Origin of the sequence: Sphingomonas sp. CFBP 8765 (assembly GCF_014841445.1) — a bacterium.
Classification (GTDB): Bacteria; Pseudomonadota; Alphaproteobacteria; order Sphingomonadales; family Sphingomonadaceae; genus Sphingomonas; species Sphingomonas aerolata.
In genome coordinates, this window is the sequence record NZ_JACYTY010000003.1 from 56,554 (window position 1) to 113,878 (window position 57,325).

Annotated in this window: 49 protein-coding genes and 5 tRNA genes (2 of these 54 running past the window's edge); 22 read left to right on the forward strand and 32 right to left on the reverse strand. The window is 67.1% G+C overall.

Going from position 1 to position 57,325, the window contains the following annotated elements; genetic code table 11:
- Both IFT87_RS08790 and IFT87_RS08795 read left to right on the forward strand, forming a co-directional pair.
- Positions 1–31 carry the final stretch of a response regulator transcription factor gene (locus IFT87_RS08790; protein WP_192008234.1) on the forward strand. The gene continues 575 nt to the left of window position 1, outside the view, so the window shows 31 of its 606 coding nt (coding positions 576–606); the start codon falls outside the window, past its left edge; it ends in the stop codon at positions 29–31.
- A 71-nt stretch (positions 32–102) separates the two neighbouring features.
- Positions 103–516 (forward strand): response regulator, encoded by a 414-nt coding sequence (locus tag IFT87_RS08795; protein ID WP_192008235.1) that lies wholly within the window; start codon positions 103–105, stop codon positions 514–516.
- Between the two features lie 23 nt (positions 517–539).
- Here IFT87_RS08795 and IFT87_RS08800 read toward each other — a convergent pair whose 3' ends face one another.
- From IFT87_RS08800 to IFT87_RS08825, 6 genes are all read right to left on the reverse strand, one after another.
- Positions 540–1,586 carry an acetate/propionate family kinase gene (locus IFT87_RS08800; protein WP_037529194.1) on the reverse strand — a complete coding sequence of 349 codons (1,047 nt, stop codon included), beginning with the start codon at positions 1,584–1,586 and terminating at the stop codon, positions 540–542.
- Positions 1,574–3,970: a phosphoketolase family protein gene (locus tag IFT87_RS08805; RefSeq protein ID WP_197975205.1), complete on the reverse strand. Its 2,397-nt coding sequence runs from the start codon at positions 3,968–3,970 to the stop codon at positions 1,574–1,576. The genes IFT87_RS08800 and IFT87_RS08805 overlap by 13 nt, the downstream gene beginning before the upstream one ends.
- 79 nt (positions 3,971–4,049) lie before the next feature.
- Complete coding sequence (locus tag IFT87_RS08810) at positions 4,050–4,733, reverse strand: NAD(P)H-dependent oxidoreductase (RefSeq protein ID WP_192008236.1); 684 nt, start codon at positions 4,731–4,733, stop codon at positions 4,050–4,052.
- Between the two features lie 285 nt (positions 4,734–5,018).
- A tRNA-Pro gene (locus IFT87_RS08815) sits at positions 5,019–5,095 on the reverse strand.
- 230 nt (positions 5,096–5,325) lie between these two features.
- Positions 5,326–5,402 (reverse strand) — tRNA-Arg (locus tag IFT87_RS08820).
- 65 nt (positions 5,403–5,467) lie between these two features.
- Positions 5,468–5,544 (reverse strand) — tRNA-Arg (locus IFT87_RS08825).
- 94 nt (positions 5,545–5,638) lie between these two features.
- On the opposite strand from IFT87_RS08825, the gene IFT87_RS08830 reads away from it, so the two are divergent.
- Entirely contained in the window at positions 5,639–6,154 is a 516-nt protein-coding gene (locus IFT87_RS08830) for a hypothetical protein (RefSeq protein ID WP_192008238.1), read from the forward strand.
- Positions 6,155–6,170: 16 nt separating this feature from the next.
- Here IFT87_RS08830 and IFT87_RS08835 read toward each other — a convergent pair whose 3' ends face one another.
- From IFT87_RS08835 to hemB, 3 genes are read right to left on the reverse strand one after another with little or no spacing between them, the layout of a single operon-like run.
- Positions 6,171–8,384 carry a fused MFS/spermidine synthase gene (locus tag IFT87_RS08835; protein ID WP_249403287.1) on the reverse strand — a complete coding sequence of 738 codons (2,214 nt, stop codon included), beginning with the start codon at positions 8,382–8,384 and terminating at the stop codon, positions 6,171–6,173.
- Positions 8,377–8,922, reverse strand: a complete 546-nt coding sequence (locus IFT87_RS08840; RefSeq protein ID WP_031441326.1) for a GNAT family N-acetyltransferase — start codon at positions 8,920–8,922, stop codon at positions 8,377–8,379. The genes IFT87_RS08835 and IFT87_RS08840 overlap by 8 nt, the downstream gene beginning before the upstream one ends.
- Positions 8,915–9,907, reverse strand: coding sequence for a porphobilinogen synthase (gene hemB, locus IFT87_RS08845; RefSeq protein ID WP_031396015.1), 993 nt, complete (start codon positions 9,905–9,907; stop codon positions 8,915–8,917). Before hemB ends, IFT87_RS08840 begins: the two co-directional genes overlap by 8 nt.
- Positions 9,908–10,025: 118 nt before the next feature.
- On the opposite strand from hemB, the gene IFT87_RS08850 reads away from it, so the two are divergent.
- A complete protein-coding gene (locus tag IFT87_RS08850; protein ID WP_192008240.1) occupies positions 10,026–10,973 on the forward strand; it encodes a diacylglycerol/lipid kinase family protein in 948 nt (315 codons plus the stop codon).
- An 8-nt stretch (positions 10,974–10,981) separates the two neighbouring features.
- Here the strand turns inward: IFT87_RS08850 and IFT87_RS08855 are convergent, their stop codons facing one another.
- The 7 genes from IFT87_RS08855 to IFT87_RS08885 form a co-directional block, all read right to left on the reverse strand.
- On the reverse strand, positions 10,982–12,451 hold the full coding sequence (locus IFT87_RS08855; protein WP_052149066.1) for an MATE family efflux transporter: 1,470 nt from the start codon (positions 12,449–12,451) through the stop codon (positions 10,982–10,984).
- A gap of 114 nt (positions 12,452–12,565) precedes the next feature.
- Positions 12,566–15,367, reverse strand: a complete 2,802-nt coding sequence (locus IFT87_RS08860; RefSeq protein WP_192008244.1) for a valine--tRNA ligase — start codon at positions 15,365–15,367, stop codon at positions 12,566–12,568.
- Positions 15,368–15,406: 39 nt separating this feature from the next.
- Positions 15,407–17,008: a histidine kinase famiy protein gene (locus tag IFT87_RS08865; protein ID WP_084215078.1), complete on the reverse strand. Its 1,602-nt coding sequence runs from the start codon at positions 17,006–17,008 to the stop codon at positions 15,407–15,409.
- Positions 17,009–17,156: 148 nt separating this feature from the next.
- On the reverse strand, positions 17,157–17,768 hold the full coding sequence (locus IFT87_RS08870; protein ID WP_236559263.1) for a DUF2497 domain-containing protein: 612 nt from the start codon (positions 17,766–17,768) through the stop codon (positions 17,157–17,159).
- Positions 17,769–17,803: 35 nt separating this feature from the next.
- Positions 17,804–19,333, reverse strand: a complete 1,530-nt coding sequence (locus IFT87_RS08875; RefSeq protein ID WP_031441331.1) for a TolC family outer membrane protein — start codon at positions 19,331–19,333, stop codon at positions 17,804–17,806.
- Positions 19,334–19,341: 8 nt separating this feature from the next.
- Entirely contained in the window at positions 19,342–19,971 is a 630-nt protein-coding gene (locus tag IFT87_RS08880; protein ID WP_037529093.1) for a protein-L-isoaspartate O-methyltransferase family protein, read from the reverse strand.
- Positions 19,972–20,310: 339 nt separating this feature from the next.
- Positions 20,311–21,384 carry a helix-turn-helix domain-containing protein gene (locus tag IFT87_RS08885; protein ID WP_192008245.1) on the reverse strand — a complete coding sequence of 358 codons (1,074 nt, stop codon included), beginning with the start codon at positions 21,382–21,384 and terminating at the stop codon, positions 20,311–20,313.
- Positions 21,385–21,565: 181 nt separating this feature from the next.
- Here IFT87_RS08885 and IFT87_RS08890 point away from each other — a divergent pair.
- Positions 21,566–21,639, forward strand: a tRNA-Cys gene (locus IFT87_RS08890).
- Between the two features lie 254 nt (positions 21,640–21,893).
- The gene (locus IFT87_RS08895) at positions 21,894–22,976 is read left to right on the forward strand and encodes a cellulase family glycosylhydrolase (RefSeq protein ID WP_084215080.1); all 1,083 of its coding nucleotides are present in this window, start codon (positions 21,894–21,896) and stop codon (positions 22,974–22,976) included.
- Positions 22,977–23,185: 209 nt separating this feature from the next.
- Here IFT87_RS08895 and IFT87_RS08900 read toward each other — a convergent pair whose 3' ends face one another.
- The 3 genes from IFT87_RS08900 to IFT87_RS08910 all read right to left on the reverse strand — a co-directional run bounded on the left by IFT87_RS08900 (position 23,186) and on the right by IFT87_RS08910 (position 25,322).
- The gene (locus IFT87_RS08900) at positions 23,186–24,439 is read right to left on the reverse strand and encodes a glycosyltransferase (RefSeq protein ID WP_192008246.1); all 1,254 of its coding nucleotides are present in this window, start codon (positions 24,437–24,439) and stop codon (positions 23,186–23,188) included.
- Positions 24,440–24,707: 268 nt separating this feature from the next.
- On the reverse strand, positions 24,708–25,028 hold the full coding sequence (locus tag IFT87_RS08905; protein WP_037529079.1) for a hypothetical protein: 321 nt from the start codon (positions 25,026–25,028) through the stop codon (positions 24,708–24,710).
- A gap of 204 nt (positions 25,029–25,232) precedes the next feature.
- Positions 25,233–25,322 (reverse strand) — tRNA-Ser (locus IFT87_RS08910).
- Positions 25,323–25,467: 145 nt separating this feature from the next.
- On the opposite strand from IFT87_RS08910, the gene hspQ reads away from it, so the two are divergent.
- The 4 genes from hspQ to IFT87_RS08930 all read left to right on the forward strand — a co-directional run bounded on the left by hspQ (position 25,468) and on the right by IFT87_RS08930 (position 27,450).
- Positions 25,468–25,902, forward strand: a complete 435-nt coding sequence (gene hspQ, locus IFT87_RS20695; RefSeq protein WP_084215082.1) for a heat shock protein HspQ — start codon at positions 25,468–25,470, stop codon at positions 25,900–25,902.
- 172 nt (positions 25,903–26,074) lie between these two features.
- Positions 26,075–26,419, forward strand: a complete 345-nt coding sequence (gene rplU / locus IFT87_RS08920) for a 50S ribosomal protein L21 (RefSeq protein WP_031393729.1) — start codon at positions 26,075–26,077, stop codon at positions 26,417–26,419.
- A gap of 13 nt (positions 26,420–26,432) precedes the next feature.
- A complete protein-coding gene (gene rpmA / locus IFT87_RS08925; RefSeq protein ID WP_031393730.1) occupies positions 26,433–26,723 on the forward strand; it encodes a 50S ribosomal protein L27 in 291 nt (96 codons plus the stop codon).
- A gap of 175 nt (positions 26,724–26,898) precedes the next feature.
- Positions 26,899–27,450: a GNAT family N-acetyltransferase gene (locus tag IFT87_RS08930; RefSeq protein ID WP_183936251.1), complete on the forward strand. Its 552-nt coding sequence runs from the start codon at positions 26,899–26,901 to the stop codon at positions 27,448–27,450.
- Between the two features lie 202 nt (positions 27,451–27,652).
- Here IFT87_RS08930 and IFT87_RS08935 read toward each other — a convergent pair whose 3' ends face one another.
- Complete coding sequence (locus tag IFT87_RS08935) at positions 27,653–28,552, reverse strand: metal-dependent hydrolase (protein WP_042467462.1); 900 nt, start codon at positions 28,550–28,552, stop codon at positions 27,653–27,655.
- A 33-nt stretch (positions 28,553–28,585) separates the two neighbouring features.
- Between IFT87_RS08935 and IFT87_RS08940 the strand changes: the two genes are divergently transcribed.
- The 10 genes from IFT87_RS08940 to IFT87_RS08985 all read left to right on the forward strand — a co-directional run bounded on the left by IFT87_RS08940 (position 28,586) and on the right by IFT87_RS08985 (position 39,865).
- Positions 28,586–29,185, forward strand: a complete 600-nt coding sequence (locus tag IFT87_RS08940; RefSeq protein ID WP_192008247.1) for a TetR family transcriptional regulator — start codon at positions 28,586–28,588, stop codon at positions 29,183–29,185.
- Between the two features lie 66 nt (positions 29,186–29,251).
- On the forward strand, positions 29,252–30,298 hold the full coding sequence (gene obgE, locus IFT87_RS08945; RefSeq protein ID WP_037529084.1) for a GTPase ObgE: 1,047 nt from the start codon (positions 29,252–29,254) through the stop codon (positions 30,296–30,298).
- 187 nt (positions 30,299–30,485) lie between these two features.
- Positions 30,486–31,586: a glutamate 5-kinase gene (gene proB / locus IFT87_RS08950; RefSeq protein WP_192008249.1), complete on the forward strand. Its 1,101-nt coding sequence runs from the start codon at positions 30,486–30,488 to the stop codon at positions 31,584–31,586.
- A gap of 34 nt (positions 31,587–31,620) precedes the next feature.
- On the forward strand, positions 31,621–32,520 hold the full coding sequence (locus IFT87_RS08955) for an NAD-dependent epimerase/dehydratase family protein (protein WP_192008250.1): 900 nt from the start codon (positions 31,621–31,623) through the stop codon (positions 32,518–32,520).
- Positions 32,521–32,578: 58 nt separating this feature from the next.
- On the forward strand, positions 32,579–32,824 hold the full coding sequence (locus IFT87_RS08960) for an acyl carrier protein (RefSeq protein WP_037527622.1): 246 nt from the start codon (positions 32,579–32,581) through the stop codon (positions 32,822–32,824).
- Positions 32,825–32,962: 138 nt separating this feature from the next.
- Positions 32,963–34,225: a serine palmitoyltransferase gene (spt, locus tag IFT87_RS08965; RefSeq protein ID WP_031394131.1), complete on the forward strand. Its 1,263-nt coding sequence runs from the start codon at positions 32,963–32,965 to the stop codon at positions 34,223–34,225.
- 124 nt (positions 34,226–34,349) lie between these two features.
- A complete protein-coding gene (locus IFT87_RS08970) occupies positions 34,350–36,239 on the forward strand; it encodes an ATP-binding protein (RefSeq protein ID WP_192008503.1) in 1,890 nt (629 codons plus the stop codon).
- Between the two features lie 115 nt (positions 36,240–36,354).
- Positions 36,355–37,548, forward strand: coding sequence for an LPS export ABC transporter permease LptF (lptF, locus tag IFT87_RS08975; protein WP_031394134.1), 1,194 nt, complete (start codon positions 36,355–36,357; stop codon positions 37,546–37,548).
- Positions 37,545–38,642 (forward strand): LPS export ABC transporter permease LptG, encoded by a 1,098-nt coding sequence (gene lptG, locus IFT87_RS08980; RefSeq protein ID WP_192008251.1) that lies wholly within the window; start codon positions 37,545–37,547, stop codon positions 38,640–38,642. Before lptF ends, lptG begins: the two co-directional genes overlap by 4 nt.
- Before the next feature lie 68 nt (positions 38,643–38,710).
- Entirely contained in the window at positions 38,711–39,865 is a 1,155-nt protein-coding gene (locus IFT87_RS08985) for a GNAT family N-acetyltransferase (RefSeq protein WP_037527626.1), read from the forward strand.
- A gap of 22 nt (positions 39,866–39,887) precedes the next feature.
- Here IFT87_RS08985 and IFT87_RS08990 read toward each other — a convergent pair whose 3' ends face one another.
- The 9 genes from IFT87_RS08990 to IFT87_RS09030 all read right to left on the reverse strand — a co-directional run bounded on the left by IFT87_RS08990 (position 39,888) and on the right by IFT87_RS09030 (position 53,639).
- A complete protein-coding gene (locus IFT87_RS08990; RefSeq protein WP_031394137.1) occupies positions 39,888–40,280 on the reverse strand; it encodes a response regulator in 393 nt (130 codons plus the stop codon).
- Between the two features lie 64 nt (positions 40,281–40,344).
- On the reverse strand, positions 40,345–42,777 hold the full coding sequence (locus IFT87_RS08995; RefSeq protein WP_192008253.1) for an ATP-binding protein: 2,433 nt from the start codon (positions 42,775–42,777) through the stop codon (positions 40,345–40,347).
- Between the two features lie 54 nt (positions 42,778–42,831).
- Positions 42,832–44,121, reverse strand: a complete 1,290-nt coding sequence (locus IFT87_RS09000) for an EAL domain-containing protein (RefSeq protein WP_084214944.1) — start codon at positions 44,119–44,121, stop codon at positions 42,832–42,834.
- A 723-nt stretch (positions 44,122–44,844) separates the two neighbouring features.
- Entirely contained in the window at positions 44,845–49,101 is a 4,257-nt protein-coding gene (locus tag IFT87_RS09005; protein WP_192008258.1) for a translocation/assembly module TamB domain-containing protein, read from the reverse strand.
- The gene (locus IFT87_RS09010; RefSeq protein ID WP_342211146.1) at positions 49,101–51,272 is read right to left on the reverse strand and encodes an autotransporter assembly complex protein TamA; all 2,172 of its coding nucleotides are present in this window, start codon (positions 51,270–51,272) and stop codon (positions 49,101–49,103) included. The genes IFT87_RS09005 and IFT87_RS09010 overlap by 1 nt, the downstream gene beginning before the upstream one ends.
- A 100-nt stretch (positions 51,273–51,372) precedes the next feature.
- The gene (locus IFT87_RS09015; RefSeq protein ID WP_037527632.1) at positions 51,373–51,816 is read right to left on the reverse strand and encodes a hypothetical protein; all 444 of its coding nucleotides are present in this window, start codon (positions 51,814–51,816) and stop codon (positions 51,373–51,375) included.
- Positions 51,813–52,586 carry a prepilin peptidase gene (locus IFT87_RS09020; RefSeq protein ID WP_249403288.1) on the reverse strand — a complete coding sequence of 258 codons (774 nt, stop codon included), beginning with the start codon at positions 52,584–52,586 and terminating at the stop codon, positions 51,813–51,815. Before IFT87_RS09020 ends, IFT87_RS09015 begins: the two co-directional genes overlap by 4 nt.
- Positions 52,587–52,647: 61 nt before the next feature.
- Positions 52,648–53,115: a GNAT family N-acetyltransferase gene (locus IFT87_RS09025; protein WP_037527636.1), complete on the reverse strand. Its 468-nt coding sequence runs from the start codon at positions 53,113–53,115 to the stop codon at positions 52,648–52,650.
- A 32-nt stretch (positions 53,116–53,147) separates the two neighbouring features.
- Positions 53,148–53,639, reverse strand: a complete 492-nt coding sequence (locus IFT87_RS09030) for an SH3 domain-containing protein (RefSeq protein WP_166748445.1) — start codon at positions 53,637–53,639, stop codon at positions 53,148–53,150.
- Positions 53,640–53,801: 162 nt separating this feature from the next.
- On the opposite strand from IFT87_RS09030, the gene IFT87_RS09035 reads away from it, so the two are divergent.
- Together IFT87_RS09035 and IFT87_RS09040 are read left to right on the forward strand one after the other, a co-directional pair.
- Positions 53,802–54,824, forward strand: coding sequence for a 2-hydroxyacid dehydrogenase (locus tag IFT87_RS09035; RefSeq protein WP_037527638.1), 1,023 nt, complete (start codon positions 53,802–53,804; stop codon positions 54,822–54,824).
- A gap of 91 nt (positions 54,825–54,915) precedes the next feature.
- Positions 54,916–55,107 (forward strand): hypothetical protein, encoded by a 192-nt coding sequence (locus IFT87_RS09040; protein WP_031395371.1) that lies wholly within the window; start codon positions 54,916–54,918, stop codon positions 55,105–55,107.
- A 47-nt stretch (positions 55,108–55,154) separates the two neighbouring features.
- Here IFT87_RS09040 and IFT87_RS09045 read toward each other — a convergent pair whose 3' ends face one another.
- The 3 genes from IFT87_RS09045 to IFT87_RS09055 all read right to left on the reverse strand — a co-directional run.
- Complete coding sequence (locus IFT87_RS09045; protein WP_197975206.1) at positions 55,155–55,403, reverse strand: hypothetical protein; 249 nt, start codon at positions 55,401–55,403, stop codon at positions 55,155–55,157.
- Positions 55,404–55,525: 122 nt separating this feature from the next.
- Positions 55,526–56,152, reverse strand: a complete 627-nt coding sequence (locus tag IFT87_RS09050) for a LysE family translocator (RefSeq protein ID WP_037527640.1) — start codon at positions 56,150–56,152, stop codon at positions 55,526–55,528.
- A gap of 26 nt (positions 56,153–56,178) precedes the next feature.
- A protein-coding gene (locus tag IFT87_RS09055) for an NAD(P)H-dependent flavin oxidoreductase (RefSeq protein WP_037527642.1) crosses the window boundary here: on the reverse strand, positions 56,179–57,325 show its 3' portion. 257 nt of this gene lie beyond the right edge of the window; the window shows 1,147 of its 1,404 coding nt (coding positions 258–1,404); the start codon falls outside the window, past its right edge; its stop codon occupies positions 56,179–56,181.

Sequence of the window (57,325 nt, forward strand, 5' to 3'; positions counted from 1 at the left end):
GGGTCTGGGCGAGACGGCCGACCCGGCCTGAGCGCCCCCCCGTGTTTTACGTACAGACCGGGTCCGCGGGTCCTGTCATCGAAGATCCGACAAGGATCGACGATGACTCCACCGGCCCCGTTTCTGCCTACCAGCCCGGGTATCTCGCTGGTCGACGGCAATCCCGCGCGACGCCGCGCGCGGCAGATCCTGCTACTGTCCGAACGCTATCGGGTACGGTCCTATGCAAGCTGTGCGGCCCTGGTGTCCGATCCGGCATCGCGCGACCATGCGTGCATCATCCTCGATCTCTCCGATCCCCGGCTCGCGGGGCAGGATGACGACGGCATGGCGGCGCTCGCCGCGATGCGGGGCCTGGGCTGGGCTGGCCGGGCGATCCTGCTCGACGGGCGGGTGCCGTCGCCGGACCTGATCGCCGCGGCGGCCCGTCAGGGTGACCGGATCCTCGACCGCGCGACCACCGACGGTGCGCTGCTCGCGGCGATCGCGGCCGCCATGCTGACGCTCGCCGGCTAAGGACGCCGCGCGGATCGATGGGGTCAGCGTGAGGGTGGGCCGATCGCCGCCTGGCTGAGACGGGCGGCATGACGGGCGATCTCGTCATCCTCGCGCGAGGCGACGATCCGGATTGCCATGCCCGGCAGCCATGCCAGGCCGGTACCGATCGCCTGCTGGGTCGCGCGGTCATGTTCGCCGATCCCGCCGGTCAGCACGAGAAGGTCGAGCCCCCCGAGCGTCGCAGCCATCGCTGCGATCTGCTTGCAGACCGATCGCTCGAACATCCGAATCGCGAGGTCGGCATTGGGGTTGCTCCCGGCCGCCGCGCGCAGCACGCGCATGTCCCCCGACAATCCCGAGATCCCCGCCATTCCCGAATCGTGATCGATCATCGTCGCCAGTTCATCAGCCTCGAGCCCGGTCTCGCGGAGCAGGTACAGCAGGATGCCGGGGTCGATATCCCCCGTCCGCGTGGCCATCGTCACCCCGCCTGATGGCGTCAGCCCCATGCTGGTATCGACCGATCGCCCGTCGCGCACCGCGGTGACGCTCGCCCCGTTGCCGAGATGCGCGATGACGAGGCGCGACGGCACGCCGCCCCCGAGCTGCGCCAGGATCGATTCGCACGACAGGCCGTGAAAGCCGTACCGCCGCACCCCGCTCGCACGGTATCGGCGCGGGATCGGAAGGACCTGCGCGACATCGGGCAGATCGGCATGGAAGGCGGTGTCGAAACAGGCGACCTGCGGCATCCCGGGATAGCGCGCACGTGCGGCCGCAATCAGTGCGAGCGCCGCCGGACCATGCAGCGGCGCGAACGCACAGGCCGCGACCAGATCCGCGGTCACCGCATCGTCGATCAGGCAATGCGCGGTACGATGCGGGCCGCCATGGACGATCCGGTGGCCGATCGCGCTTGGCGCCGGGCTGTCCCGCAACGCGGCGTCGAGCGCGTCGAGGACCGAAGCGTGACCGTCGGCGGTCTCGATCGTCCCGCCGACGAGCAACGCGGGGTCCGGGTCGACGGCGTAGAGCCCGTATTTCACCGTCGACGACCCGCTGTTCAGCGCGAGGATCAGCGCGCCCATTGCCAGTCGCGCACCTCCGGCAGATCGTCGCCCTGTTCGGCGATGTACAGCTTGTGCCGTTCCATCGTCGTCCAGTAGCGCGCGGTTTCGCGCGGGACGCGGTCGCGGAACCGCGGGATCCGCTCGATCGCGTCGAGCGCGAGCCGGTACCGGTCGAGATCGTTCAGCACGACCATGTCGAACGGCGTCGTCGTCGTGCCCATTTCCTCGTAGCCGCGGACATGGATGTTGGCGTGGTTGGCGCGGCGGTAGGTCAGCTTGTGGATCATCGCCGGATAGCCGTGGAACGCGAAGATCACCGGTGTGTCGCGCGTGAACAGCGCATCGAACTCGCGCTCGTCGAGGCCGTGCGTATGTTCGGATCGCGGCTGCAGCACCATCAGGTCGACGACATTGACCACCCGGATCCGGATATCGGGGACATAGGCACGCAGCAGCGTCACCGCGGCCAGCGTCTCGAGCGTCGGCACGTCACCCGCACACGCCATCACCACATCGGGCTCGGCATCGTCGCCCGCCCAGTCCCAGATCCCGGCACCCGCGGTGCAGTGCCGCACCGCCGCGTCGATCCCCAGCCATTGCCATTCGGGCTGTTTGCCCGCGACGATGACGTTCACATAGCCGCGGCTGCGCAGGCAATGGTCGCCGACCGACAACAGGCAGTTGGCGTCGGGGGGCAGATAGATCCGCGTGACCCCTGCGGTCTTGTTGGCGACGTGATCGATGAACCCCGGGTCCTGATGCGACAGGCCGTTGTGGTCCTGCCGCCAGACATGCGACGTCAGCAGATAGTTGAGCGACGCGATCGGCCGCCGCCACGGGATGCCGCGCGTCACCTTCAACCATTTGGCATGCTGGTTGACCATCGAATCGACGATGTGGACGAACGCCTCGTAACAGGAAAACAGCCCGTGGCGGCCGGTGAGCAGATAGCCCTCGAGCCAGCCCTGGCACAGATGCTCGCTCAGCACCTCCATCACGCGGCCGTTGGCGGTCAGATGCTCGTCGACCGCCTCGACCTCAGCCATCCAGACCTTGCCCGACACGTCATAGACATCGGCGAGACGGTTCGACGCGGTCTCGTCGGGGCCGAACAGGCGGAAGTTCACGCTCGGCATGTTGAGCTTCATCACGTCGCGCAGATAGCGACCGAACACCCGCGTCGCCTCGGCCATGACCGTGCCCGGCGCGTCGACCGGCACGGCATGCGCGCGGAAGTCGGGCAGCGACAGCGGCACCATCGTCTCGCCGCCATTGGCATGCGGGTTCGACCCCATCCGCCGATGCCCGGTCGGCGCGAGCGAGGCGTAGATGTCGAGGAACTTGCCCGTCGCGTCGAACAGCTCTTCGGGACGGTAGCTGCGCATCCACTCTTCGAGCAGCCGCAGATGCTCGGGGTCCTTGAAGTCGGCGATCGGGACCTGGTGCGCGCGCCACGTGCCTTCGACCGGCTTGCCGTCGACGGTCTTCGGGCCGGTCCATCCCTTAGGCGTGCGGAACACGATCATCGGCCAGCGCGGGCGTTCGGGCGTCGCGCCGGGGGTGCGTGCCGCGGCCTGGATCGCCTGGATCCTCGCCAGCGCGGTGTCGAGCGCGGCGGCGAGCTGCTGGTGGACGAGCGCGGGGTCGCTGCCGCCGACATAGAGCGGCTCATGCCCATAGCCGCGCAGCAGCGCGTCGAGCTCGTCCTCGTCGATCCGCGCGAGGATCGTGGGGTTCGCGATCTTGAACCCGTTGAGATGCAGGATCGGCAGGACTGCGCCGTCGCGCGCGGGGTTGAGGAACTTGTTCGAATGCCAGCTCGCCGCCAGCGCGCCCGTCTCCGCCTCGCCATCGCCGATCACGCAGGCGACCAGCAGGTCCGGATTGTCGAACGCCGCGCCATAGGCGTGCGCCAGCGAATAGCCGAGCTCGCCCCCCTCGTGGATCGATCCCGGCGTCTCGGGCGCGACATGGCTGGGGATTCCGCCCGGCCAGGAGAATTGCCGGAACAGCCGGTGCATGCCCGACCGGCTGCGCTCGATCGCGGGATAGCGCTCGGTATAGGAGCCCTCGAGATAGGTGTGGGCGACCAGCCCCGGCCCGCCATGCCCCGGCCCGATGATGTTGATCATGTCGAGGTCGTGCGCGACGATCAGCCGGTTGAGGTGGACGTAGAGGAAGTTGAGCCCCGGCGTCGTACCCCAGTGGCCGAGCAGCCGCGGCTTGACGTCGGCGATCGTCAGCGGGCGTTCGAGCAATGCGTTGTCGCGCAGATAGATCTGGCCGACCGACAGATAATTGGCGGCACGCCAATAGGCGTCCATCCGGTGCAGCTCATCGGGCGACAATGGATCGGCGGGCGCCACGACATGCGGCGGTGCCTTGTGGGCGAGGCCGGTCAAGAGTGCGGAGTCCGTGGACGATCGGCGGGGATCGCGGGCGGTGTGGGGCACATGTCGATAGTCCTTTGATCGGGGCGCATCAGCAGGCGAGCCGGCTGCTCAGCGTAGGGTCGCGCAGCAGCGCTTCGTCGCCGAACGCCAGTTGCGCGCAGGTGCGGTTCGCCTGCGCGGTGACGGCGTTGAGATGCTGGCCGGCGACCTGCGGATCGAGATGGCTGGTGATATTGGCGAATCGGCGCTGCTCCTGCGACCGCATGCCGAAGGCGTGGACCAGATACTGGTCGACCATGGTCGTCAGCCCCGTCCCGAGCCCCTGATCGTCGAGCCAGACCCGGCTGCCCGCCGCGGTTGTGAAGGTCAGCAGCCGCTTGCCGCCGAGCAGCAGGCTGCGCGCACGCTGCTGGACCGCGACAGGCTCGATCCCTGCGCCGAACACGCGCTCGATATAGCCCTTCATCATCGCCGGCGGGGAGCCGAACCACAGCGGGTAGACGAGGACGAACACGTCGCAGCCAGCGATCGCCGCGCGTTCGTCCTGCACGTCCTGCGCGAGAACCGCCGCATCCCGCGTCGGCAATTCCGCCGGTTTGAGCACCGGATCGAAGCCCGACGCATAGAGGTCGCGCAGTACGACGTGCTGGCCGTTTGCGCGCACCGCATCGCAATAGCGGTGCGCGATCGCATGGTTGAAGCTCGCGGGATCCGGATGGCACAGGATCACGGCATGCCGAAGCTGGGCCGCCACGGGCTCGTCATCCATCATCGCACCGACTCCATCCTGCGCCGACCCTCATCCGGTCGCGCGCCGCGCCGGAGACGGTCAGGGAGTGGAGGAGTACGGCATAGAGCCGCGGGTTCTCAGCCTCGGAAACTACGCACTAGGCAGCGCGCTGTAAGCCTGCGCGCGGCCATCGGCCCGGAGGCGGACAAGTCGGAATGCCGCTCGAGCACGGACACGACGCGACCGGGATCTTATTGGCCTTAACGGCTTTGATGGTGCTAAATAACGGCCTGCCTCCTGGGCGTGCCATGATCATGCGGTGCATGATGGTCGGGAAGAGAGGATTCGAACCTCCGGCCCCTGCCTCCCGAAGACAGTGCTCTACCAGGCTGAGCTACTCCCCGACGGAGTCCGATCGTTACGCCCTTGGGGGACCGACCGGTGACTGGAGGGGCGCCTATACCCAGCACTTCGCAGCTGTGCAAGCGGCCGCAGCAAGAAGTTTGCGAGGGATGTCGAAAAGCACGGGGGCATTGCGTGATGCGACGGGACGGTTGCGTCGCGACATCAATGCAGTGCGGATGAGATGGGAGATAACCGCTTCCGGCGTCGAGCCGCGGCAGGTTGTGGACGATGGTGCACCCAGAGCGATTCGAACGCCCGACCCTCAGATTCGTAGTCTGATGCTCTATCCAGCTGAGCTATGGGTGCATCGCCATGCCGTTTACGGCCGGCCCGTGTCTGGCCGTCTGGCCCCGCCGCGAGGCAGGAAATCCTGGTGCACCCAGAGCGATTCGAACGCCCGACCCTCAGATTCGTAGTCTGATGCTCTATCCAGCTGAGCTATGGGTGCACTGGAGGGGCGCTGATAGCAGGCATTTTTCGCGGCGCAAGGGTGTTGCGCGATAAAGTTGTGTACGCCGCGTCGGCGGCATAGAGCGGCGGGCATGAAACAGCCTTCCCGCCCCGCGCTGATCGCCCTTCTTCTCGTGCCCGCCTTGGCGGTCGGCGCCTGCAGCAAGGATACCGCCAGCTATCCCTCGCTCGGGATCCGCCCGACCGAATCGATCGGCTTTGGCGAACCCGCGGGCAAGCCGGTGGTGGTCCAGCCCGATCCGACGCTCGACACCGACATCGCGGCGTTCCGGACGCAGCTCGACCGGATCAGGACGGGTTTTGCGAAGGATGCGGCGAGCACCCAAGCCGCCGCCCGTGCCGCACGCGGCGGTGCGGTCGGCAGCGAGCCGTGGCTGACGGCCCAGACCGCGCTGGCGGGTCTCGACGACTGGCGGGCGCAGACGTCGCTGCTGGTCACCGATATCGAGCGTCGCGCGACCGATCGCGCGGCGACGCTCGCGCCGGCCTATCCCGCGCTCGATGCGGTGCGCGACGCGGCGCAGGCCGAAGCCGAGAAGCAGGGAACGACCATCGCGCAGATCCAGGCGAGCCTGCCCGCCGCCTGACGCCGCCCCCCGCAGCCTACCAGAGCCCCTTGAGCAGCGGCAGGATCGTCGAATAATCGTCGGTCCAGGCGGCCATGCCCTCGCGTGCGACGATCGGCTCCCAGCCCGAATTGCGTTGCCGGAGCAGAGCGATCGCCCGCGGGTCGCGCGACAGCGCGATCCAGTCCGATGGCGAGGGGTGATCGGCGTCGAGCGGCGAAGGACGATAGAGCAGGTGGACGGCGCGCCACCCCGCCTCGCGCGCGGCGGCCGCAACCACGGGTTCGAGGTCGATATAGCGGTTCGAGATATGGACGAGCAGCAGCCCGTTGCGCGACACCACGCGGCCATAGGTCGCAAACGCCTCGCGCGTCATCAGGTGCATCGGCACCGTATCGGAAGAGAAGGCATCGAGCGCGAGCAGGTCGAGGCTCGCGGTCCGCTCCGCCGCCAGCGCGATCCGCGCATCGCCGATCCGGATCACCGGATCGGGCAGGCAGCGCGACAGATAGCTGAACTGACCTGTATCGCGCGCGATCCGCACGACCGCCGGATCGATCTCGTAGAAACGCCACTGCTCGCCCGGACGCGCGTAGCAGGACAAGGTGCCCGTCCCCAGCCCGACGACACCGACCCGTGCTGCCGGGCCATAGAGCGGGCCGAGCGCTTGCATCGCCTGGCCCACGCCCGATCCGGCGACATAATAGGTGGTCGGCGTCCGCTCGCGCGCGGGCGAACCGCGCAGCTGGATGCCGTGGACGGTGGTGCCATGATCGAGCTCGCGGACCCCCTCGCCGTCGCGCACCGTGTAGACGCCGAAATAGCTGCGCTCACGCGCACCCCGCTCGGCGCTGAGTTCCAGCGCGCGATAGCCCCCGAACATCACCAGCGTGCTGGCGAGCACGACGACATAGGGCAGCCGTGCGCCAAGCGTGGCGAGGCCGATCGCGGCGACGATCAGGAAGGCCGCGCCCTGATGCTGGTCGCCCAATATGCCGTCCGGGTTGCTGATCCTGAGCCCGGCCGCCACCGCCATGACGAGAATGATGACCGCGAGCCCGAGATGGCGCCGTACCGCCGGCCCCGACCAGACCGCGCGAAACGTCGCCAGCAGGTACATCTGCGGCACCAGCACGCCGGCTGCCAGGATCAGCAGCGGATATTCATAGGTCCAGTCGAAGATCACGGGTGCCAGCAACGCCGCGAACACCCCGCCCAGCACGCCGCCGACCGACATTGCGAGATAGAAGCCCGTCAGCCGGTCGGGGGCCGGACGGCGGCGATACATGGCGGTGTGGAGCGCGACCGAGACCATGAACAGCAAGGTCAGCGCGATCGTCGCGCTGAACACAGGCTTGTCGTTGAACCCGCCCATGATCACCCCGCCGAACAGCAGGATCGTCACCGGGGCGATCCGGGTCAGCAGGTCGGCGAGCGTGCGGTCCTGCGCGAAGGCGATGGTGAAGCTGAGCAGATAGAGCCCGAGCGGCAGCACCCAGAGCAGCGGCATCGCGACGATATCGGTGGTGATATAGGTCGAGGTGGCGAGCATCAGCCCCGACGGCACCAGCGCGAGCGCGATCCAGTGGAGGATCCGCGCCGCGCCCGGCGCCGAGCTGGTCGCGGCGACATGCTCGGCCGACGCGGTGCGCGGCAGCCGCGTCGCGCAGAGTGCGACCAGCAGGACGAGCACCGCATAGCCTGCGGTCCACAACAGGCTCTGCCCGTGAATCGCCAGCAACGGCTCGACCACCAGCGGATAGGCGATCAGCCCCGCGAAGCTGCCGAGATTGGACGCCGCGTAAAGCGCATAGGGATCCGCGCCGCCGCTCGACGCGCTGAACCAGCGCTGGATCAGCGGCGCCTGTGCCGAGACCGCGAAGAACAGCGGCCCGATCGACAGGCCGAGCAGCCAAGGCACCCACACCGCAGGCTGCGCATCGGCGGGCAGATCGAGCGCGAACAGCCCGATCGGCAGCCACAAAGCCGCGACCGCGAGCACGCCGAGATGGATGACCGCCTGTGCGCGCGGCTTTACCCGCCCAAGCCAGTGCGCATAGGCATAGCCGCCGAGCAGCAGCGCCTGGTAGACGAGCATCGCCGAGTTCCACACCGCAGGCGCGCCGCCGAGCCGCGGCAGCGCCATGCGCGCGACCATCGGCTGGACGAGGAACAGCAGGAACGACCCTGCCAGGATCGTCGCGACGAACAGGACGCGGCACCACCGTGCCATCGGGGAAGGATCAGACATTGGTGGGGCGATGGATCCGATAGAGGACGTGCCGGCGCAGCGGGTCGGTGGCGGCGAGATCGGGATGGTCGAAATCGCCGTCCTCGACATGGGTCATGCCCAGCCGCTCCATCAGCGCGCGGCTGCGCATGTTGGCGGGAACCGTGATGGCGACGATATGCGCGACGGGCAGATGGGCCCAGCCCCAGGCGAGGCTCGCCGCCGCGGCTTCGGACGCATAGCCCTGCCCCCAGGCATGACGCGCGAGACGCCAGCCGATCTCGATCGCGCCGTCGATCGGCGGCTTGCCCGGTACCAGACCGCAAAAGCCGAGAAACGCGGCATCCGCCTTGCGTTCGATCGCCCAGAAGCAATGCCCCGACGTGCGCTGCCGCTCGACCATCCGGCCGACCGCCGCCTGCGTCTCGGCGAGCGTCGCCGGCGGCCCGAGAAAGCGCATCACATCGGGGTCACGCCCCATCGCCGCAAAGGGCTCGACGTCGGCGTCCCGCCACGCGCGCAGGATGAGACGCTCGGTCTCGAGCCTGAACTCATCCATTCAGGAGCCGGGCCGCGTGTGCCGCATGATAGGTCAGCACGCCCGAACAGCCGGCGCGCTTGAACGCCATCAGCGTCTCGAGCACCAGCGCGTCACGGTCGCCCGCGCCCGCTGCGGCCGACGCCTCGATCATCGCATATTCGCCCGACACCTGATAGGCGAAGACCGGCACCTCGAACGCCTGGCGGACGCGGACGATGATGTCGAGATAGGGCAGGCCCGGCTTGACCATCACCGTATCGGCGCCCTCGGCGAGATCCATCGCGACCTCGCGCAGCGCCTCCTCGGCATTGGCGTTGTCCATCTGGTACGTCTTCTTGTCGCCCTTCAGCAGCCCGCGGCTGCCGACCGCATCGCGGAACGGGCCGTAGAAGGCGCTCGCATATTTGGCGGCATAGGACATGATCTGGACGTTGTGATGCGACTCCGCCTCGAGCGCGGTGCGGATCATGCCGATCCGGCCGTCCATCATGTCGCTGGGCGCGATGATGTCCGCGCCCGCCGCCGCCTGGTTCAGCGCCTGCGCGACGAGCATCTCTGCGGTCGTGTCGTTGACGACATAGCCCGCGGCGTCGACCAGCCCGTCATGGCCGTGGCTGGTATAGGGGTCGAGCGCGACGTCGGTCAGCACGCCGACCTCGGGCACCGCATCTTTGAGCGCACGGATCGCCTGGCACATCAGATTGTCGGGGTTGAGCGCCTCGCGACCATCTTCGGTGCGACGCTCGGGCTGGGTGTAGGGGAACAGCGCGATGCACGGGATGCCGAGGTCACGCGCTTCGCGACCGCGCGCGACGATCTGGTCGACCGACCAGCGCGAAACGCCGGGCAGGCTGGCGATCGGTTGCTCGACGCCCTCCCCCTCGACGACGAACAGCGGCCAGATCAGATCGGCCGGCGTGAGGACGGTCTCGGCATGGAGCCGGCGGCTCCAGTCGGACGAGCGAGTGCGGCGCAGGCGCAGCGCGGGATAGCTTGCGGACATGGCGCGGCTTTTGCGGGATGGACGCCGCGCAGGCAAGCGTTACGGTCGGCGCGAACGAAACCGATCGCTGCCGATTCGGCCTCGGGGACGCATTTCCCTTTCGCGCGTTGGGCCTCGCATGACCGCCATCACCACAGACACGACCCAGGCGCCCGATACCGGGCCGGCGCGCGACCGGCCGATCCGCTCCGCCGCGCTCGTGGTGAACGCGAAATCGCGCAAAGGACAGGCGCTGTTCAAGCGCGCCTGCGCGGCGATGTCCGGGCTTCCCTATGAGGTCGACGCGCATGCGGTCGAGAACCCCGAGGATCTGGAACCCACCGTCCGCCGGGCGCTCGCCGCCAAGCCCGATCTGCTGATCCTGGGCGGTGGCGACGGCACGATCAGCGGGCTCGTCGACCTGATGGTCGGGCACGACGTCATCCTCGGCGTGCTTCCGCTCGGGACCGCGAACAGCTTTGCGCGGACGCTCGGCATTCCGCTGACGATCGAAGGCGCGGTCGAGGTCATCCGGACGGGTGCGCCGCGGCGGATCGATCTCGGCATGATCGACGGCGATTACTTCGCCAATTGCGCGGCGATGGGGATCAGCCCGAAGATCGCCGAGACGGTCCCGCACGGCCTCAAGAAGATACTCGGCCGGGTCGGCTATCTAGGCTGGGCGGCGTATCAGTTCATCCGCTTCCGCCCGTTCACGCTGATCGTCGGCGAGGGCCCGGACGCGGTGCGGATGCGCGTCGTCGAGGTGCGGATCTCGAACGGCCCCTATCATGGCGGGACCGAGCTGGTCGACGCGGCGGCGGTCGATTCGGGCGAGATCGTCGTTCAGGCGGTGATGGGCAAGATGAAGCGGCGACTGGTGCAGAACTGGGTCGCCAGCGTCTTCCGTCACGAATCGCGCCACGAGGAGGTCCGCGACTTCCGCGGCAAGAGCATGCGCGTCGACACGATCCCCAAGCTGCCGATCTCGATCGATGGCGAGGTGCTCGCCAAGACCCCGGTGACTGCCAGGATCGCCGCCGGGATCATCCAGGTCATGGCCCCGGTGACGCCGCCCCAAACCTAGGGCGGCGCTCAGCCGACCGGCATGGATCGGCTGGCGGGCTCGCAATCCGCCTTGGCTGCCTCGCCTGCCTCGTGTGCGGCGGGCTCGGTAACGATCCGGCCCTTGCGCCAGCCGCCATGCAGGTAATAGCCGATCGTCAGCAGCATCGAGGCGAGCGACCCCGCGGGAAAGCTCCACCAGATCGCATCCGCGCCGATCATCGGCTCGAGCGCATAGGCGAGCCCGAACCGTACCGGCCCCATCGCGACCGCGAGGATCAGCAGCGGCCCGACCACCGCGCCGTTCGCGCGGACCGTCGCCGACAGCACCATCGACACGCCGAACAGGATGAAGCTCCACCCCGCGATCAGATTGATCCGCGTCGCGATGCCGATCGCGCCGGTATCCTGCCCGAGGAACAGCCACAGCACGTGCCGGTCGAGCAACGTCAGCAGCGCCACGAGCCCGCCGGTCAGCGCCAAGTTCATCATCAGCCCCGCGCGCGTGATCCGGTCGACCCGGTCCCAGCGCCCCGCACCGATATTCTGCGCCGCCATTGCGCTGACCGCCGCACCGACCGCCATCGCGGGCATCTGCACATAGGTCCAGAGCTGGTTGGCGGCGCCATAGGCGGCGGTCGTGGTGGTGCCGTGCCGGTTGACCAGCCCGATCATCGCCAGTGCCGATGTCGAGACGACGAGCATCTGCAATCCCATCGGGACGCCCTTCACGACGATCGTCTTCAGCAGCGCACGATCGGGCAGGATGTAGCGCAGTTCCGCGCCGCGCAGCCGGATCGGCAGGTCCTTCGCATAGATATAGGCGAGCAATGCGACGAACGAGACCGTGTTGGCGATCAGCGTAGCGAGCGCGGATCCCTCGATCCCCAGCGCGGGGATCGGCCCCCAGCCGCGGATCAGCAGCGGGTTGAGCGCGACGTCGACGACCGATCCGAGCGCCATGAACTTCAGCGGGGTCAGCGAATCACCCGTCCCCCGCAGCGCCATCGTCAGCAGCACCGTCAGGAACCCCGCGGGCATCGCGACGAAGATCACGCGCAGATAGGCGAGCGCGAGCGGATAGACTTCGGCGGGCGTCGCCAGCACGCGCAGGATCGCCGGCGCGACCAGCCAGCCGATCCCCACCGTCAGCACCGAGATGATCGTGAACAGCCCGAACGACGTGCCGAGCACGCGGCGCACCGCATCGATGTCGCGCCGCCCCATATTCTGGCCGATCAGGATCGTCGACGCCATGCCGAAGCCGAACACCGCGGCGACCAGCAGGAACATGATGATGTTCGCGTTGGTCGTCGCTGCCAGCGCGCGCTCGCCGAGAAACTGGCCGATCCACACCGCGTTGATCGAACCGTTGAGCGATTGCAGGACCGACGATCCGAGCGTCGGCAGCGCGAACGCCAGCAACGTCTTGCCGATCGGCCCCGTGGTCAGGTCGCGCTGGCCGGTCCTTGGTGCAGCCGTGTCCGTCGCATCAGGCATCGCAGTCGGGTCCCCTCCCCTTTGCAGGCGAGGTCAGGACCATCCCCGACCCCGCATGCTCGCAGCACGCGTACGCACACCCCGGCCCCGTCCCGCACAGCGGACGGGGTCAGGTCAGCCCAGCCGTCCCAGCGCCGCCTGCAGCCGCGCGGCTTCGGCGGCCTTGTCGGCATGGTCCGCCTTGGCCTTCTCGACCGCTTCGGGCTTGGCGCGCTCGACGAAGCTTGCATTGCCGAGCCTCCCTGCGAGCGCGTCGCGCTCCTTCTCCGCCGCCGCGATCGCCTTGGTCAGGCGGGTACGTTCGGCGTCGAGATCAATCACGCCCTCGAGCGGCAGGACGAAGGTCGCCTCGTCGACCACGACCTGCGCCGCGCCGCCGGTGGCTTCGCCCTCGGCATGCGTGACGCGCGCGAGGCGTGCGAGCGCGGGGGCCTGGCGTTCGAGCCGTGCGAGCGTCGCCGCATTCGCATCGCGAACGTGCAGCGGCAGCCGCGCACCCGGCGGCACGTTCAGCTCGTTGCGCGCGGTGCGGATCTCGCCGACGAGTCGGATCAGCCAGTCGACCTCCCTGCTCGCCTCGGGATCGAGCGAGCGCGCATCCGCCATCGGCCACTGCGCGACGATCAGGTCGTGATCGCGCGGGCCCATCGCGTGCCACAGTTCCTCGGTGATGAACGGCATGAACGGATGCAGCAGCACCAGAATCTGGTCGAGCACCCAGCCCGCGACCGCCTTCGATTCGTCGTCGATCTGACCGCGGACGTCATCGACCATCTGCGGCTTGATGAGTTCGAGATACCAGTCGCAGAACCGGCTCCACGCGAACTGGTAGATCGCGTTGGCGGCGCCGTCGAAGCGGTAGTCGGCGAGCGCGAGGTCGACCTGCTGCACGGTCGCGATCGTCTCGGCGATGATCCACTTGTTGACCGCGAGCTCCGCGCGGGGGGCTTCGAGAGTCGTGCTCGCGACGATGCCGTTGGCCTGCGCGAACCGCGCCGCGTTCCACAGCTTGGTCGCGAAGTTGCGATAGCCCTCGACGCGCTTCTCATCCATCTTGATGTCGCGGCCCTGGCTTTCCATCGCCGCCATGAAGAAGCGCAGTGCATCGGCGCCATATTGGTCGATCAACCCGAGCGGGTTGACGACATTGCCCTTCGACTTGGACATCTTCGCGCCGTCCGCCGCGCGGACGAGGCCGTGCAGGTAGAGCGTGCGGAACGGCACGTCTTTCATGAAGTGCAGCCCCTGCATCATCATCCGCGCGTTCCAGAAGAACAGGATGTCGAAGCCGGAGATGAGCACGTCGTTGGGGTAACGGCCGCCGAGTTGCGATCCAGAGGCAAGCCCCTCCCCTTCAGGGGAGGGGTTGGGGTGGGGAGCCGCCCCGCGCGCGTCGGTCTCGATGAGATGGGACGGCCCCACCCCTTGCCCCTCCCCTGAAGGGGAGGGGTAAGAAGTGCCGTCCCAGCCTAGCGTTGCGAAAGGCCAGAGCGCGGAGGAGAACCATGTGTCGAGCACGTCCGGATCGCGCACCAGCGTCACGCCCGCGCCGGCGAGCGCCTGCGCTTCGGCCTCGGTTTCAGCCACGTACGGCGTACCGTCGGGCCCGAACCATGCCGGGATCTGATGCCCCCACCACAGCTGCCGCGACACGCACCAGGGCTGGATGTTCTCCATCCAGTTGAAGAACGTCTTCTCCCAGGTCTTCGGCACGATATCGATCGCGCCGACGCGCACCGCCTCGATCGCGGGCTGGGCGAGCGTTTTGGCGTCGACATACCATTGGTCGGTCAGCCACGGCTCGATCACCACGCCCGAGCGATCGCCGTACGGCGTCTGGATCGTGCGCGGCTCGGCGTCGTGCTCGACGCCGTCCTTGTCGAGATGCGCGATCAGGAAGCCCTCGGCCTTCAGCTGCGCGACGACGGCTTTCCGCGCCTCCGCGGTCGTCAGCCCGAGCAGGTCGGCGGGGATCAGCCCGTCGGTCACTTGCACGACGCGCGCCTTGGCATCGAGCATGTTGAGCATCGCGCCCGCGGCCATGCCGGCGCGCTTGCCGACCTCGAAATCGTTGAAGTCATGCCCCGGCGTGATCTTCACCGCGCCCGATCCGAGCTCGGGATCTGCATGGTCGTCGGCGATGATCGGGATCAGTCGGCCGGTGATCGGCAGCTTCACCTGCTTGCCGATCAGCGCGGTGTAGCGCGCGTCCGACGCGTTCACCGCGACCGCCATGTCGGCGAGCATCGTCTCGGGCCGCGTCGTCGCGACCTCGATGAACCCCGATCCGTCGGCGAGCGGATAGCGCAGGTGCCAGAAGCTGCCCTTGATCTCGCGCGTCTCGACCTCGAGGTCGCTGATCGCGGTGCCGAGGCCCGGATCCCAGTTCACCAGGCGCTTGTCGCGGTAGAGCAGCCCCTGCTTGTGCAGGTCAACGAACACCTTGAGGACGGCCTTCGAAAAGCCCTCGTCCATCGTGAAGCGCTCGTTCGCCCAGTCCATCGAACAGCCCAAGCGGCGGAGCTGCTGCGTGATCTCGCCGCCGCTCTCTTCCTTCCACGCCCAGACCTTGGCGATGAAATCCTCGCGCGACAGGTCGGTGCGCTTCTGCGGCGGGGTCATCGCGCCCATCTGGCGCTCGACGACCATTTGCGTCGCGATGCCGGCGTGATCGGTGCCGACCACCCAGAGCGCGTCCTTGCCCTTGAGGCGGGCGTGGCGCGTCAGGATGTCCTGCAGCGTGTTGTCGAGCGCATGGCCGATATGCAGGCTGCCGGTGACGTTGGGCGGCGGGTTGACGATCGTCCAGGGTTCCGCGTTCGGGCGGTCGGGGCGGAACTGGCCGCTGGCCTCCCAATGCGCGTACCAGCGCGATTCGATGGAGGCGGGGTCGAAGGTTTTGGGAAGCTCGCTCATACCCCGTGCCTTAGCGAGCGTGTCCGGGCTAGACCAGCCTCACGTCCGCGCCCCCGGCTTGTCGAGCACCGCCCGGATCCGGTCGTTCAACTCATTCCGCCGATAGGGTTTGCGGATCAGTTCGAACGACCGGCTGCCCTCGTCGATCGCCTCGTCGGCAAAGCCCGTCGTCAGCAGCACCGCGGTGTGCGGATAGTCGCGCCGCACCGACTGGGCCAGCGTGACGCCGTTCATGCCGCCGGGCATCAGGATATCGGTGAACAGCAGGCGGAATTCGGAGTCCTGACGGAGCGTGTCCAGCGCGGCGCGCGCGCTGTTGACCAGGACGACGTCATAGCCGAGATCCTCGAGGATCGTCCGCCCCAGCTCGCCCACTTCGCGCTGATCCTCGACCATCAGCACGCGCTCGGCGCCGCCCGCGTGGGGTGCGATCGGCCCCGCCGTCTTGCGCTCGACCGCGCCGCTCGCACGCGGGAAGTAGAGCGAGAATTCGGCACCGCCCCCGCTGAGGTTGCGCACCGTCGCAAGGCCGCCCGACTGGCGCACGAATCCGTAGACCATCGCGAGACCCAGCCCGGCACCCTTGCCCATCTCCTTCGTCGTGAAAAAGGGTTCGAAGATCTTATCGACGGTCCCGGGATCGATCCCCGGCCCGTTGTCGCGAATGCTCAGGACGACATATTCGCCGGGCTCCAGCCTCGCGACACCGCCATCCTCGGGAAGGACGGCGTTGCGCGTCGTGATCGTAATCTCGCCCGTGCCGTCGAGCGCGTCGCGGGCATTGGCGATGATGTTGAGCAGCGCCATCTCGGCCTGCACCGGATCGACGCGGCAATTCCACAGATCGGTCGCCAGGTCGCGCTTCAGCGTGATTCCACTGCCGATGCTGCGGTCGAGAATTGGCCGAAAATCGCCCAGCAGCTGGTTGAGATTCATCAACCGGTCGCGCAATTCCTGCTTGCGCGCAAAGGCGAGCAGCTGTTGCGTGAGCGTCGCCGCGCGCGAGGCCGAGGTCGAGATCGCATCGACCGCCCGCCGCGCGGATCGATCGCCCGCGTCGATCCGCGCGTCGAGGATGTCGGCATAGCCCTGGATGACCTGCAGCAGATTGTTGAAGTCGTGCGCAATCCCTCCGGTCAGCTTGCCGACCGCCTCCATCCGCTGCGCCTCGTGCAGCGCCTCCTCCGCCTCGCGGCGGCGCGAGATGTCCAGCTGGCTCGCGAAGAAATAGCGCAGCTCGCCGTCGTCGCCGAACACGGGCGAGACGTAGAGCGCGTTCCAGAAGGTCGAGCCGTTCTTGCGATAGTTGAGCATCTCGACCGAGACTTCCTCACGCTTGGCGATCGCGGCGCGTAATTCGCCGACGACCGTGCGGTCGGTCTCGGGGCCCTGCAGGAAGCGGCAATTATAGCCCAGGATCTCGTCCTGCGAATAGCCGGTCATGAACGAGAAGGCATCGTTGCAGAAGATGATCGGATTGTCGGGCCGATGCGGGTCGGTCACCACCATCGGCATTCGCGTGGTCCGCACCGCCGCGAAGAAGATGTCGCTGCTGGCATCGGCCGGCGCGATATCGCCCCGGACGCCCTGAGCGGCGAGACGGGCGGGGATTTCAGGCTCGGACACGCTGTGATCGGACATTTGCCAACAACCATAGCGGAACCGTCACGGTTCCGCTCGTCGTGACATTACAGTCGTTTGGACCAGGACCCGGCGAGCATCGTCCGATCGTCGCAGGTCGGCCGGGTCCCGATACAGGCCGCAGCGCGAAACGCTGCGGCCGGCCCGGTCAGGGCTGCTGGTTCATGATCTTGGCGATCTCACGCGCGACCATGTCCTCGACCATGTCGGGCAGGTTCGCGTCGATCCATTCGCGCAGCATCGGGCGCAGCATCTCGCGGACCAGACCCTCGAGTGTGCCGTCGCTGCTTCCCTCGGGCTTGACCATCATCCGCGTCAGCGCCTCGAGCGGCGCACGCGTCGCCGCCGCGGTTTCGCGCGACATGATCGGCTGGGCCGGCTCTTCTGCAGGCTGCGGAGCATGCTGCTGGGGCGCATGAGAGGCTGTGGGCGCGACATGCGGTGCGACATGAGGCTGGGGCTGGCTGCGCGGCGGCGCCTGGCGTGGTTCCGGCGCGGCGTCGACCGAGGTCAGCACCGGCGATTTCGGCGGGCGGGGGGTGCGGTCAACCATCGGCATCGGGTCGCTCAGTTCGAGGATTTCATCGTCGTCGATCGCGTCGTCGTCGTAATCGGCCGCGTAATCGGTGGCCGCCGATGCGGGCATCGCCCGCTGGTGGCGCCGCTGGCGGCTCGGCATGCCGTCGCCTTCTTCGGCAATGATGCGTTTGATCGACGAGAGGATTTCCTCCATCGACGGCTCCGCGCTGATATCCCCCATACGGACCATTCCAAACCCCGTCGCCCCACGCGCCCCTATTGGCGGCTCGGCGCATCCTTACCTGTCGTCAATGCCGGGTTCCTGTCAACCGGGCTGTCGAGCAACGGGTCAAGTTCACGGCGTACGGCGGCGTCCTGCGTGGGCGACTGGACGGTACGCGTCGCGACCGGCACCGGCTCGCCATCACCGCCCCAGTCCCATATCTTCTTGTGGACGCGGTCGTAATTGGCGACCGGATCGTACAACACGCCGCCGTCGAGGCCGAGGTCGCGCGCCTCCGCCTGCCCCATCGCCGCGAGCAGCGCGAAGCCCGCGACATAGGCGTCGCGCCGCGCCGTCACGAGCGTGACCTGGCTGTTGAGCAGCTCCTGCTCGGCGTTGAGGATGTCGAGGATCGTGCGTGTGCCGACGCTGTTCTCCGCCCGGACACCCTCGAGGCTGAGCTTGTTCGCGTTGACCGCGGTTTCGGACGACTGGATCACCTGTTCCGACGAACGCCAGACGGCATAGGCCGAGCGCGCCTGCGCGATCACATTGCGCTCGGCGGCGGTGACATTCTCGATCGCGCGGCTTTGAAACGCCTCGGCCTGGCGGACCTGCGCGGCGGGACGACCGCCCTGGAACAGCGGCATCGTCAGCGACAGGCCAGCCTGTACCGCCTTGTTCGCATTGGGAAAGGTGTTGATGCTGCCGTCGGTCGTCGATGCCGATCCGAGATAGTTGGTGTAGCTGGCGCCGCCGGTCGCACTGATCTGCGGCAGGCGGCTCGCCCGCGCGACACCGACATCGTACCGTGTCGCGTCGCGTTCCTTCGCCGCCGCGATCAGCACGGGATTATTGTCGATCGCTACCGTCACCGCCAGGGCGGGGCTGTCGGGCAGATGCGGGAGGGTCGGCGGCGTATCGAGCGTGCCGGCGGGCGTGCCGACAAAGCGGATATAGTTTTCCCGGCTGGTGATCAGCTGCGCCTCGGCCGACTGGAGCTGCGCCCGCGCGAGCGCAAGCCGTGCCTCGGACTGGGCGACATCGGTGCGGGTCAAGTCGCCGACCTGAAACCGGTCGCGGCTGGCCTGGAGATTGATGTCGAGCACGCGAACATTCTGCGTGTTCAGGCCGACGATCGCCTCGTCGCGGATCACGTCCATATAGGCGCCGACGACGTTGGTGAACAGATCGGCCTCGGTACCGCGCAGCGTCGCGCGGCCCGCCTCGACCCGCGTCTTGGCCGCGGCGACCGAGTTGCGCACCTGCCCGCCCTGATAGAGCGGCACGGAGACGTTCGCGCGAGCAACGACCTGACGCGGCAAGGCGATGAAGCTGTTCGCGGCGGTCACGACGAACTCGGTGTAATCGCCGGTCGCATTCGCCGAAGGCAACCCTGAGGCACGCGCGATCGGGACATTCTCGTCGGTCGCACGCAGCGTCGCGCGCTGCGCCGTGATCGTCGGGTTGGTCGTATAGGCCTTGACCAGCGCCTCGCGGAGCGTCTCCGCATGGACCGGTGCAGCGCTGTATAGCAGCGCAACACCCGAGAGCAGACGGCGGACTTGAGCGGCGCGCGGCATGATGTGCCTCAGAACTTGAAGGGTTTGGGTGTTTCGAAACCCGGCAGCGTCACGCACTCGACATCGACGAACGCCGCGAGTGCAAAGCCGCCATCGGTCTTTCGTCCCGATGCGAGCCGGGTCACGCCGCGATCCGCGATCCCGGCGACGATGCGGCCGCCCGACCGGATCTGCGCCACCAGCGTGTCGGGGATCGCCTCGACCGCGCCGTCGATGACGAGCACGTCATAGGGCGCGCCCGCGGCATGGCCCTGTGCCATCGGCCCCTCGACCAGTTCGACCGTCGGCGTGGCGCCCAGCGCGTCGCGCGCGGTGCCGAGCAAGGCCGCATCGCTATCGACCGCGACCACCGTACCGACGATCTCGGCGAGAACCGCGGCAGTGTAGCCCGTCGCAGCGCCGATCAGCAGGACCCGGTCGGTGGCGGTCAGATAGGCCTCGGTGAGCAACCGGCCGGTCGCCATCGGCAGGTTGGCGTAACGACCGCCGCCGAGCGGGATCGGCGCGTCGCGATAGGCGATCGACCGGACATCGTCAGGCACGAACGCCTCGCGCGGCACCCGCGCCATCGCTGCGACGACGCGCTGGTCACTGACCGCGTTGGTGCGCAGCTGGCTGGCCACCATGGCGTGACGCATGACCGCGAAGTCGGGACCGCCGTCGGACGTGCCGACAGCCGCACGCGTGCGGGTAGTGGAGTTCGTATCGAGGCTGATCGTCGTCATGGTCCATCCTGTCGCACAGCTGTTTTAGTTGCGCAATACACTTGTTCGCTTGCGTCAATCTCTACCGTGCCGCCAGCGTCGCGCCAAGCGACCTGTCGCGAATCGCGCGAGACGGCCCGGCTCGGAACGGCACAGAGGTCGGAATGGCACAGGGGCCGGATGCCGGGACTAGGGCGCCCCGCCCGCCCGTGTGACACCGAAATGCCGCGGGCGGGACGCCGAGGGCGCACGCAGAATGCGGCAACACCTCGCTCAGGCGCCTAGCACGGGCGCGCCCTGATCGGGCATCGGAATTTCCGCCGGGTCGATGACGGGGGTGGGCGTGGAATCACGGGCGGGATCGATCCTAGGTGCCCGGCGGGCGGGCACCGCGTTGATGATCCGCTCGCTCGTTTCGGCGGGAACCTGCAGCGCCTGGGTCGGCGCGCCGAGCACCGCGGCGCGCGCGCGGACGCTCGCGTCGAGAAACGGCGTGCTCATCGCCATGAACCGCCGCGGCGTCATCCCGAGAAACGTGCCGGCGTCGCGCAGGAAATGCGACACGTCGAAATAGCTCGGGTCGATCGCCGAATAGTCGGTGCCGCCAGGCGTCCGGAACACGCGCAGGAACGAGCGCAGGAACCGCGCGCGCCGCAGCAGCATCTTGGGGGTGAATCCGAAATGACGCACCGCCAGCCGCCGCAGCGTGTCGGGGCTGATCGCGAGCTTGCCCGCGACCGCGGCGACGTCATCGCCGCCGTCCTGCCCGATCAGCCGGGTGAGCTGCCGGATCGTCGCGGATTCGCGGTGCGGCGGCCCGAGCAGGTCGCACAGGATGGCATCGAGGATCGGCGCGACCTGATCATCGCGTTCGGCCGCCCGCAGCGCGCTCGTCAGACGCTGGGTCGCCACCGGCCCGAGCGCGTCGGCAAGCGGCACGATCCGGTCGCGATACTCCGCCGCCGACCGGGTGAACAACCGGCTCCAGGCCAGCGCGCTGACCCCGAACCCGATCATGATGCCGCCATTGGTCGTCGCCTTCAGCGCGGTCCCCGTCGGGCCGTACAGCGTCGCCGCCGGCAGGGGGCCGAAGGTCCGCCGGCCGATCGCCACGCTGATCGGCCCCGCCTCGAACGCGAACCGGACATTGGCCGTCCCCGGCAGGAAGCGGTTGACCTGGCCGATGCTGGCCGGACCGGTCGCGCGATAGACATGGTAGCCGGTGATGAGGTCGGTGAGCGCGTCGCAGGGCTGGTCATATCGGATCGCCATCCCCGCGGGCATCGCGAAGACATCGGGCGCCAGCCCTGCGCGGTTCGTTCCCCCGGACACCTGCATCACGTCCAAAAGACACTCCATATGAAGCCAGGGATTGGACCGTATCGTGCCCAATCCATCGCCGACGTGCAAGCCGTCCCCCACTCGGCACCGCACCGCCGTGGCACACCCCACGACTATTTTAGCCCACAAACGCGATCGCCCGGTTGACCCGCCGCACAAAAGCCCGCATTTGCGCGCTCCGCATCGAGGCCCGATGGCGGAGTGGTGACGTAGAGGACTGCAAATCCTCGCACCCGGGTTCGATTCCCGGTCGGGCCTCCAGTTTCATATCCTAATCGTCGCCACATCAAGCGATGCACTGCGGCGTTCGCGTTCGGCGGTGTGATGTGCGCGGATCTGGACGGCGCTTCGCCAGGCATGAGCTCTATCCAGGGACACTTCCCCGCGATAACGCGGCCCTCGCGGCGTCAGACCCCGGCCCCTGATCGACGCCAGGCATCCCGACATTCGATGATAGGGAGGCGGATCCGAAGCGCGACCGATTCGCTTTCACCCTTATTCGCCAGGTACATGTCATGACCCGACCATCGATCGCCGCCGGCCTTGTCGGCCTTGCCATCGCCGCCGCCGGACTGGGCTGTCCGGCCTCGGCCGCGCCCTCCCCGCAGCGCATGCAGCCGCCCCCCGCACCCCAAAAAGCAAACGCGCCCGTCAGATCCAGCGCGAGCACCAACGTCCGTATCAGGGGCCCCGTCTTCGGTGTGAACATTGCCGGGTGCAGCTTTGTCGCCGACGGTACGCTCTGCCCGACGCCGGCGTCGGTCCGCGCCTATCTCGACAAGGGGTTCACGATGGTCCGCCTGCCGTTCAAGGGACCGCAGATGGCGGACCCCGCGATCCGCAGGAAATTGGTGGCAGCGACGCGGGCTGCGCTCGACCGCGGTGCCTATGTCGTGCTCGATCGTCACGACTATAGCTGGCCATCGGTATCCGAACAGGTCGCGTTCTGGACGTCGCTGATGGCGAGCATGCCGCGATCCGACCGGATCATCATCGACCCGATGAACGAGCCGAGGCATTTCGACGATCCGGTGCTGACCAACGACTGGGATCAATGGGCGCGCGATACCAACCAGATCATCGCGGGCCTGCGCGCTGCGGGGATCCGCAATGTCATCGCGCCGGAATATCCCGGGTCGTCCGCCACCTTCCGGCTGCGCAAGCGCGAGGACGCCGCCAAGCCGTCCGAAAGCGCGCTGGTCGCCCTCGACCGCGCGGGCGGGCTGAAGGATCCGCTAGGCCTAACCATCATCAACGGGCACCGCTATTTCGACAAGGGGTCGAGCGGAACCCAGCCGAGCTGCACGGGGACGCCGGGCTATGACAATTTCGCGTCCGAGCTGCGGGCGCGCGGGTTGAAGGGGATCATCACCGAATCGGCGTTCGGACGCGCTGGGGCGATACCGCCGAGCTGCGAGGCGGCAGGCGCAGCGGCGATCGCCTATCTCAAAACCAATGCCGATACGGTCGTCGGCGTGACCTGGTGGGGCGGTGGCGCGGCCTGGAACGAGCGGTATCTGTTCAAGATCGAGCCGAAAAAGGGCAGTTTCGGCCCCAAGCACAAGGACGCCTATCTCGACCGCCTGCTCGGCCGCTGACCCCGCGCGGTTGTGGCCGGGCAGGATAAAATCGGACTTACGATACCCAATTTCGGGACGGCGGCATCACCGCTGGTGCGGCCGTCTCCCGAAGGAAAAGCGCGATTGGGAGTATGCGCACTTCTTGCATTGCCGCACCCAAGTCTCGCCACCGGCCTCATCCACTGAAACAACGCGCCATTCGCCGAGGCGATGCCAGCAGATGAGCATCAGGACACCGCTTCCGCCACGCGCACCGGCTCCGTCGCCGGAACGATGCCGGCGAGCGCGAACGCAATCTGCTCGAGTCTGGTATCGAGCTCCCGATTGTCGAATTCGCGCTCGATCTTGGCGCGTGCCGCCACCCGCATGCTCGCCAGATCCACCTCCCCCGATTCGATTGTCGTTATGATGTCGGCGATCTGTCCGGCATTGCGCTCCTCGACCAGAAAGCCCTCGACGCCGTCGTCGATGAGTTCCGGGATGCCGCTATGCCAGGTGGAGACGGTGATGACGCCGAGCGCCATGGCCTCCATCAGCGACACGGGAATGCCTTCCATGTCGCCATTGTCGGCGACGACGGACGGCAGCAGGAACACGTCGGACCGCTTGAGTTCCGCAAGCACCTCGCGGTGCGGGATCTTGCCGAGGAACGTCACGCGCGCAGGACAGGCCGCAGCAGCCTCGCGCAGTTCCTTCTCCAGCGGCCCGTAGCCGATGATCGACAGATGCGAGTCGCCCGGCGCCGCGCACATGGCATTGATCGCGTAGATCAGCCCCTTTTTCTGGACGAAGCGCGCCGTCGTCAGCAGCCGCAATGGCCCGGCAGCGCCGCGGCGTGGCTGCGGCATCGGAAAGTCGCTGACGTCGACCCCCATCCGGTGAACCGTGATCATCGCCGGGTCAGCACCCCAGCCGATCAGCTTCTTCTTCCACAACTCGCTGATCGGAAGCAGTGATTCGGTCTGGGTGAAGAGGCGGCGGTAATGCGGCAGGAATTTTTTGACGAGACTATGCTCGGTCACGTCAAGACCATGAAAGACTGTGGCGATCGGGCCCGAGATCAGACCGGCATCGCGCAGATACATGGCCCGCACGCCCGCGGGACCGAAATGCGCGATGATGGCATCGAAATGACCAAGTCCCTGTTCGCCGACACTGAGAATATCGACGATCGGCGCGACAATTCCATCGCGCAAGCCAGTAAGTCCTGCGCGAATTCGCCGTCGGCTCTTGCCGGATTGCGCGCCAAGCAGAAGTCGAGCCGACTTTTTCAGCAAATGCGCGATCGGCGATGAGCCTCCTGTATTCGCGCGAACGGAGACGATACGCGCGGCACCGGATAGTGGATCATCGACAGAAAGATCATGCTGGCCGGTAATGATCGTAACCTGATGCCCGAGGTCGATCATACCCCTGATCTGACGAACGACGAACGTTTCCGAAAGAACGGGATAGTTCGAAAGAAAGAAAGCAATCTTCATGACGTGCCGCCCGGTATATTGAACGAATGATGAAACCGGACTGGCGACGCCACTGGGCAATGCAGCATTGCTTACGAGCGCCGTCGATGCGGTTCACGCCGAGCCAGCACACAGGCGAGTTCAAGCAATTCAACGCCTAGGCGGATACAGAAGAATTTCTCCACGAAAAATTGCGGGTCTATCCGCGATCCCTGTACTTTATCGGGACTTGTTGCCGTCGGGCCACGCTTCCGGCGTTGCTTTGGCGATACCGGGGCGCACGTCCGGTCTATGCGCGCTGGATCAGGTGCAGGACGACACGCCAGAACGGATAGGACGCGCATTGCGGCCAGGTGTGCGGGCACAGCCCTTCGACGTGCCAGCGCACGGCGAGGATCGCCAGCGTCGTCGCGATCGCGGTCGCGAGCGCGGTCAGCCAGCGTGCTTTCAGACCGATCCGCGGTTTGACGCCCCATTCGAGCAGCGCCGCCAGCAGCCAGAACGCCGCGATCTGCCAGCGGGAATAGGTATCGAGCAGCATGAACCGCGAAAGGACCGCCAGGGCCACCAGCCCGGCCGCCAGCAGGATGTTCAGAAGGAACGTACGCATCGCGGTCTCGATCTGGAGGGGGCCTTGGCCGGGACGGGCATGGGAGACAACGCACCCCCTCCCCGACTGTCGTCCCGCGCCTACTGCTCTGAGCACATGAATGCGCTGTCCACAGCAGCGGGTCATCGGACGATAGCTATAGAGAGGTGCGCGGCCCCGGCGCGGGGGCCAGGGATCTCTTTGATCCACATGGCGCAAGGTAAATGGCGGAGAGGGTGGGATTCGAACCCACGGTACCCTCGCGGGTACGCCGCATTTCGAGTGCGGTACGTTCGACCACTCTGCCACCTCTCCGCAAGGTCATCCGAAGTGCTGCAAGCAGCGCCTCCGATCGGTCGAGGGCGGGCCTCTAAATCAGACCTTGCCGCAGTGCAAGAGGGTTTTTGCAATCACGAGCGGCCCGGCTTGTGCGTCGCGAAACAGCGCTTAAATTGTCGCCATGCCCCGCCACGACATCCCCATCGACCCCGCCACCCCCGACATCGCCGCGTCCGATGCCCTCTCGTCCGAGCCGGCACCGGCGGCGTCGGTCGAGGTCGTCGCCCCGCCGATCGTCCATGCGAATTTCTCGATCGGCGACATCGTCCGGCACCGCCTGTTCGATTTCCGCGGGGTCGTGTTCGACGTGGATCCTGTCTTCGCCAATACCGATGAATGGTACGAGGCGATCCCCGAACAGATGCGGCCGAAGAAGGACCAGCCTTTCTATCATCTACTCGCCGAGAATCGCGAGTCGAGCTACGTCGCCTATGTCAGCCAGCAGAATCTGGTATCCGACGCGGGCGACGAGCCGGTCGACCATCCGGGCATCGCCGGATTGTTCACCGACTTTGCCGATGGTCGCTACACGCTGCGCGCCGTCCACCGGCACTGATCGCCTGCCGGGAGCGGCGCCCTGACGCGGCTCCGGCCAGAGCCCGCGATGTTTTAGCCCCCCGCAATGGCCCTTCTTGGTTGACATCGTCACGCCCCTCGCTTAGCTCCCCGGCTTCTCCCGGCGGACCCTGCGTTCGTGGGGCACATGTATTTGGAAAGTGACAAGGGCCATGTTCGCAGTCGTGCGCACGGGCGGCAAGCAGTATCGCGTCGCCGCCGGAGATAAGATCGTCGTCGAAAAGATCGAGGGCGATGCAGGTGCGTCGGTGACGCTGGGTGATGTGCTGTTGGCGGGCGAAGGCTCGGAACTGCGCTCGGTCGAGGGTTTCACCGTCGCTGCAGAGATCATCGCTCAGGCGAAGGCGGACAAGGTCATCGTCTTCAAGAAGCGTCGTCGTCACAACTATCGTCGCAAGAACGGCCATCGCCAGCAGCACACGATCCTGAAGATCGTGTCCGTCGGCGGCCAGACCGCCAAGCAGACCGAGGCTGACGCCCCGGCCGCTCAGGCATAAGGAGTAGCTTCAGATGGCACATAAGAAAGCAGGCGGCTCTTCGCGCAACGGTCGCGATTCAGCCGGTCGTCGTCTCGGCGTGAAGAAGTTCGGTGGCCAGGCATGCGTTGCCGGCAACATCCTCGTGCGCCAGCGCGGGACGAAGTTCTATCCGGGCACCAATGTCGGCATCGGCACGGACCATACGCTGTTCGCGCTGGTCGATGGCCGCGTCGTGTTCAGCCAGGGCAAACTTGGTCGCAAGTTCTGCTCGGTCGAGCTGGCAGCGAATGATGCCGCCGACATGGCAGTTGCAGCCGAATAACATCGGGTAACCATCCGGGTTGCCCACCAGGGTGACCCGGGTCGCGAAAGCGAACCTGAACAAGGGAGACGGGTCACCCCGGCTCCCTTTTTTATTGCTCCCTCCCCTTGGCTGTCGCCGTCCCGTCATCCTGACGTGGCATGCGCGCAGCCGACGACGCGAGAGGAAGAGAGCAATGTTCGCGCGCACGAAGAGACTGACCTTGCGGCCCGGCTGGCCCGAGGATGCGCCCGCGCTGACGCAGGCGATCGGGCACGAAGCCGTGATCGCGAAGCTGACGCGGGCACCCTGGCCCTATTCACTCGGCGACGCGGCGGCCTTTCTGGCGCAGCCGCGCGGCGAGCATCAGCCGCGCTTCCTGATCGACGCGCTCGACCCCGGCGCGCCGCGACTAGTTGGCGGCATCGATATCCATGCATCGCCGGACGGGTACGGCCATGAGCTCGGCTATTGGGTGACGCCCGATGCCTGGGGACGCGGCTATGCGACCGAGGCGGGCGAAGCGGTGATCGCGATCGCCCGCCATGCGCTCGGGCTCCGGCGGCTCGAGGCGTTCCATTTCGTCGACAATCCCGCGTCCGGCCGCGTCCTGGCCAAGCTTGGCTTCCGGCCGACCGGGCGGGTCGAGCCTCGGGCGTCGCGCGGGCGTGGCGGCGAGGCTCAGGCCGTGCTGTTCGAGTTGGTGCTCGATGAGGACCGATGTGCGCCGATGCCGATGGCGGCGTGATTCGCGCATCCCGGCCTTGAAATTGCACCACCCCGGCGAAGGCCGGGGCCCAGTTGGGGAACGTCGCTGACTACGGTCATCGTGTCGCTACTACGACCTTTCCAACTGGGCCCCGGCCTCCGCCGGGGTGGAATGCTGGGCGACGTATTCGCCGCACATACTTCGCGGGAGGACCAGGGATAGGAAAGGCCGCAACCGTAACTCAGGCTGTGGCCACCGCCCGCTTCTCGACCGGCAGCACCGCCGCCTCATAATCACTTTCGGCCAGCGCGATCAACGCGCGGTCGTCGTGTTTCCAGGGATGGAAACCGGGCAGGAAATAGGCGGCCCACACGCCCGCTATCTTGCGCGCCATGCCCGGGTTGCCGAACGCATACCATGCCATCCGCGCCCAGATCCGCGGGCCCGTCAGCCCGTCCTGCCGCAGCAATTCGGTCATGCCGCGCGCCCGCCCCGTGAAGAAGCGCCACGTGGTGATCAGCATCACCAGCGACTTGACCCGCCAGCGCGTGAACCGCGGCCAGTCGCGCGTCGCGTGCAGCCAGGTGTCATAGGCGACGCCCTTATGCTCGATCTCCTCGGCGGCGTGCCATTGCCACAGCGCCGCCGCCTGCTGGTCACCGCCGGCGAGGTGCCGGGGGTTCGCGATCAGTTCATGCGCGAGCATCGCGGTGAAATGCTCGAGCGCGGTCGTCGCGGCGAGGCTCGCGATCGGCGGGCGCCCCTTGGTCAGTGCGAGCGCGGCGTCGACATCGGCGATCAACGGCGCGACGTCATACCCCTGGTCGGTGACGTGCCGGTTGAACGCGACATGCTCGCGGGTGTGGATCACCTCCTGCTTGATGAACGCATTGATCTCGGCGGTCAGCTTGGGCGGCGTACCGTCGCGAAACCGGCGAACGCTGTCGACGAAATAGCCCTCGCCCTTGGGGAAGGTGACCGACAAGGCGTTGTAAAAGGCCGTCGCGATCGGATCGTCGTTCAGCCACCACCGGCGAATCGGCGCGCCCCGGCCAAAACGACGATCGCGCGGCGTGATCGTCAGATCGACGGGTGTGGTTGCTTTCGCCACGGAAACCTCCAAACAGAGACAGATCGTCATTACTGACACAGTTGTAAGTAGGTTTTTCATTTCGTGACGTCAACACCCCGCAAGCGCCTATCCCCGACCGAATCGCGTGATGCCGCAGTCGAGGCCGCGCGCGCGCTCCTGATCGAAAGCGGTCCCGGCGCGGTCACGTTGAAGGCGGTTGCAGGCCGGATCGGGCGGACGCACGCCAATCTGCTCCACCATTTCGGCTCGGCCGAGGCGCTGCAGACCGCGCTGATCACGCGGATGGCGGCGGACATCGTCGGCACGATCGGTGCCGCGGTGCTGCGTGTCCGCGCGGGCGAGCTGGATCCGCGCGAGGTGGTCGAGATGACCTTCGACGCATTCGGCAAGGGCGGCGCGGGCGCGCTGGCGAGCTGGATGATCCTGTCGGGCAACACCGACGCGCTCGACCCGATTCTCACCGCGATCCACGATCTGGTCGACGAACTTGCCGAGGGCGACATGCCCGGCGACCAGCCGATCCAGGACCAGACGCTGACGCTGGTCCTGATGGCGCTGGGCGACGCGTTGATGGGCGCGCCGATGGCCCGCGCGCTCGGCCTGCCCGCGACCAGGGCGCGCGAACTCGCGCTCGACGCGCTGCTCGCGAGCAAGGACGCCGCCGCCTGCCCGTCGGCCTGAGCAACGCCGACCAGGGCCCGAGTCGCAGAGGCTGGCGATTTTCGCCAATTTCGCTATGGGGCGGCGATGCATTTTCTAGACCAAGCCAAGATCTACGTACGTTCGGGTGAGGGCGGCCCCGGTGCCGTCAGCTTCCGCCGCGAGAAATTCATCGAATATGGCGGCCCCGATGGCGGCAATGGCGGCAAGGGCGGCGACATCGTGTTCGAATGCATCGCCGGCCTGAACACGCTGATCGACTTTCGCTACACACAGCATTTCCGTGCCCCGCGCGGCTCGGGCGGGTCGGGCTCGAACCGCACCGGCGCGGGCGGCGAGGACCTCGTGATCCGCGTTCCGCTCGGCACGCAGGTGCTGTCGGAGGACAAGGAAGAGGTGCTGATCGACTTCACGCAAGTCGGCCAGCGCGAAGTGCTGTTCCGCGGCGGCGATGGCGGCCGTGGCAACGCCAGCTACAAGACGTCGACCAACCGCGCCCCGCGCCAGCACGGCACCGGCTGGCCGTTCGGCGAGGCCTGGGTCTGGCTGCGACTGAAGCTGCTCGCCGATGCGGGTCTCGTCGGCCTGCCGAATGCGGGCAAGTCGACCTTCATCAACCAGGTCACGAACGCGCAGGCCAAGGTCGGCGAATATGCCTTCACCACCACCCGGCCGCAGCTGGGCGTGGTCCGCCACAAGCAGCGCGAATTCGTGGTCGCGGACATTCCCGGGCTGATCCAGGGTGCGGCCGAGGGCGCAGGCATTGGTGATCGGTTCCTGGGGCACATCGAGCGGTGCCGCGTGCTGCTGCATCTGGTCGACGCGAACGATGCGGATGTCGGCGAATCCTACCGGATCGTCCGCGACGAACTGGCCAATTACGGCGAGGGGCTGACCGACAAGAAGGTGATCGTCGCGCTGAACAAGACCGACATGCTCGACGCCGAGCTGATCGCGGCGCTGTCGGCCGAACTGGCCGAGGCCAGTGGCGCCGAGGTGATGGCGATGTCCGGCGCGAGTGGTGCCGGTGTGGAGGCCGTGCTCGACAAGCTGATCGGCGAGATTGGCCCCGCGCCGGGCGCGCCGAAGGACCTGGCGGAGGGCGAAGAGCCGGTCGCATGGTCGCCGCTGTAGCGTTCAAAACCGCTCCGTAGCCCGATCATGTACGCCATCGTCATCCCCGCGCAGGCGGGGATCCATAGCCTCAGGGGTATGCGATTCGGTGGTGAGGCCAGCCAATATGGGTTCCCGCCGCCGCGGGAATGACGATAGGGTGTTGCAGGCTATGACGACCTACGGGGAGGACCTACGGGGTCGACCAATGATGTTTCCGCCGTCCTCCTGTCCCCGCCTGATCGTGAAGATCGGTTCGGCACTGCTTGTCGATCCCGACGGCAGTGTCCGGCGCGACTGGCTCGCCGGGCTCGTCGCCGACATCGCCGCGCGGACCCGTGAAGGGCAGCAGGTCGCGATCGTGTCGTCCGGCGCGATCGCGCTCGGCGCGCGGCGACTGGGCCTGGCCAAGGGCGGCCGCGCGAGTCTCGAGGATGCGCAGGCCGCCGCCGCCACCGGGCAGATCGCGCTGAGCCAGGTCTGGGCCGAGCTGCTCGCCGCGCAGGGTCTGAACGCGGCGCAGATGCTGGTGACGCTCGACGATCTCGAGGACCGCCGCCGCTATCTCAACGCCGCCGCGACGCTCAACCGGCTCCTGTCGCTCGGGGTCGTGCCGGTGATCAACGAGAATGACAGCGTCGCGACCGCCGAAATCCGTTTCGGCGACAATGACCGGCTCGCCGCGCGGGTCGCGCAGGCCGCGGGCGCGCAGGGGGTGATCCTGCTCTCCGACGTCGACGGGCTCTATACCGCCAATCCGCATGTCGACCCTTCGGCCACCCATATCGCCGATGTCCCGCGGATCGACACGGTCGCCGCGATGGCGGACGACGGGTCGGGGTCCGGCATGGGATCGGGCGGCATGGCATCGAAGATCGCCGCCGCGCGAATCGCCACGGCGGCAGGCATTCTACTCGTGATCGCCTCGGGCCGGATCGACCATCCGCTCTCCACCCCTGCCCGCCACACGATCTTCAGCGCCGAACGCACCGCGTCCGCGCGGAAAGCCTGGCTGGCGGGGGGGCTGACCGCGAAGGGCACGATCCGTGTCGACGCGGGGGCCGCCGCCGCGCTCGGCCAGGGGCGCAGCCTGCTGGCCGCGGGCGCGACGGGGCTCGACGGGGGCTTCGTGCGTGGCGATCTGGTGACGATCGAGGGGCCGGCCGGAATCGTTGCGCGCGGGCTCGCCGAATATGACGCGGCGGACACCGCGCGTCTGCTCGGCCGCCACAGCGACGATCACGCTGCGATCCTCGGCTATGCGCCGCGCTCGGCGCTCGTCCATCGCAATCATCTGGCGCTCGTATGACTGCCGCGCATACGTCGATCTGGAGCGAGCCGTCATGATCCTGGCCATCACCGGCGGCACCGGGTTCGTCGGCAGCCACCTGATCGACCATGCGCTGGAGACGGGTCACACGATCCGCGCGCTTGCCCGCAAGCCACAGGCCAAGCGCATCGGCGTGACCTGGATCGAAGGCGCGCTCGATCGCCCGAAGAGCCTCGCGACGCTGGTCGAGGGCGCGGACGTGGTCATCCACGTCGCCGGCGTGGTCAATGCCGCCGATCGCGCGGGCTTTGCCGAGGGCAATATCGCGGGCACCCAGGCGATCGTCGACGCGACGCGGTCGGCGGGGATCCGCCGCTTCGTCCAGGTCTCGTCGCTCGCCGCGCGCGCGCCGGCGCTTTCCAACTATGGCTGGTCGAAGGCCGATGCGGAGACGTGCGTTGCCGCGTCGGGGCTCGACTGGACGATCGTCCGCCCGCCCGCGATCTTCGGCCCGCGCGATCACGACCTGCTCGACGTGTTCAAGGCGGCGCGATCGGGATATGTGCCGATGCCCCCTGCCGGCACGCGCGTCTCGCTGCTCTATGTCGAGGACCTGACCGCACTGCTGCTCGCGCTGGCCGAGATCCCGGTCGCACCGGCGATCATGGAACCCGACGACGGTACGCCCAAGGGCTGGGACAATCGCGACTTCGCGCGCGCGATCGGCGTCGCGGTCGGCAAATCGGTGAGGCCGCTGTCGATGCCGCGTGTCGTCCTGTCGCTGGCGTCGGCCGCCGACCGTCTCGTCCGGCGCGGCAAGGCCAAGCTGACGCGCGACCGGGTCCGCTATTTCTGCCATCCCGACTGGGTCTCGCACACGCCGCCGCCGGCCACGCTCTGGACGCCCTCGGTCCCGACCCCGCAGGCGCTGGCGCAAACCGCGGCGTGGTATCGCGCGGCGGGGCTGCTATAGCGCCGAAAAGCCGCCGCAATTCGCTGTCAGGATTGCGTCGACACCCGGAAGGAAGAGCATGAGCGACCGTCAGCAGATCTACGACACCGTCACCGCGCAGATCGAGCCGTTCAACAAGAAGGGCGTCGCGCTGAGCGATGCGACGACCTTCCAGGGCGATCTCGAATGGGACAGCCTGACCGTCATGGATTTCGTCGCCGCGATCGAGGATGAATTCGACATCATCATCACGATGAACATGCAGGCCGAGATCGAGACCGTCGGCCAGCTGGTCGATGCGGTCGCCAAACTGAAGCAGGACTAACCAAAAATATCCCGTTCGTGGTGAGTAGGGACTGAGCGCGGCGAAGGCCCGTATCGAACCACCTGCCCTTCGATACGCGTCTTCGGCTTCGCTCAGCCGCTACTCAGGACGAACGGAAGTTTTTAAGGCCGAATGACGATGACCGAAGCCGCCACTACCGCCCACGCCCTCCCCGTCGATCCCCCCGAGGTCGCGCCCGAACGCGATCTGATGAGCAAGTTCGACGGGCTGATCGCCGAACGCGAGGCGCTGGTGAAGTCCGGCGTGCGCAATCCGTTCACGATCGTGATGGACGAGGTCAAGTCGCCGACCCAGGCGGTGATCCGCGGTAAGGACACGATCCTGCTCGGCACCTACAACTATATGGGGATGACGTTCGACCCCGACGTCATCCAGGCGGGCAAGGACGCGCTCGAGAAATTCGGGTCGGGCACCAATGGCAGCCGGATGCTCAACGGCACGTTCCACGATCATATCGACGTCGAGCAGGCACTGCGCGACTTTTACGACATGAGCGGCGCGATCGTGTTCTCGACCGGCTACATGGCCAATCTCGGGATCATCTCGACGCTCGCCGGCAAGGGCGAGTACGTCATCCTCGACGCGGACAGCCATGCGTCGATCTATGACGGCTGCAAGCAGGGCAATGCCGAGATCGTCCGCTTCCGCCACAACGACGTGGCCGATCTGGACAAGCGGCTCGGTCGCCTGCCGAAGGAGGCCGGCAAGCTGGTGGTGCTCGAAGGCGTCTATTCGATGCTCGGCGACATCGCCCCGCTGAAGGAGATGGTTGCGGTCGCCAAGAAGCATGGTTGCATGGTGCTGGTCGACGAGGCGCATTCGATGGGCTTTTTCGGCCCCAATGGCCGCGGCGTGTACGAGGAGATGGGGCTGACCGACCAGGTCGATTTCGTCGTCGGCACCTTCTCGAAATCGGTCGGCACCGTCGGCGGGTTCGTCGTGTCGAACCATCCGAAGTTCGAGATGGTCCGCTTCGCCTGCCGCCCGTACATCTTCACCGCATCGCTTCCCCCCTCGGTCGTCGCGACTGCCGCGACGTCGATCCGCAAGCTCATGACCGCGCATGACAAGCGCGCGCAGCTCTGGAAGAATGCACGGGCGATGCATGCGGGGCTCAAGGCGATGGGCTTCAAGCTCGGCACCGAGACGTCGGATTCGGCGATCATCGCGATCATCCTGACCGACCAGGAACAGGCGATCGCAATCTGGCAGTCGCTGCTCGAGGGCGGGCTGTACGTGAACATGGCGCGCCCGCCGGCGACGCCTGCGGGCACGTTCCTGCTGCGTTGTTCGCTGTGCGCCGAACATACCGACGCGCAGGTCGAGACGATCCTCTCCATGTTCCGCGACGCGGGTCGCGCCGTCGGCGTGATCGGCTAGCAGCCGGCCGCTGTCATTGCGTCGGGAGCAATACGCACGCTATCGTCGCGGGGTGACGCAGGACGAGGCCGACGCGGCAGCCCTTGGAGGCGGTGCGACCTGGCGGACCATCACGCTCATCGTGATGGCGCTGCTGGGCGCCGCCGTGCTGGTCGGGCTCATCGCGACGCTGAGCAGCGCGAACCGCCAGCGCGACAGCGCGTTGCGGCTGCAGGCGCACAGCTATGACGTGATGATCCTCGCTCGCACGCTGTCGAGCACGATCGCCCGGTCCGAAGCGTCGCTCGGCCGCTATGTGATCAGCGGCGACCGGCAACTGGGCCGGCTCTATTTCGAGGAATGGGTCCTGGCCGGGACGCAGCTCAACCGGCTCGAGCGACTGACCTACGACAATGGCGAACAACGCGGCCACATCGCCGAACTGCGCCAGGCCTATGAGGACCGCGGCCGCGAGCTGTCGATGACCGCGCTCAGCACCAATTACGGCAAGAATTCGCAGGCGTTCGCGCGCTATTACCAGGGCCGCAACGCCCCGACGCTCATCGCGATCAACCGGACGCTCGACCGGCTCATCGCGCGCGAGCGGGCGCTGCTCGACAACCGGACGTCGCGGGCGATGGCATCGGTCGAACGCTCGAGCTCGATCGCGGGCGTGCTCGCGGTGTTCGGGATGCTGATCGTGCTCGGCGCGATCGGGCTGGGCTGGTTCACGATCCGCGCGGTCAGCGACCGGGCAGTCGCGCAGGCGGACGCGGACATGGAACGCAGCCGCGCCGAGGAACTGTCCGCCGCGGTCGAACAGGCGACTGCCGAGTTGCGCGTGCAGGACGCCAAGCTGCGCCAGGTCCAGAAGATGGACGCGGTCGGCCGGTTGACCGGGGGTATCGCGCATGATTTCAACAACATGCTCGCCGTCATTCTGGGCGGGCTGGAACTGGCGCTGCGCAACATCGCGCGCGATCCGGCGACCGCGCGGCGGCACATCGAGAGCGCGACCGACGGCGCTACCCGCGCCGCCGCGCTGACCCGCCGGCTGCTCGCGTTCAGCCGCGAGGATTCGCTGAAGCCCGAGACGATGGGGGTCGCAGGGCTGGTCGAGGGCATGTCCGACCTGCTCGACCGGACGCTGGGCGATGCGATCACGCTGCACGTCGTCGACGCCTCCGAGGGCTGGCGCCTCCGCGCGGATCGCGTCCAGCTCGAAAATGCGGTGCTCAACCTTGCGGTCAACGCGCGCGACGCGATGAACGGCCGCGGCACGATGATCGTGACCACCGGCGCCGCGGTGCTGGCCGCGGGCGCGATCGGCGACTGCCCGGCCGGCGACTTTGCCACCATCACGGTCGCCGACGATGGCAGCGGCATGTCGCCGGACGTCGCCGAGCGCGTGTTCGAGCCGTTCTTCACCACCAAGGAAACCGGCAAGGGCACCGGGCTTGGCCTCAGCCAGATCTTCGGCCTCGTCCGGCAGCTGGGCGGCGAGATCGCGATCGCCAGCGTGGTCGGCGAAGGGACGACGGTGACACTCTATCTGCCGCGCGACACCAGCGATCCCGCGACCGAGCCGCAACCCGTTCTGCCGTTTGCGGATCTGCCGGAGCCGGTACAGCCCGTCGCGCCGACGGGGCTGAACGTGCTGGTGGTTGAGGATGATCCCCGCGTGCTCGCCGCGACGATCGGTGCGCTCGAGGAGCTTGGCCATCATCCGGTCGCCTGTGACGACCCGACCCATGCGGCGGCGATGCTCGCGCGTCACGGCGCGATCGACCTGATCATTTCCGACGTGCTGATGCCGCGGCAGACGGGGCCCGAGATGATCGCGGCATTGCGGCCGCTGTTCCCCGACATCGCGATCCTGTTCGTCACCGGCTTTGCGGGCGAGGCCGCGACGAGCGAGTTCGGCGAGCATGAGGTGTTGCGCAAACCCTTCACGCTGAGCGGCCTGGAACGCGCGGTCGCGGCGGCGATGGGCACCGACCGCCCTACCCCGCCCCGCCAGATGGCGGCCGAATAGACCGTGACAGGCCCGCCCCGTCCGCCCTATATCCCTGACCCTATATCCCGCGCGAAAAGCTGATATAGACCCGCCCCACGCCTCGCGTTCGAGGCGCTCGCAGAGCCCCCGCTTCATGAAATCCATCGATCGCTACATGGCCCGGCTGATCGCGGTCCCGCTCTTTTCGACGCTGATCATCGCGGCGATGCTGCTCGTGCTCGACCGGATGCGCCGGCTGTTCGATTTCGTCGCGACCGAGGGCGGACCGATCAGCGTCGTCTGGCGGATGCTCGCCAATCTGCTGCCCGAATATCTCGGCCTCGGGATTCCGATCGGGCTGCTGCTCGGCATCCTGCTCGCGTTCCGCAAGCTCGCGACGACGTCGGAACTCGACGTCCTGCGCAGCGTCGGGATGAGCTATACCCGGCTGCTGCGGGTGCCCTATATGTTCGCCATCGTGCTGGCGATCGCGAACCTGCTGATCGTCGGCTATCTCCAGCCGATCGCCCGCTATTATTACGAGGGGCTCCGCTTCGAGCTGCGCACCGGCGCGCTCGGCGCGTCGATCAAGGTCGGTGAATTCACGCATCTGGGCGACCGGATGACGCTGCGGATCGAGCAGAGCCGCGACAAGGGGCGCGAGCTGTCGGGCATCTTCGTCCATGCGCAGACGCCCAAGAACGACTGGATCGGCGTCACCGCGGAGAAGGGACGCTTCCTCGCGACCGACGATCCCAACGTCATCATCTTCCGGCTCGCCAACGGGACGCTGATCCACGAACGACCCGAATTCAAGACGCCGCGCGTGCTGACCTTCAGCAGCCATGACCTGCCGATCAACCTGCCCAAGTTCGAGAGCTTCCGCGTCCGCGGCGGGCGCAACCTCGAATTCACGCTGCCCGAACTCGCGCGTGCGGGGCATGAGGCGGCGACGCCCGAGCTGCGCGATGCGAGCCGGTCCGAATTCCACTTCCGGCTGGCGGAGGTGGCGATGATGTTCCTGCTGCCGATGCTTGCGGTGGCGCTCGGCGTGCCCGCGAAACGATCGACGTCCGGTCTCGGCGTCTTCCTGTCGATCGTGATGATCGTCACCTATCACAAGGTGAACCAATATGCGGCGGACGTCGGCGAGCTTGGCCGGATCGACCCGCTGATCGCGCTCTGGGTGCCGTTCACGGTGTTCGCAGGGCTGATCCTGTGGATGTACTACACCATCGCCTATGTGCCCGGCGGCGAGCCGATCGGTGCGCTCGAGCGCGGCGTCGGCCGGATCGGCAAGGCGATCACCAGCCGGCTGCCCGGGCGCCGCAAAGAGAAGACGGCATGAGCAGGATCACGATCTTTCCGTCGCGCACGGTCGCGGTCTATATGGGCCGGCTGTTCATGACGCGGACGTTCAGCATCCTCGCGGCGCTGGTGCTCGTGCTCCAGGCGCTCGACCTGCTGAGCGAATCGGGCAACATCCTGGCGCAGGCGGGCAACGGCGACGCGCAGGTCTGGCAATATGTCAGCCTGCGCGCACCGCAGATCATCGCCTTCGCGCTGCCCTTCTCGGTCCTGCTCGGCACCATCCTGACGCTGATCACGATGAACCAGAACAGCGAGATCATCGCGCTCAAGGCGTCGGGCCTCTCGGCGCATCAGGTGCTCGCCCCGCTGCTGATCGCCAGCCTGGTTGTCGCGATCGTCAGCTTCAGCTTCAACGACCGCGTCGTGTCGCGCGCCACCGCAACTCTGTCGCAGTGGCAGAAGGTCAATTACGGCGCGATGCCGATCGACCGTGGCGACCGCGCCAATGTCTGGGTGCGCGACGGCGACGACCTGATCCAGGTGAACCAGACGCGCGGCAAGGGCGCGAGCACGCGGCTTGGGGGAGTGACGCTCTATGATCGCGCTGGCGGAAGCCTCGTCTCGATCATCCGCGCCCCCAATGGCAAACGCGTCGCCGGGGGCTGGGAAATCGGCCCCGCGACGCGGTTCGACGTTGCCAGTGGCACGCTGACCACGCTCGGCTCGGTGGTCGTCGGGCGCGATGTCCGGCCCGACCAGTTCACGCTCGCGAGCGTCGACGCCGACAGCCTGTCCTTCGGCGCGCTGAAGGCTGCGATCGGCGACCTGGCCGATGCGGGGCGCCCGACCAAGGCACTCGAGGGATCGCTCTGGCACAAGCTGTCGGGACCGCTGTCTTCGGTGCTGATGCCGCTGCTGGGCGCGGTCGCGGCGTTCGGCATCGCTCGCTCGGGCAAGCTGTTCGTCCGCGCGGTGATCGGCATGGGGCTGGGCTTTGCCTATTTCGTCGCGGACAATTTCGCGCTCGCGATGGGCAATCTCGGCGCCTATCCGCCGTTCCTCGCCGCCTGGGCGCCCTTCCTCCTGTTCTTCCTGATCGGCGAGGCGGTGCTGTTCCGGACCGAGGAATAGCCGCTGTACGAACCGCGTGATCGTCGATATCCGCAGCGGCTGACGACGAAGCGCTGAGGGGCGAGCCAATGGCCGGTACGATAACGATCCGCAAGGTCGAGACGAAGCGTGATCGCAAGGTCTTTGTCGACGTGCCCTTCGGCCTCTATCGCGACGATCCGCACTGGGTCCCGCCCCTCAAGACCGAGGCGCTCGGGCTGATCACGCCCGAGAAGAATGGCTGGTTCAGCCATGCCAAGGCGCAACTGTTCCTCGCCGAGGAGAACGGCCGGGTCGTCGGTCGCATCTCCGCGCATATCGACACGCTCGCGCTCACCATGCCCGCCGAACAGGGCTTTGGCCCCGGCGTCGGCCAATGGGGGCTGATGGAGGCGGAAAGCGAGCCGGTGTTCCAGGCTTTGCTCGCCGCGGCCGAGGATTGGTTGCGTGCGCAGGGCATGACGCGGATGCTCGGCCCGATCAGCATGTCGATCTGGGAGGAGCCCGGGCTCCTCGTCGAAGGCTATGATCACGCGCCGACGATCATGATGGGGCATGCGCGTCCCGAATATCGCGACTGGGTCGAGCGGTCGGGCCAGGTCCCCGTCAAGCGGCTGATGACCTATGAGGTCGACGTCACGCGGCAATTCCCGCCGATCGTCCAGCGGATCATCAAGTCGGGCGAGAAGAATCCGCGGATCGTCATCCGCGAGGTCGACAAGTCGCGGTTCGAGGACGAGGCCGCGATCATCCTCGCCATCCTCAACGATGCCTGGTCGAGCAACTGGGGGTTCGTGCCCCTGACGCCCCCCGAGATCAAGGATGTCGGGGTGAAGCTCAAGCCGATCGTCTTCAACGACCTGATCCGGATCGCCGAGGTCGACGGCAAGCCCGTCGCGTTCATGATCACGCTGCCCGACCTGAACGAGGCGATCAAGCCACTGCGCGGGTCGCTCCTGCCGTTCGGCTGGGCCAAGCTGTTGCTGTGGCTGCGCAAACCAAAGGTGAAGACGGTCCGCGTCCCGCTGATGGGCGTCGTCCGGGAGCTGCAGTCGTCACGCATGGCAAGCCAGCTCGCCTTCATGATGATCGAATATATCCGGCGTTCCGCCTCGCAGGATTATGGCGCGACCCGCGCCGAGATCGGCTGGATCCTCGACGACAATCAGGGGATGCGCTCGATCGCCGAGACGATCGAGAGCCGCATGAACAAGGTCTACCAGGTCTACGAAAAGACGCTCTAGCGGCCGTATGACCGGCCTGCGATCAGCCGATCAGCCCGTCGCCCTGTGCCTCACGCGCGAGGATCCGGCCGATCGCGTCGAACAGCGAATCCATCGCGACGGGCTTGAAGATCACATCGTCGGCGCCCGCGGAAAGACAGCGCTGGCGAAGGTCGGGGGCGACGTCCGCGGTCACGACGATGATCGGGACCATGCCCTTGGCGTCGGACCGCGCGCGGATGTGGCGGATCGCGGTGATCCCATCCATGCCCGGCATGCGCAGGTCGACCAGCACCATCTCGAAATCCTGCTCGTCGAGGATTTCGAGGCCACGCTCGGCGCTTTCCGCCTCGACCATCGTCGCGCCGGCCACGTCGAGCATGTCGCCCACCACGCGGCGGTTCATCCGATCGTCCTCGATGAACAATATGTTCAACATATCCTCCGTGACGGGTCGACCGGGAGAGGCGCACTGTCCGTCATTGCTAGGCGTTTACGCATCAAGCCGCCCGCGAGACAAGATCGGGAATTGCGTTGTTTTTAACTACCGGCGACGCGAAGATCGCTTCGACCAGATCCGCACCCGATACCGGCTTCGCAACGATGCGTGTAATGGCAGTCGTGAGCAGTGCCGGATCGTTGAGCCGATCGGCGGGCCACAACAGCGTCGTCGCGGCATCACCCGCCGCCCGCGTCAGCTGCTCCAGCGCCGGCCCCGGATCGCCACCGGCGCGCAACGTCGCATCGTCGATCACGATATTCGCGACGACCGTCTGCGCCAGCAGTATGACAGCCTCGTCGATCGAGGCGGCGGTCAGGACGGTGTCGCAATGCGGTGTCACCAGCGTCCGGAACATGCTGCGCATGATCGGATTACGGTCGATGATCAGCGTCGCCGCGCCGGTTCCCTGATCGGCCCCCAGGTCGCCGAGCGCGATCGCCTCCGCATGGACCAGCGGCAGGCTGAGCGTGAACGTGGCGCCCTGCCCTTCGCGGCTGGTGACCGTGACGTCGCCGTTCATCGCGCGCGCGAGGTTGCGGCAGATCGACAGGCCGAGGCCCGTGCCGCCGAACTGCCGCGTCGTTCCGGCATCCGCCTGGCGGAAGGATTCGAAGATCTCGTCGAGCTTGTTCGCCGGAATGCCGATGCCCGAATCGGATACGTCGAGCCACAGCCGGTCTTCGCCGGTCCGCAACGCTACCGTCACCGCGCCCACGCGAGTGAATTTCAGCGCGTTCGACAACAGGTTGAACACGATCTGCCGCACCCGCGCGGCGTCGCCCATGATCCGGGCGGGGCAGTCGGCCATGTCGAGCGTGAACGACAGCCCCTTCGACCGGGCCTGCTCCTCCCACATCTGCGCAGCATCGGTCACCGTGGCGCACAGATCGAACGGTGCGAACTCGATCGTCAGGTTGCCGGTTTCCATCTTGGCGATGTCGAGAATGTCGTCGACCAGCGCGCGCATCGTCGCCCCCGCGCCGCGCACGATGCCCAGCCGGTCGCGCACATCGGGCGCCAGGCCGGGGTCCGCGAGCATCACCTCGGTCATGCCCAATATCCCGTTCAGCGGCGTGCGGATCTCGTGGCTCGTCGTGGCAAGGAATTCGGTCTTCGCCGCGAGTGCCTTGCCAAGCGCGGCATTAGTGATCGCGAGATCGTCATTCGCCGCCCGGACCTTGTCGCGACTGCGACGGATCGTCACCAGGCCGATCGCGAGCATGCCAATGATGATCGAAACCGCGGCGATCGCGCCGATGAACATCAGCCGCTGTGTCTTCGCCCGATCCTTCTCGTACCGCACGCTGCGCTCGAGGTCGTCGGCGCGCAGCTTCGAAATCTTCAGTTCCTGATTCGCAAAGTCGAATCGTGCCGCCAGCAAAGCCGTGCTCATATTGGTAGCAAGCTTGGTCGCCTGATCATCCAGACGCTTCTGCGCCTCGAGATGGACGAGTGCGTCTGCAGGGCGGTCGAGCGCTTTGTAGATTGCATAAGCTGTCTGGTGCGCTTCCCTAAACGACAAGCTGGTGTTTTCGACATCGACGCCCGCAAAACGTTCCGAAATCAGCGCCAACGCGCGCTGCAGATTGCCCTGCTTTAACGCAACTTTGGCGGCGATCGGCAGGAGCTGAACGCGCCACACCGCAGCTTCTGATTGCAGGGTAAGGCGCTGGCTCGACGCGACGGCCTTCGCTGCCGCAGCGATCTTACCAGCCTTGAGAAGCGTCCTAGCAATATTTCCCTGGATACGGGATTGCAAAAGCGGGCTTTTCATCTGCCCCGCGAGCCGCAGGGCATTGCGGTACTGCGCTGCGGACTGATCGTAACGGCCAAGATCCTGCAGATACGACCCGCTGTTATTATAGATTGAAACTAGCAGACCAGGATCGCCGTCGTAAGTGTCCAGTGCTTGGCCCAGATACTTCAGCGCCGACTCGGCATCATTGCTGTCGCCATAGAGCGCCGCAATCAACATCAGCGCCTTTGCGCGGTTGCGATTATCCGAAAGCGCGCGGAAGATGTTGTGCGCGTTCTGGTAGTCGGCCAGCGACGCGGCGACCTGCCCGCGCGCCGCATGCACCCCGCCCCGCGACAGCAGGACGTTGGCGTGCAGGTTCGAATTGGGGTCGCGCCGCTGAACGATCGCCAGCGACCGCGCGATGAGCAGTTCGGCATGATCCGGGTCGTTGACCCGGATCAATGCCTCACCCTGCAACCACCAGGCGGTGGCGAGCGCGTTCTCCTTCCGGACCGGATCGTTGATGCCTTGGGCGATCGTCTCGGCTGCCTTTGCCTTACGGATTGCCACGGAAGGATCGACCTGCATCGCCGACTTCGCGTCGGCGATCGCGGCGTCGAACCGTACCGCCGATGTCGCGGCGGACACTTTCACGACCGGGGCCGCGGCCGTCAGAAAGGGCGCTGCCAACATCACGCCCACCGCCAGGCTGCAAGCGATCACACGCGATCGGATCGACCTGTGCATTCAGCCGCTCTTCCGAAAGGCCGCCACCCGCGTGAAAGGCGACCGCACATCCTGCGCGATTGCGAGGTGACGTTCCTCCGCCAGGAACGGGAGCAGCGCATCGAGCCCGATCGGGCGGCTGATCAGGAATCCCTGCACCATGTCGCACCCCATGACCGACAGCAATGCCATTGCTGCCGGGGTTTCAACCCCTTCTGCCACAACTTCCATCTCGAGCGCATGCGCCAGATCGATGGTCGACCGGACGATCAGCGGGTCGCGGTTCGAGCTGGTGAGCTGCGTCACGAAGAGCTTGTCGATCTTGAGCTCGCGCGCGGGCAGCTGTTTGAGATAGGCGAGCGAGGACAGGCCGGCACCATAATCGTCGATTGCGATGACGATGCCGATGTCCGCGAAGATCTGCAGGTTTCTGATCGCACTTTCCGGATCGCGGATTACCGACGTCTCGGTGATCTCGAAACCGAGACGCGCGCCGCTCGACGTGATCATCTCGCAGGCCTGCCGCACAAAACGCGCATCGGCGAGCAAGACGCCGGCGATATTGATGAAGATCGGCAGTTCATGACCATGCGCCGCCAGGATCCGCTGGTCGCCGATCACCTGCTCGATCGTCCATAGCGTGAGCGCAACGATGTCGCGGCTCTCCTCCGCGATCGGGATGAAATCGCTCGGCAGGACAAGGCCGCGCTGCGGATGGCGCCAGCGGACCAGTGCCTCGACACTGACGATCTCCTGCCGACGCAGATGGACCTTGGGTTGATATTGGAGGAACAGCTGGTCGCCGCCGATCGCCTTGTGCAACTCGCGCGCCAGCATCAGCCGGTCGAGCGACGCGCTGGCCGCCGATACGTCGCGCGCGATCGGTCCGCGCTCGACCCGAGCATCGGCAAGCGCGAGCTCGGCTTCCTCGACCAGGCGAACCTCGTCGTGCTGTGGCGCACGGACCGACGCGCCGCCCAGCGTCAGGTCGACATGATAGAGCTCGCCATCGATGTCGAACGGCGTGGTGAAGGCGTGCGCGATCTGGTCGAGCGCCAGATCGAGATCGCTCTGCTGATCCCCCAGCAGCGCGATGTCGATCAGGTCGCGGGCGGCGATTTCGGTGCGCGACTGTGGCAGCAAGGCTGCGATCCGGATCGCGATGTCGCCGACCAACGTGTCTGCACGGCCCCGCCCGACATGCCGGCGAAGCATCGCGAAATTCGCCACTTCTGCCAGGATGACGAACTGCCAGCCATGATAGGCGACCGGAAGGCAAGGCACAGTCACGTGCTCCGGGACGTCAGTCATAGGACCGCCCCGTCGACGCATACCCGCACTCACGCACGTCGCAACGGCAGTCGGAAGGAAGATGCGACCGGTCATTCATCTCCGAAACGCTAGCTGCCGATACTGAAGATAGCGTTAAGCCTCCCATTACGACACGTAAACATGGTTAACGATCAATAAACCATGTTGTGTTTCAATTAACGCCTGATTAACTTTCTCAAGCGTCCGAAACGGCGTGAATAAGGGAGAAAAAAGTGCTGAAGTTCATTCTTTCGCTCGTCTATGGCGACTCGATGCGCCCCTGGTAAACAGGTGCCGGCCCGGTGTTTTTGGAAAGATCCGCGGTTTCGTGGTTCGGCTTCCTCGGCACCGGGCCAATTTAACGACGTTCAACTATAGTAGTTTAAGATCCAGCCCGGCCTGCCCCCCCGGCCCGCCGCGAACGGCATTGCCCCGTGCGCTGACCGCCACGTGGCACAGGCGTAGAGCCGCCCTGCAAGACCGTATCGGGTCATGCATCAGCGACAGCCGTCATTCCTGTCATCAGTCCGAACGGACCACCACGTCGCCGGCGGAAAGCCCGGGCACCCGGCACCGTCTCACGAACGGCTCAGGCCTTCGCGCAACATCGCCGCGCCCGCACACGCGACGTCAATGGACGCGCGAGCCTGACCGCAAGCGGAAATCACCGATCAAGCGAGATCCCGTGGCGGGCGTGATTCGCGCCGCCACGGGATGATGCGATCAATAGTCCTTGGAGTATTTCACGCTGGCGTTGGTCCCGCCCTGCGCGCCAGCCGACGAGAGCAGGCTGAGCGCCTTGGTCAGGGCAATCTCGAGCTGGGTCGAGGTGAAGCCCTTCGCGTCGGTCACGATCTCCACATAGATGTTGTCGGTCAGGTACTTGCCTGCCGCAAGGCTAGTGCCACGCCCGCTGGCCTCGTCGGCGCCAAGGACGCGCAGACGATCGAAGCCGGTCGCCGAGCGCAGCTTGCCGAGCGGGTTCAGCCCGCCACCCGATCCGCGCAGCGAATTGAGCGCAGACGCCAGCTGGATCGCCTCGGTCGCCGAGAGATTCTCGGGGTTGGTCCCGAACAACAGCCTGCTCAGCACCTCGTCCTGTGGCAGCGCCGGGGTCGAGGTGAAGGCGATCTGCGGCCGCTGGCCGGTGCCCGTGACGTTGATGACGACGGTGATGTTGTTCGTGGTCGTCGTCGCCTGGATGTTGATGTCCGGATCAGTCAGCGCCCCGCCACGGAAGCGGATCGTGCCGCGATTGACCTCGAACCGCTTGCCCGCGAACGAATAGGTACCGCGGACGATGTCGAGCCCACCGGTGACGACCGGCGCGGTCGACGTGCCGGTGATCCGCATGTCCATCTCCCATTCCGATTCGAGACCCATGCCGGACACGAACAGTTGGTTCGGCGCCCGCACCCGGAGGTCGAGCTTGATCAGGCTCGGCGGCGCGGGCCGCGCCGGACGATCGGTCGGCAGGGCCGGCCGGATCTCGCTCTTGCGACGGATACCGGACAGCTCGGCGACTTCCGCCTGACCCTGGCGGATGATCTCGTAGCGCGCCTCCGGGATCTGCAGGTCACCCTTGAGCAGTCCGCCATCGCGGCCATAGGTGAACCGCACCGACCCGGTCGTCGTCGCACTGAGCGCGTCGCTCTTGGCAAGCTGTGCATTGTCGAGGGTCGCGCGCAGATCGATCGGGAAGCCGCTGTCCGCGGCAAGCCCGACGCTGCCCTGGGCCTGTACACTGCCATTGCCGGCACGGGCCCGCAGCTGCGTCAGTTCAAGCCGGTCGTTATTGAACCGTGCGTTGATCGCCATCTGCGACAGCCGCGTCCCGTAGACCTCATTGTCATAGGTCAGCGAATCGGCCCGCACGATGCCGTTCAGACGCGGCGCCTGGACACGCCCGGAGAAGTCCGCCGCGATCGCGATCGGCCCGGACAGCTGCTGATTGGGCAGCGCGGCCAGGCTGAACAGCACTGCCGATGGCCCGTTATACCGGATGCCACCCGACAGCGGTGCCGCCATCAGTCGTTCGGACCAGGACGCGCCAGCGCCCAGCGGCCGGAGATTGGCGACCATGCGCCCCACCACCGTCGTCCCGCGCCGGACCAGCGCGCGGCCGGTCCCGCCATCGGCATTGAGCGTGCCGGCGAACACGATGTCGACCGCATCGGACACCGCCGCGATCCCCGTGCGGGTGAAGTTGCTCACCGTCGCACGGACGTTCGCCGTCGGCACCGCAGTGCTGTTGGCCTGGGCGAAGTCGAGGCTGCCCGTCGCGGTGCCGCCGATCCCGAGGTTCGGCATCAGCGCGCTCAGCACCGACAGGTCGAGCTTGTCGAGCCGCGCTTGTGCGTTCAACCCGCGGCCATAGCTGCCGGCAAGACGCGCTGCGCCGGCCGCGGTCCCCTGACCAAAGTCGATCCGGGTCGGCGAAAGGCGATAGACGCCCTGCGTCGCCTGGATCCGCGCGGGATTGGCAGTGCGGAAGTCGATTCCGTTCGCCTGGCCCTTGAGCGCAACGAGATAGTTCTCGGGGCTCAGCTTCGCATTCATCGCGAGGCGGAATGGTACGCCGCTCGACCCCGTCGCCAGTGCCTGGGCGGTGCCCTTGCCACCGACGTAATTCACCTTTGCGCGCGCGGCGGACAACACGACCTCGCCGTAGCGCATGTCGGCAATCTGGACGTCGGCGATCACTTCGGGCGCCTTGGGATACAGCACGGCGCTGGCATCGACGATCGCGCGGCCGATCGTGAAATCGACCATGCCCGGAATCTTTGCGCCATAGGCCCGCGCGGCGACATCGGCGCGCTGATACCCGCCCTGGTTCGCGAGACGGACATTGCCCGTCAGTCCCTGCCCCGCGAACTGCAGCGCACCGGCGAACGGCCCCGCCGCACTCTGCACGATCCGGCCGCGTGCAACGATGCCCGCGAAGACCGCACGGCGCACGTCGACCGCAAGCTGGGTGCCCGGCGTTACGAGCACATCGGCGGTGAAGGGGCCGTAATCGGTGCCGCCGCTCGCGACGACGGCATAGGCGCCGTTGCGCCCGACGACCCGCGCCTGGAGATTGACCAGCCCGACGCCGACGCCCGGCCGCGGTGCACGCAGGACGACGACCGGCGCGGTCGCGCTGCCCGTGACCCGCGCCGACAGCGGCCCGTAGACGGTCGAATAGGCATCGGCGTTGACGAGCACCGCGCCGGTGGCCGGATCGAACCGCCCCTCGCCGCGCGTCACGCGGAATTGCGGCGCGTTCATGCGGAGGTTGCGGAAGGTCACGATCCCCTCGGGACTGTACCCGATATCCGACCGGACGATCGCGTTGCCGCCGAGGAAGCTACGCGCGCCCTCGTTGAAGATCTGTGCGGTCTGCGCGACGACGCGACCGGTGATGCCGAACCCGCCATTGGGGCCCGGCACTAGCTTCGCATCAGTCGTCAGGTTGACGATGCCGATCCCGTCGACGCGGTAGTTGTTGACCCGCCCCTTGAGCGCGCCGGTGTAGCGTCCGGTCGACATGTTCGCGACGACGACCGCGGTCGCGTCGATCTTGTCCGAACGGATCTTGAGATTGTCCGACAGGACGTTGACGCCGGAGATCGCGAAGTCCCCGTCGATCGCGACGTTGGTCGCAAGACCGCCAACCGCCGCATTGAGCCCGGTCACGCGACGCGCGCGGGCCTTGATCGGCAGGAGGATGCGGTCGGCATTCACGCGCGCAAGACCCTCGGCATAGAGGTTCTCGACACCCATTTCGCCAAAGGCGATCGTTGCCGCCCGGACCTTGTAGTCGACCGTCGGAGTCGCGAACGCCCCGTCGAGGACGACGCGCGCGGTGACATCGCGACCGCGCAGATTGGGCAGGATCGCCCCCGGGGTCAGAAGCTTGGCATTGACCGCGAAATTGGCGAACCGGCTGTTGGCGAGATCGATCAGGCCGCCGGCATCGACCGCGAGCGCGTCCGACTTCAGCGTCATGCGCGTGTCGGCCTTGCGGTCGTTCAGCGTCGTGTCGATCGACACGTCGAGCTGTGGCGCGGTCAGGCGCTCGACCGGTCCTTCGAGATAGAGGCCGGGGCGGGTCGCGCCGCGCACCTCGATATGACCGTTCTTCGCGGTCAGGTCGAGATTGGCGAGCTCGCCGCCGCCCAGCGTCGCGACCGCACGGCCGCGCCAGGCGGCCCAGCTTCCGCGTCCATCCACCGTTGCGGTCAGCGGTGCCTTGAGCGACCCCATCGTCGCGACCACGCCGCCAACGGGCGCGGTCAGCTTGACGTTGACGTCGAGCTTGTTCTGTTCGGGCACCGCATCGAGCTTGAGAATGAGGCTGTCACCGCCGGCAATGCCGGGGCCGGTCAGCGCGGCAGCGTTGGTCGTCAGCTGTGCACGCTTGTCGGCGATATGGACCGCACCGTCGATCTTGAGGATATGCGTCTGGCCCGTCACCGGCTTGCCGATCACGAACCGGTCGATCACCAGCCGGTTCACGTCGATATCGAGATCGGGCAGCAGCGGCGCGTTGGGATCGGTCGGGGTCGCCTTGAGCACCGGACGCCGTTGCAGCGTGACGAGCGGCGTGGTCAGCGACCGGACGTCGACATGGTTGCTGGCAAAGGCGAACGGGCGCCAGTCGACGCGCAGCTTCGGGCTGGTGAGGAACACGCCGGTCGGGTCCGACACGCGGACGTCGCTGAGCGTCATCGCGCCGTAGATGGATCCGTCGATCCGGCCGACCTTGATGTTGAGACCGGACGCGGTCGTATAGCCACCGATCTGATCCGCGACGAGGCGGCGACCGGGATCGGTGTTGATCCCGAACAGCACGATCAGCACAAGTGCGATCAGCGCCACGATCAGGATCACGATCCCCTTGAGGATCCGCTGCCACAGCGGCCGTCGGGCGACGACGTTGTCGTCAGCCTGATAGATAGGTCCCTGGTCGGCAGGGGGTGCGCCGTTTTCGGCCATCAGAATGCCTGCCCGATCGAGATGTAGAGCGCGACCTTGCCGTCGCCCTCGCGTGGGTTCAGCGGCGTCGCGACGTCGATGCGCATCGGACCGAAGCTGGTGTAGAAGCGACCGCCGATACCCGCGCCGTAGCGCAGGCTCGACAGGTTCGGCGTGCTGCTCTCATAGCTGTTGCCCGCGTCGATGAACGGCACGATGCCGAAATCACCGAACCGGTAGCGCGCCTCGAGCGCGAACTCGTTGAGCGAGCGGCCACCAACCGGATCGCCATTGGGATCAAACGGTCCGAGGCGTTGATAGCCATAGCCGCGGACCGATCCGCCGCCGCCGCCATAATAGCGCCGCGAGGGTGCCAGATCGTCGCGCGCGACGCCCTGGATCGTTCCCGCCTTGGCGCGGCCGGCGATCACGATGCTGCTCGACACGGGATAGTAGAAGGTCCCCTCGACCATCGCGCGGACATAGGGTTTGACCGAGCCCTGCACCGATGTTTCGGGGCTGGCGTTCAAACGCAGGCGGAAGCCCTTGGTCGGGTTCAGCAGGCTGTCGGAGCGGTCGAACAACAGCTGCCCGGGCAGCGCGACGATGCCGTAGGTGCGCCGGACGTTTCGCCCCTGCGCGAAGTCATAGACGCTCTCGTTCGTGCCGACGAGCTCGCCGCCGTAGTAATAGGTGATCGGCTTCTGCCAGATCGGCGTCGAATCATAGCTCCAGCGGATGCCGACGCTCGTCGTGAACGCCTCATAGGCGTCGTAGTTCGAATGATTGGCCCCCGCCGTCAGGCTGAAGGTGCGGTCGCGACGCCCGGCATTAGCGCGCCGGAACGTGCCCGCAAGCCCCTGTTCCTGCGTCCCCGCGATCACCGACGCGAGCAGGCCACCCTCATAGGGGAAGAGGTTGCGATGCTGCCAGGTCCCCTCGGCGCGGAAGCCCTGCCCGGTCGAGAAGCCGACATTGCCGCCCAGCGTGCGCGCCGGGCCCTTTTCCTGCCGGACCAGCAGGTCGACCTGCTCGGTGCCGTCGGGGTTGGTCCTGCCGGTGCGCTGCGGAACCACCGAGACGCTCTGGAACAGGCTCGTCGCGACCAGCGCGTCGCGCAGATCGTCGGTCATCCGGTTGTCGTAGAGCTGCCCCGCCTCGAACCGCGTAAAGACGTTCAGATGCTCGATGTCGAACACTGCGTCGCCTTCGGTGCGCAACTGCCCGAACGAGGCGCGCGGCCCCGTATCAACGGGCAGCGTATAGGCACCGGTCGGGACCTGCGCCTCGTCGTCGAGCAGGATGTCGCGCTCGCCGACCTTGACGAAGGGATAGCCCATCTGCGGCAGCATTAGCGAGACATTGGCCTCCGCCCCCTGGATCCGGTCCGCCTGGATCGGATCGCCGACCTTCAGCGGCAACTGGCTCCGCACCAGATCCGGCGGAATGGTCTGCGCGGTCTTCACGTCGATCGAGCCGAGCGTGTAGAGCCGCCCCGGCTGCGCGCTGACGATCGCCTTCAGCCGGCCGGGCTTTTCGGGAACCGCCTCGATCGTGGAAATCGCGGTCGCGTCATAATAGCCGAGCGACTTCAGAAGCCGGACGACCAGCGCCTCGTCTTCCTTCGCGCGCGCCGAAACCTGCGTCGTGTTCGCCGCCTTGCCGCCGCCCTTCAGCGCGGACAGCGCCTTGTAGCGCGCCTCGAGCCCGTCGCCCGCATCGGCCAGACCCTTGATCTCCGCATCATAGCGGATCTCGGGCGCATCCTTGTCCTTGATGTCCGCAGCAGTCGCCAGCGGTGCCGTGTCGTAGCTCGCGAGTGCGGGAAGCGGCACGACCAGCTGGGGATCTTCGGGACCGATGGGGGGCAATACGGCCCCCGTCGCGGTTGTCGCGGAGGTCACATCCGTCGCGGGGGTCACGGGCGCGGTCTCGCTTGCCATCGGTTCGAGCGGTGCGTTGATGTCGTTCGAAAGCGGCGGCAGCGCCTGGTTGAATTCCGCGTCGGGAACGATCGGGGCGTTGCCCTTCGGATCGGCGACGCCGGTGTCGGCTCGCTGCTCGGCGGTGGGTGCGTCGGGTCCCTTCGCTGGCGCGGTACCGGGCTTTGCCAGCTGGGCTTCGCCGGGAGCAGCCACAGTCGCCGCCAGAGCAATCGCGAGCCAATAGTGCCGTCTTGTCGAACTCGTCACAGGAAACACGATCCCCTTTCGAAGGGCGACCGCGTTCGATTCATCCCCGTTAATCCCTCGCAACGCACGAAACTTGGGTTGGTTTCCGTCATCCGGCGATTCACACGCAGCCGATCATGCCGGCCACCGGAAGGACGATGGTGTCGCGGCCCGGCCGCTCGAGCCGTAGCGTCGCATTGGGCACCATCGCGCCTGACGCCAGATCCTCGCGCGTGACGATCGTCATGTCGAGCGCGACGGTCAGATCGCCACCGCGATAGGTCGTGACCCCGGCAAAGCCGTAGCCACCCGGCCCGGCCTCGTCGACGCGCGCATAATCGACCGGCTTGCCGTCGACCGCGAGACGCAACCGCGCCGAGTCGGCGGTCGCCATCGCCACCAGCGCTCGGTCGCCCGTCGACCAGAGATACGCCGCGCATCCCCGTGCGGGCATCGACTGCTTGCCGATCGGACCGAGCGTCGCGGGAGCCTTGGTGGTGTCGCCGGGCACCGTCTTGGCGGGCGTGGCGGCCTGCACGGCCGCGGCGATAAGCAATAGCATCATCCGCTCGACGCTATCATGAAGAGCCAGGCCGGATAAGCCGCGATCGCCAGCAATGCGCCGAACGGCATCGCGGTCTGCCCGGTCACGGGTTTGCCGCCGACGCGCATCGTGAGTACCGCGCCCAGCCCGACCATGCTGGCGATCAGCAACACGGCGGGCAGCATCTGCCAGCCGAGCCACAGCCCGATCGCACCGAACAGCTTGGGATCGCCGCCGCCCATCCCGTCATGCCCACGGATCCGACGATAGCCTGCCGCGATCGCCCAGAGCAGGCCGAACCCCGCGACCCCGCCGATCAGCCGGTCGGCTCCTCCTGGCGCCAGTCCGGTGACGCCGCCCGCCGCGCCGCCGAGCGCCAGCAAGAGGGTCAGACGGTCGGGCAACCAGAAGGCGACGAGATCGAGCGCGGCGAGTGCCAGCAACAGCCAGCCAAAGGCGGCGCCCCACAGGGCGACGGCCCCCGGCACGACCAGTCCCGCGGCGACGCCGATCGCCAGGCCGCAGGTCTCGATTCGCCAGTGCAGCGGGTCGATCCGCGCGCCGCAACTTCGACACCGCCCCCGCAGCAGCAGCGCACTGACCAGCGGGACGAGATCGATCACGGTCAGCGTCCGCCCGCATGCGTCGCACGCCGACCGCCCGCGAACGACCGACCGGTCCTGCGGCCAGCGAATCACCAGCGCAGCGATGAAGCTGCCGACGATCGCACCGAGCACGCCCAGCGCCGCCGCGGCGATCATCGGGCTCGGCACGGGCATGGCGTCGATCATCCGCCGCGCGTGCCGGGCACGTCCCGCGCCGTCAAGCCGATCCCGGCCAACGTTACCGCCGTCAGAGATCCAGCGTGTAATATCGGCTGAACCGCGAGGGCGGATAAGACCCGAACCGCTTACAGCGGACAAAGCCGGCGCGCTCGTACAGCGCGCGCGCTGCGGCATAGGCGGCGTTGCTCCCGGTCTCGAGGCTGATCCGGGTCGCGCCCATGTCTCTGGCATGGCGGATCGCATGCTCCAGCAGCGCCGCGCCGACGCCGCGGCGTACATGGTCGGGATGCGTCCGCATCGATTTCAGCTCGCAATGCCCCGCGTCGAGCCGCTTCATCGCGACGATCCCGAGCAGCGTCGACTCGCCCCCCGCCCCGTCCCAGGCCGACCACACCACCACCGACGGATCGCGCAGGCCGGCGAGGTCGAGGGCAAAGACACAGCCCGGCGGCGAATTGGCATGCGCGGCGCGCTGGTGCAGCGCGACCAGATCGACGACCGCGTCGCGCGTCAGATCGTCGCGCTCTATCCGCATGACGCGATCCGGATGCGACGGCGCGTCATCGCTCAGGGCAGCGCTTCGTCCGCGTCGACTCCCCACAGCGCGTCGACGCGCACGAAACCGGCCTGTCCCTTGATGTCCATCTTGCACCACCCATTGCCGCACTGGCTCAGCCGACCGACGACGCCGGGGGCCGCGCGCCATTGCAGGCGTCCGCTTTCGCTCGGGCGGTCGAGGATCGCGATCGGGGTGGTGCCGCGTACGATCGCGGTGCGCGTGCTGCTCATCAGATTGGCCTGCATCCAGCCTTCGGTGCCGTCCGGATCGGCGATCTTGCGCCATTCCTTGTGGATCGCGATCACGCGCACGGGCAGGTCGGCACGCTGATACAGCCAGCTGGCGGGATAGGCGCGTGCCGGGCCGGTCCGCAACCGCGCGCGCCCCGCCGAGATCGAGGCATAATAAGGGAGTTTGCGCACCGGATCCGCGGCGGCGGCAGGCTCGGTGCCCAGCGCCGCCGTGACGAGGGCGGCGAGCCCGAAGGCGAGAATGCGCATGCTGATGTCCTGTTGCCGACGCGGTTCGTGTCCGGCCAAGCTCTATCGCCACCGCGGCGGCGGTTTCAACTGCTAAGCGTGCGCGCCGCCGTTCCACGGATGGCAGCGCGGTTTTGCCGCTCCATCGTTGACGCCGTGGATGACGTTCGCCAAGCCACAGTCATGCCCGATCCACGCCCCGATAGCCGGCCCGACACCCGGCGCTGCCCCAACCCCAAGGTGGTCGTCACGCGCGAACTCGCCGATGCGGTCATGGACCGTATGGCGGCGCTGTTCGACACGACCAACAACCACGGCGATGCCAAGCTCAGCCGCGACCAGTTGGCCGCCGCGATGGCCGATTGCGACGTGCTGGTCCCGACCGTGACCGACGATATCGACGCCGCGCTGATCGCCGGCGCGGGCGATCGCCTTCGCCTGATCGCCAATTACGGCGCGGGCGTGAACCATATCGACCTGAAGGCGGCGCGTGCGCGCGGGATCATCGTCACCAACACGCCGGGGGTGCTGACCGAAGACACCGCGGACATGACGATGGCGTTGATCCTGTCGGTGCCGCGGCGGCTGGCGGAGGGCGAGAAGCTCGTCCGTTCGGGCGCATGGACCGGCTGGAGCCCCGGCGGGATGCTGGGCCACCGGATCGGCGGCAAGGCACTCGGCATCGTCGGGATGGGCCGGATCGGACAGGCGGTCGCGCGCCGTGCCGCCGCATTCGGCCTCTCGATCCACTATAACAATCGCCGCCGCCTCCCCGTCGCACTCGAACAGGCGCTCGGGGCGACGTGGCACCCCTCGCTCGACGAGCTGCTCGGCGCAGTCGACATCGTGACGATCCACACCCCGCTGAACGCCGACAGCCGGGACATGATCGACGCGCGCCGGATCGCGCTGATGCGCCCGCACGTCTTCCTCATCAACGCCTCGCGCGGCGGCGTGGTCGACGAGACCGCGCTGGTCGACGCGCTCGAGGCGGGCCGGCTCGCCGGTGCCGGGCTCGATGTCTGGCGCCACGAGCCGCAGATCGATCCGCGGCTGCTCGCGCTCGATAACGTCGTGATGCTCCCGCACATGGGATCGGCGACGTTCGAGGGGCGGATCGCGACAGGCGAGAAGGTGATCCAGAACATCCGGATGTGGGCCGATGGCCACCGCCCGCCCGATCAGGTGCTCGAAGGCTGGGCCTGACTGTCCCTCACCCGTCCCCGCGCCTGTGCCCGGAACCGATTCCGCAGTGCGGCATTTGTTGGATACCCCCGGAGAGAAAGAGGAGTATCCCATGAAGAAGATTGCTGTTTCCGCGCTGCTGATCGCGTCCGCCGTGTCGATGAGCGCCTGCTCGACGCTCAAGGGCGCAGGCATCGGTGCTGCGGGCGGTGCGGGTGTCGCCGCGGCGACGGGCGGTAGTGTCGAAAAGGGCGCAGCGGTCGGTGGTGCCGGCGGTGCGGTGGTCGGCACGGTCGCTGACTGAAACGTCTGGCGCGCGCGGGCCTGAAGGTCCGCGCGTCGCCCCTCAAATCACCGTGCGCGGATCCAGCCGGTCCGCTGGACGGTGCCCGTCAGGACCTTCGACCCGAACGCCTTGGCGACGGTCGCGGCATCCGCAATGTTCATCAGGACGATCCGTGTCCCCCCCGACGGCAGCGATTCTATCGCGCTGATCTCGGCCTTGTGCTTGGCGCACATCGCGACGGCCTGGGCCTCGGTGACGCGTACGTTCATCGCACGCGAAATGGGCGCAACATCGGCGCTGGGCGTGGTGGTCATCTGATAATCCCGGCAGGGAGCGGGAGCGCGATACGTCTCTCAGTCGTGGCTTGCCCGAATGAAGCGCCGCAATGCGCACGGTATGCGCGCTATCCCGCCAATCGGCAACCTCAGCCGCCGCGTCAGACGCGCGTTCCGAGCAGCGCGAGACCGAAGCCGACGAACACCGCCCCCGTCGCCCGGTCGAAGGCGCGCCGCAGTGCCGGTCGCGTCAGATGCCGCGCCAGCGTCCGCCCGCTCATCGCATAGACCGCATACCAGAGGCTTTCGACCACCGCGAAGGTGACGACGAGGATCGCGAACTGCGGCCCCTGCGGCGCGGCGCGGTTGACGAACTGCGGCAGGAAGGCGGCGGCGAACAGCAGCAGCTTGGGATTGCTGATCCCGATCACGAACCCGCCGCGGAACAGTCGTGCGGCCGACATCGTGCGCGGCAGCGTGTCGGCGCCCAGATCGACTGGCCCGCCCGCACTGCGCCACGCCTTGATCCCCAGCACGATCAGATAGGCGACGCCGGCATAGCGCAGCGCATCAAACACCCGCGGCCAGGCAGTCAGCAAAGCCGCGACGCCCGCCGCCGATGCCGCGAGGACGAGGACCAGCGCGGTCAGGCACCCCGCCATCGCCGCCAGGCTGCGCCGCGCGCCGAAGGTCATGCTGCGCGTCATGACGTGCAGCATGTTCGGCCCCGGCGTGCCGCACAACAGGATCACCGCGACTAGGAACACCGTCCACGCATGCAGCGTCATGCCTTTGCCCCCCTAGCCTGACCGGCTCAGTCGCCGGTCAGGATCCGATCGACCAGCTGCCCGACGCTCGGCACGAACCCGTTGGAATAGAACGGGTCCTTCTTGAAGTTATACGCCGCATGGCCGGCGAACATCAGGTTCTGGTCGATGTCGCCGCCATGCGCGATATCCTGCAGCGTCTTCTGGATGCAGAAGCTGCGCGGGTCGGCGAGCCGCCCCGTCGAGTTGGTCTCGGTATCCGCCCAGCTCGAGAAGGAGCATTGCGACAGGCAGCCCATGCAGTCGGCCTGGTCCTTGCGGATCATGCCCTTCTCCTCGGGGCCGACGAAGACGAGCGTGTTGTCCGGGGTCTTGAGCGCGTCGGTATAGCCTTCGCCGAACCACTGGCGTGCGCGCAGCAGGTCGTTGCGCGTTACCCAGAAATTCTTGCCCTTCACGCCGACGTCGAGCTGGAAGATGTGGTCGCCCGCCTCCTGCGTCGAGAACGCGATCTGGCGTTCGGACCGCGCCTCGAGGCTACGCAGAAACGGGTTGCGCACCGCCGAGGAATAGAAACCGGTCGGCGAGAATTTGTGCAGCAGCACATCGCCTTCCTCGATCTTCGTCAGCGCGTCCTTCCACCCCTGCGGGATCGGGCTTTCGCGCGTCAGCAGCGGGCGGGTACCGAACTGGAACGCGATCGTGCCGAGTTCGGGATTGTCGATCCAGTCGTTCCAGTCGCGCAGATACCAGACGCCGCCCGCCATCACGATCGGCACATCGTCCGAAATACCGCCCTCGCGCATCACGTCGCGCAGTTCCTTCACGCGAGGATAGGGATCCTGCGGCTTCAGCGGATCCTCGGCATTCGACAGGCCGTTATGCCCGCCCGCGAGCCAAGGATCCTCGTACACGACTGCCGCCAGCCACTGTGCCGCCTTCGAATAGGCGCGCTTCCACAGCGCACGGAACGCCCGCCCCGAACTGACGATCGGCAGGTAGCTGACGCCGTAGGACGCGGTGATCTCGCTGAGCTTGTAGGGCATGCCTGCGCCACAGGTGACGCCCGCCACCTTGCCGCGCGTCCGCTCGAGCACGCCGTGCAGGATCCGCTGCGCGCCGCCCATTTCCCACAGCACGTTGATGTTGATCGCGCCCTTGCCGTCGGCGATCTCATAGGCGCGCTCGACCTGC

Bases quoted from the DNA above. Each gene is read 5' to 3' on its own strand.
- IFT87_RS08795 (WP_192008235.1), top strand. From the start codon at position 103: ATGACTCCACCGGCCCCGTTTCTGCCTACCAGCCCGGGTATCTCGCTG.
- IFT87_RS08800 (WP_037529194.1), bottom strand. From the start codon at position 1,586: ATGGGCGCGCTGATCCTCGCGCTGAACAGCGGGTCGTCGACGGTGAAA.
- IFT87_RS08810 (WP_192008236.1), bottom strand. From the start codon at position 4,733: ATGATGGATGACGAGCCCGTGGCGGCCCAGCTTCGGCATGCCGTGATC.
- IFT87_RS08830 (WP_192008238.1), top strand. From the start codon at position 5,639: ATGAAACAGCCTTCCCGCCCCGCGCTGATCGCCCTTCTTCTCGTGCCC.
- IFT87_RS08835 (WP_249403287.1), bottom strand. From the start codon at position 8,384: ATGTCTGATCCTTCCCCGATGGCACGGTGGTGCCGCGTCCTGTTCGTC.
- IFT87_RS08840 (WP_031441326.1), bottom strand. From the start codon at position 8,922: ATGGATGAGTTCAGGCTCGAGACCGAGCGTCTCATCCTGCGCGCGTGG.
- hemB (WP_031396015.1), bottom strand. From the start codon at position 9,907: ATGTCCGCAAGCTATCCCGCGCTGCGCCTGCGCCGCACTCGCTCGTCC.
- IFT87_RS08850 (WP_192008240.1), top strand. From the start codon at position 10,026: ATGACCGCCATCACCACAGACACGACCCAGGCGCCCGATACCGGGCCG.
- IFT87_RS08855 (WP_052149066.1), bottom strand. From the start codon at position 12,451: ATGCCTGATGCGACGGACACGGCTGCACCAAGGACCGGCCAGCGCGAC.
- IFT87_RS08860 (WP_192008244.1), bottom strand. From the start codon at position 15,367: ATGAGCGAGCTTCCCAAAACCTTCGACCCCGCCTCCATCGAATCGCGC.
- IFT87_RS08865 (WP_084215078.1), bottom strand. From the start codon at position 17,008: ATGTCCGATCACAGCGTGTCCGAGCCTGAAATCCCCGCCCGTCTCGCC.
- IFT87_RS08870 (WP_236559263.1), bottom strand. From the start codon at position 17,768: ATGGGGGATATCAGCGCGGAGCCGTCGATGGAGGAAATCCTCTCGTCG.
- IFT87_RS08875 (WP_031441331.1), bottom strand. From the start codon at position 19,333: ATGCCGCGCGCCGCTCAAGTCCGCCGTCTGCTCTCGGGTGTTGCGCTG.
- IFT87_RS08880 (WP_037529093.1), bottom strand. From the start codon at position 19,971: ATGCGTCACGCCATGGTGGCCAGCCAGCTGCGCACCAACGCGGTCAGT.
- IFT87_RS08895 (WP_084215080.1), top strand. From the start codon at position 21,894: ATGACCCGACCATCGATCGCCGCCGGCCTTGTCGGCCTTGCCATCGCC.
- IFT87_RS08900 (WP_192008246.1), bottom strand. From the start codon at position 24,439: ATGAAGATTGCTTTCTTTCTTTCGAACTATCCCGTTCTTTCGGAAACG.
- IFT87_RS08905 (WP_037529079.1), bottom strand. From the start codon at position 25,028: ATGCGTACGTTCCTTCTGAACATCCTGCTGGCGGCCGGGCTGGTGGCC.
- hspQ (WP_084215082.1), top strand. From the start codon at position 25,468: ATGCCCCGCCACGACATCCCCATCGACCCCGCCACCCCCGACATCGCC.
- rplU (WP_031393729.1), top strand. From the start codon at position 26,075: ATGTTCGCAGTCGTGCGCACGGGCGGCAAGCAGTATCGCGTCGCCGCC.
- rpmA (WP_031393730.1), top strand. From the start codon at position 26,433: ATGGCACATAAGAAAGCAGGCGGCTCTTCGCGCAACGGTCGCGATTCA.
- IFT87_RS08930 (WP_183936251.1), top strand. From the start codon at position 26,899: ATGTTCGCGCGCACGAAGAGACTGACCTTGCGGCCCGGCTGGCCCGAG.
- IFT87_RS08935 (WP_042467462.1), bottom strand. From the start codon at position 28,552: ATGACGATCTGTCTCTGTTTGGAGGTTTCCGTGGCGAAAGCAACCACA.
- obgE (WP_037529084.1), top strand. From the start codon at position 29,252: ATGCATTTTCTAGACCAAGCCAAGATCTACGTACGTTCGGGTGAGGGC.
- proB (WP_192008249.1), top strand. From the start codon at position 30,486: ATGATGTTTCCGCCGTCCTCCTGTCCCCGCCTGATCGTGAAGATCGGT.
- IFT87_RS08955 (WP_192008250.1), top strand. From the start codon at position 31,621: ATGATCCTGGCCATCACCGGCGGCACCGGGTTCGTCGGCAGCCACCTG.
- IFT87_RS08960 (WP_037527622.1), top strand. From the start codon at position 32,579: ATGAGCGACCGTCAGCAGATCTACGACACCGTCACCGCGCAGATCGAG.
- spt (WP_031394131.1), top strand. From the start codon at position 32,963: ATGACCGAAGCCGCCACTACCGCCCACGCCCTCCCCGTCGATCCCCCC.
- IFT87_RS08970 (WP_192008503.1), top strand. From the start codon at position 34,350: ATGGCGCTGCTGGGCGCCGCCGTGCTGGTCGGGCTCATCGCGACGCTG.
- lptF (WP_031394134.1), top strand. From the start codon at position 36,355: ATGAAATCCATCGATCGCTACATGGCCCGGCTGATCGCGGTCCCGCTC.
- lptG (WP_192008251.1), top strand. From the start codon at position 37,545: ATGAGCAGGATCACGATCTTTCCGTCGCGCACGGTCGCGGTCTATATG.
- IFT87_RS08985 (WP_037527626.1), top strand. From the start codon at position 38,711: ATGGCCGGTACGATAACGATCCGCAAGGTCGAGACGAAGCGTGATCGC.
- IFT87_RS08995 (WP_192008253.1), bottom strand. From the start codon at position 42,777: ATGTTGGCAGCGCCCTTTCTGACGGCCGCGGCCCCGGTCGTGAAAGTG.
- IFT87_RS09000 (WP_084214944.1), bottom strand. From the start codon at position 44,121: ATGACTGACGTCCCGGAGCACGTGACTGTGCCTTGCCTTCCGGTCGCC.
- IFT87_RS09005 (WP_192008258.1), bottom strand. From the start codon at position 49,101: ATGGCCGAAAACGGCGCACCCCCTGCCGACCAGGGACCTATCTATCAG.
- IFT87_RS09015 (WP_037527632.1), bottom strand. From the start codon at position 51,816: ATGATGCTATTGCTTATCGCCGCGGCCGTGCAGGCCGCCACGCCCGCC.
- IFT87_RS09020 (WP_249403288.1), bottom strand. From the start codon at position 52,586: ATGATCGACGCCATGCCCGTGCCGAGCCCGATGATCGCCGCGGCGGCG.
- IFT87_RS09025 (WP_037527636.1), bottom strand. From the start codon at position 53,115: ATGCGGATAGAGCGCGACGATCTGACGCGCGACGCGGTCGTCGATCTG.
- IFT87_RS09030 (WP_166748445.1), bottom strand. From the start codon at position 53,639: ATGCGCATTCTCGCCTTCGGGCTCGCCGCCCTCGTCACGGCGGCGCTG.
- IFT87_RS09035 (WP_037527638.1), top strand. From the start codon at position 53,802: ATGCCCGATCCACGCCCCGATAGCCGGCCCGACACCCGGCGCTGCCCC.
- IFT87_RS09040 (WP_031395371.1), top strand. From the start codon at position 54,916: ATGAAGAAGATTGCTGTTTCCGCGCTGCTGATCGCGTCCGCCGTGTCG.
- IFT87_RS09045 (WP_197975206.1), bottom strand. From the start codon at position 55,403: ATGACCACCACGCCCAGCGCCGATGTTGCGCCCATTTCGCGTGCGATG.
- IFT87_RS09050 (WP_037527640.1), bottom strand. From the start codon at position 56,152: ATGACGCTGCATGCGTGGACGGTGTTCCTAGTCGCGGTGATCCTGTTG.